Here is a 40,909-nt window from a genome sequence, read left to right on the forward strand (position 1 = left end):
ACGTCGGGAACAGGCGTGCCCACCAGTGGACTCATCCTGGCGCCTCTCAGCTAGCCTCTCCGCATGACGCAAGCGACCGCCGCCGACACCCGAGAGGCGATCATCTCGGCGGCATTCGCTTGCTTCCGCACACGCGGCCTGGCAAAGACCACCATCGTCGACATCGCCAGGACGGCTGACGTCTCCCGGAGCACGTTCTACGAATACTTCCGGGACAAGGAGACGATTGTCGAGGCATGCGCCGAAGCCGCCTCACAGCGTTTCTACCGGAACATGGCCACCGCCATCGACAGATACGGCGGCAGCACGCTCGAGGACCGGCTGGTGCGAGCTGCAGTGTTCGTCGCCCAGGCCCGTCGTGTCGTCGAGCCCGAGGTGTACTTCGATCCCGAAGAAGTGAACCTGATGCTCACCAAGAACGCGGCCACACTTCTGCGGGAATGCGCCGAGTTCCTCGCCCCCTATGTCGCCGCTGCACGCGTCACAGGTGAGGTTCGCAATGACCTCGATGTTCCCACTGCGACAGAGTGGTTCGCCCGAATGCTGTTCTCGCTCTTCACCACTCCGTCGCCCTACTTCGATTCACAGGACGACGACTCGGTCGCCGAGTTCGTCAAGCGATACGTCGTAGCCGGCTTCGGCGACCGCCGTTCGAAGCGTCGTTAATCGCTCGCGGGCAATGGCTTGGCCTCTTTGAGGAGCAACGGCGTGGCGCCGAGGGTCAGAGTGCCCTCGCCGGCCTTGGTGACCAAGACCTCACAACCGGTATCGTCGATGTAGCGCTTGCCTATCAGCGTCCCGGCGCTTAATGCGGGATCCAAGGTGAGCTCCCCGTCCTTCGTCGCGTCCAGCGCCACCATGACCGCACCGCCGCAACGCAAGCCCGCCCGACCCTCGGCGGCCTTCACCACGATCACCTGGGTGGCGCATACCTGACTCTGGAGACGTGAACCTGACTGGATCACCATGCTCGAACCTCTCCATCGCACCAGCCACATCAGTTGTGGCGCTCCATCTCGGATATGGCTATTCTCAATAATGAATTGAATGATTTTCATTCAGCGTATGGCATCTCAACCCCGACAGACAAGCGATGGAAACCTATGGCTGCGGCTTACCTTCCGACCGAAACCGATGGTGATCAGCCGGCCGCCGGAGACGCGAGCCGCGGTCGCGGAAGTAAACACCGGCTCATGGTGCTTACGTCCGAAACGCGAGATACGGTCGCCTCGGCCGGAGGCTTCATCTTCGACCGCGCGGCTGCGGGTTGGGACGTCGCTGTCCACCTGCCTGACCACGTCGACGACCGCGCGTTCCGCATCCTCGGTGTCAGGACTGTTGTGCTGCAACGCGATATCGACCGGACGAGTCAAGCCGACTGCATTGCCATCGCCGGATCGCTGTACGACACCGATCGGAAAACTCGCCGACTCTTCCAGATGGCCGCCAGGAAGGGCGGCACAGAAGTCGCCCTCTGGGGCGCCCATTGGCCGCGAGATTTAGAACCCGGCGTAGGCATAGTCGAACACAACCTCAGCCTTGCGGCACTCGCCTTCAAAGCGGCGGCGATGAAGGCGGTCGGCTTGGAAATGCCGTGCACACAGAAGGAAGCGTTCTACAGCGGCTCTCACCGCATCGACATCGCCGCTCCGCTGCTTGCCCCGGCCTGACAGCGATCGCGTCAGCCGCGCCGCCTGACGGGTACGTTGGACCAGCCGGCGACATTGGACATGGCCACCCGCCTCAGGCCGGCCCGGTCGACCTCGTAGTCCGGCAGGACGTCGAGCAGCGCGTCCAAAGCGATGCGACTCTCCATCCGCGCCAGCGCTGCCCCGAGGCAACTGTGTACGCCGTAGCCGAACGCCAAATTGAATCCCATTTTGCGCTCCCGGTCGATGTCCAGCCGGTCCGGATCGGGGAACATTCGCTCATCGCGCGTCGCCGACGCGGTGAGCAGCAGCACGGCGCTGTCTGCCGGAATCGTGACGCCGTGCACCGTGACATCCCGCGTCGTGGTACGTACCTGGTACTGGGACGGCGCTTCGTACCGCAGCAGCTCCTCGATGGCGGCGGGAATCTTGCTGCGATCCTGCCGCAGACTCTGCCATTGTTCGGGGAAGTCTGCGAACGCCACAATGGCGTTGCCGATCAGCTTTGTCACCGTCTCCGCGCCGGCTCCACCGAGGAGCGTCGCGAAGCCCGCGATGTCGACATCGGTCAACGTGTCGATTTGCCCGTCACGCTCGATCTCCGTCTCGATGAGCCGGCTGATCATGTCGTCCTCAGGCTTCTCACGTCGCTGCTGAATGAGTTTGTAGTAGTAGATCCCGGTGTTCATCGACGCCTCGAATCCTTCACGAGGAACAGCGATCTCACCGGGATGTCGCTCCAGGAGCAGGTCCAGCCAGAGTCGAATCTGGTGGCGATCCTGTTCCGGCACCCCCAACATCGTGGTGATGACCTCGTTCGGGAAGAGTGCCGAAAAGTCCGCCACAACATCGAACGACGATGGATCGATCGCGCCGATCCGGTCATGTACCTTTTCGCGCACCATATCTTCGAGCGCCGCGATCGCACGTGGCGTGAATACGCTGCTGACCAACTTGCGCATCTTCTGATGCTCGGGCGGGTCCATCGAAATGATCACCTTCGGGGGCGGGATGGCGTCGTCATGAGCCTTCACCACATCGAGGGTGGCACCTTTGGCCGACGAGTACGTCTCGTGGTCCTTGGTCGCCGGCGCGACATCGTCATAGCGTGACAGCGCCCAGAAATCCCACTTCGCGTTGTAGTAGACGGGCTTTTCGTCACGCAGCCGGCGAAAAGTTGGGTACGCGCCGGCGAAGAACTCCTCGGAGAACGGGTCGAACTCGAGAGGAGCACCTCCAATCTCCTGTTCGATACTCACAGGATGGCTCCCGCTTCCTTGTATCTCTCGATCGCTTCCCAACTGATGCCGGCATCCATCAGTACTTCCTCAGTATGCTGGCCGTGTTCTGGCGCCCCCGGCGGCACCACACGCCGCTCGTCGAACTGAACTGGATTGGTGGGCAGCGCATATGGCGTTCCGTTCATCGTCGTCGTTTGAGCCACATAACCATTGGCGGTGACAGCAGGATCAGCGCAGAGCTCGCCAGGTGTCTGAACTGCCGACCAAGCGCCCGTCAAGCCGGCCAGCGCCTGCCGCCACTCAGCCAGCGTCCGCTGCGCGAACACATCGTCGAGAATGGCGATCAGGGCCACACGATTCTCGTAACGGGAGGCCGGATCCGAGAACCGCGAATCGTCGATCAACTCCGGAACATCCAGAGCGTGCATAGCTTCCGGATAGAACCGGTCCAGTTGCAGCATCATCAACTGCACGAAGCGGCCGTCCTTCGTACGATACGTACCGACCAACGGGTTCGGTGCGTCGGCGTGTCCGTACTTGGGAATCGCGCCACCGCCGTGAATTTGACTCACCGCGACATCGGGGCTGAGATTCCATGCGGCCAGACCCAGGAGCGACACGTCGACCACCGAGCCCTCCCCCGTTCTCGCCTTTTTGTACAGCGCCGCGGCGATGCCGCCGGCAATCGTCATACCGCCGAGCAGGTCGCCGAAGGCCGGGCGGGACCGCACGAGTTCGTCATGCTCCTCGGTGAGCACCGTTGCGATTCCTCCGCGCGCCCAGTACGAAACCCCGTCGTAGCCCGCCTTGTCGGCGTCAGGCCCCTTGGGTCCGTGCCCCGACCCCCGGACATACACGACGCTCGGGTTGACCTCGCGGATGTCGTCTACGTCGATGCCCATCTTCTTTCGCCGGTGCGGCAGATAGCTCGTGAGGAAGACGTCGCAACTTTTCGCAAGCTCCCTGACGACCTCCTGGCCTCCCGAGGTGCTCAGGTCGACGCCAATCGATTTCTTGCCTCGATTGGGGATCTCAATCATGTAGTTGACCGAATTCCCACCCGCATCCACGATGCCCATGGTGACCAGACCGCGCTGCGGATCGCCGCCGTCTCGCGGCTCGACCTTGATGACCTCGGCACCCCATTCGGCGAGCACGGCGCCGGCCGAAGGAACGAATGTCCAAGCGGCAACTTCGAGCACGCGTACTCCGCTGAGCACTTTGTCTGTGGAAATGACGTCCTCCAATAGATTGATGATGATCGCGAACACTGCGCACTGTTCGCAAGCGCGCCATTCACGGTTTCGCTGACAGGCGCGCGGGCAGCGCCGGATCCCCTTCCTCCCAGAAGCGACGCCAGGACTCCATTCGGTGCGGCATGGCCGCGCGCAGTTGCACATCCGCGGGCCAACGGATGAAATCGGGACCGGGCCGTTCGGTCACGTCTACCGAGTACCACGGGTGTTCCCGGCGCCGCACGAAATACCAACTCCCCTCGCGGCGCTCATAGACGTCGTCGTATCGCATGGTGATGACATACCAACCCGTGCCGTCCTCGTGTTCGGCGCGGCAGTACACCGAGCCGGTGGCGTGGTCGGCATCGAGCAACTCGAACTGGTGTCCGCCGATGAGATGAATGCTTCGATAGAAACGCCGCAGAACGCCGTCGTACCAGCGCCTCAGAGCATCCCTGCCGCGGCCTTGCGATCCCGCCTCGACGTCATCGACGAAGAGGCCCACCAACGCATCAACGTCACGAGCGTCCAGCGCCATGGCGTACCGGCTGGGCAACTGACTCAGCTCGAGCGCCGCTTCGACGCGACCCAGCCGATCGGTCACAGTCCGACTCTCGGCAGCGTCCACGCGAACAGTGTAATGGGCACTGGCGCGATACGAGAACCTTGATTCTCATATTCGGTAGAGTCGGTACCTATGCCGATCCCGACAATTACACCGACCGTCCCCGCGCTGGTGAGGTCGAGCGCAGCGCGGTTCGGCGACAAGCCATTCTTGATTGCCGGTGGCCACGAGCTCAGTTACGTCGATCTCGATCGGCGCTCCGGGAATGTGGCCGCGACTCTGCTGTCCAGGGGTGTGGGTAAGGGTGACCATGTCGGGATACTGATGCCGAACAGCATCGAATGGGCGGTGGCTTGGTTCGCGATCACGCGCATGGGCGCGGTCGCGGTGCCGCTGAACACTTTCTACAAAGCTTCAGAATTGGCGTGGACTGCCCGGCATGCCGACCTTCGGGTGGTTCTGGCGTCGCCGAAGTTCCGTAATCAGGACTTTGTCGGCCTGCTCGAGGAGGCGATACCCGGCCTGGCCGATCAGAGCGACGCCGAGCGAACCTTCGTGAAGTCGGCGCCTTACCTACGAACTGTCGCGATATGGGGCGACTGCGATCGACCATGGTGCACGTCGATCACCGACGACCAACCGTCGGCGATCGACACGGACTTCCTCGTCGGTGTCGAATCCTGTGTGACGCCGGCCGACGATGCGCTGATCATCTACACCTCGGGCAGCACCGGCAATCCCAAGGCGCCCGTGCACAGCCAGGGCACCTTGATTCGGCACACCTACAATCTCACCGCGCATTACGGCATCACCGGTGACACGGTCATGTTCACAGCGATGCCGTTCTTCTGGGTGGGCGGCCTCATCACCGGCCTGCACGCAGTGATCCACCACGGGGCCACCCTGATCACCCAACCGGCATTCGATCCTGCCGAAGCGCTGGAGCTCATCGAGAAGCACCGCGCCACGATCACGCTCGGCTGGCCGCAGCAGGGAAAGACATTGGCCGAGCATCCCGACTTCGGCCGACGGGACGTGAGCTCAGTGCAGAGGACCAGCATGCCCGCGATGGTTGCTGCGGACCGTCGGCCCCCGGGACCGAACGCGCTGGGCATGACGGAACTCTGCGGTAACCACATCGGAGTCGACCCCTACCTCGCGCAGCCTGCCGAACGCTCGCAGACCGGCGGCTTCTCGATCGAGGGCCTCGAACACATACTGGTGGATCCGGACACCGGAGAAGAAGTTCCCGAGGGCACAGACGGTGAGATCTGGGTGCGCGGGTACTCGCTGATGCAACGCCTCTACAAGCGTGAACGCGAAGACGTCTTCACCCCCGACGGGTACTACCGCACCGGCGACTGCGGCGTACGCAGCGATGACGGCTGGATCATGTTCACAGGAAGGCTCGGCGATCTGATCAAGACGAGCGGGGGTACCAACGTCACACCGTCTGAAGTCGAACTGGCACTGACCAATTGCGCCGGAGTTCTCGAGGCGTACGTCGTCGGCGTCGACGACGGCGAGAACGGCACGGTGGTTGCGGCCGCGGTCGTTTCGCGCGGCGAGGCTACTGTCGACGGCGACGAGTTGCGCACACAGGTTCGAGCCCAGCTCTCGGCGTACAAGGTGCCCAAGTTCATCTGGATCGTCGCCAAACAGGATCTCCCTTTCACCGCGACGGGCAAGGTGAAGAAGTCGGATCTGGCGGCAGTGCTGACCGGATGGCTGGCGCGGCGTCAGACCGCGTCCGAGTGTCCGTAGGAAAGCTTGGCGGTCGTCAACGAAGTCGGCCGCTCGTTCGACGATGCCGGGGATTCTCGATTTGCGCAAATACCTATTTTCATTGAGTTAGATTGACGAAATAATTCGCTTGGCTTCCCCATTGGAGAGGTACGCCGTGGCTCTGGAGCAGTTCCGTCTCGAGAACCAGGTCGCCATCGTGACCGGCGCCGGCCGCGGCGTCGGCGAGGGCATCGCCAAGGTGCTCGCGGAGGCGGGCGCGACGGTCGTCGGGACCGCGCGGACGACATCCGAAGTCGATCAGACGATCGCCGATATCGAGGCAGCGGGCGGCAGAGGCCTGGCGCTCACCGCCGATGCACTCGTTCGAGAAGACAGCGAGCGCGTGATCCGCACCGCGGTCGACGAGTTCGGCCGGATCGACATCTTGATCAACAACGTCGGGTTCGCCACCTATGGACCCTTTCTGGGCCTCTCCGAGGACAACCTGCGGAGCACGTTCGACTACTGCGTCACGTCGGCCTTCACCATGAGCCAGCTCGCGGTGCCGCACATGTTGAACGTGGGACGTGGCTCCATCGTCAACATCTCCTCTGGCGCAGGTCGCTTCGGCATCCGCGGACTACTGCCCTACAGTGTGGCCAAGGGCGGTCTCGAGGCAATGACCCGAGCCATGGCGCAGGAACTCTCCCCCAAGATCCGTGTCAATGCGATAGCCCTGGGTGCGTTCATGACCACCGGCCTGCAGTCCAGCTTCGACTTGATTCCCGGTTCAGAGGAACAGCTGAAGGCCCGCACACCGCTGCACCGCGTCGGCGATGTCGCCGATCTCGGTCGCCTTGCCCTGTATCTGTCGACGCCGGACTGCTATGCGACCAGTTCGGTCTTCGTGGTCGATGGCGGTCTGCAGGGCCCGAATTCCGAACTTCCCCTCCCTGATCTGTGACAGACGAAGGAGCCCACTGTATGACTGACAAGCCGCTACGCATCGCTGTCATTTCCACGGGGTGGATCAGCAGTGTGTCGATCCGTGCGATCGTGCGCCGTCCCCATCTCGAGCTCGTCGGTGTGTGGGTGCACAGCGCCGAGAAGGTCGGGCGGGATGCGGGTGAGATCGTCGGCATAGGTCCGATCGGCGTCACGACGACCGGCGACCTCGACGATATCGTTGCGTTGAAGCCCGACTGCGTTCTCTACGGCGCCGCCAGCGCTGAGATGGACGCCGCCGCGGTGCGCGACTATGTGCGCCTGCTCAACGGCGGCCTCAACGTGGTGACCACAAACACTCCTGGAATGATGTTCCCGGACAGGTGGATTCCCGAGCTCGCCAGCCAGGTGCGCGCCGCTGCCGAGGCCGGCGGCGTCACCATCTACACCTCCGGTATCGAGCCCGGTTTCGCCGGCGACCAATTCGCCGTGCTGCTGACGACGTTGTCGAACACCATCAGAACCATCCGCGCGCAGGAGATCTTCGATTATTCGGCATACCCGAACCGGGATCTGATGGTCACTGCGATGGGCTTCGGCCAACCCCTTGACTTCACGCCACTGCTGGAACTCGAAGGCGCCCAACAGTTCGCCTGGGGTCCGCCCATCGGACTGGTCGCCAAGGCACTGGGCGCCGAACTCGACGGAGTCAGCGAGAAATACGAGCGAGTGCTCACCCCGCGTGACCTGAATGTGGCATGCGGCCTCATTCCGGCAGGGACGGTCGGTGCTGTTCGGGCCGAAACCACGGGGATGGTCGATGGCCATCCCGTCATCACCATCGAGCACATCAACCGCATGGCTCCCGATCTCGCACCCGAGTGGGCGACCGCACCCAACGGGACCTACCGTCTCATCATCGAGGGCCAGCCCCACATGCAATGCGATCTTCGATTGGGGACCGAGGACACCGCGGAGTCGGCCAACGCCAACGCCATGGAGGCGACCGCGATGCGGGTCGTCAACGCCATCCCGTACGTCGTGGATGCCGCCCCGGGGATCGCGACTTCCCTGGACCTGCCCATCACCGCGCCACGCGGTGCGCTCGATTTCAGCTGAGAAGAGCGCGCCCGCACCACTACACGGTGAACATCGGCCCGCGCGGCGCGCCGCGGACCTCGTTACCGCCGTCGACTGCGAAGCTCTGCCCGGTCATCCAACTCGATTCAGGACCCGCCAGATAGCGGATGGCCGGGGCGATGTCATCCGATACTCCTAGTCGTCCCAGGGGAACACGCTCAAGGAAGCTGCTCGTCAGTTCCTCGAGATGAATGTAACCCTGGGTCGTGGCCGCCTCGGTCAATCCGGGTCGCACGGCGTTGACACGAATGCCCTTCCCACCAAGCTCTGAGGCCGCCACCTTGATCAACATCTCCAGTGCCGCTTTGCCCGCCGAGTAATGTCCCAGCCCCTCCATCGGGATCTTCGCCGACGTCGACGAGACGAACACGATCGATCCACCATTCGTCATCAGGGGGGCGCCGTAGCGTAGGGCCAGAAAGTTGGATCGCAGATTGCCCATGACGTGGCCGGTGAACGTCGCCAGGTCCTGCTGTACCAGCGGTCCGGTCCCCCCGGTGGCCACTGTGCCGACGACGATATCGAGCCTGCCTGCGATGTCGAATGCCGCCTGAGCGGCGTTCTTCACTGTGTCCTCGTCCTCGGGATCGCCCTTGTGCACGTGGATTTCAGCGCCTGGTGCGCACTCCATGATGCGATCGCGCGTGGCGTCGAGCCTTTTCGACGACCGCCCCAGCAAGAACAGCTTCGCGCCGTCGGCGGCGAGCAGTCGGGCGCTTGCTTGCGCGATTCCTGCCGACGCTCCCAGGATGAATGCGGTCTTGTCGTCCAGGATGCCCATCGTTCCTCGTCTCTTCACAGGGACTTCGCGCCACTCGGGCCGACGCTACCAGCGGCCGGTAATGCCAGTTCTCGTTTCACGCAATAGTAGTTCTCACCAAGAACGAGTTGCTGTACCGTACCTGTGTGACCGACTTGACCGGCAGGGTCGCGCTCATCACTGGTGCCGCGCGCGGTCAGGGCCGCGCCCACGCCGACCGATTGAGCGCCGATGGCTGCGATGTGATCCTGGTCGACGTCGCCGGACCGTTACCCTCCTGCGTACCTTATGATTCAGCGACTCCCGAAGACCTGGACGAGACGGCTGAACGAGTGAGGGCCAATGGCCGGAAGGCCGTCACTGCCGCAGTCGATACCCGTGACCATGCGGGTCTGTGCGCCGCAGTGGATGACGCCGTGGGCCGACTCGGGCGACTGGATGCGATCGTCGCCAACGCGGGCATCTGTGTTCCTGCACCATGGGACCAGGTCACCCCGACTGACTTCCAAGAGGTCGTCGACATCAATCTGGTCGGCACCTGAAACACTGTGATGTCAGGCGCCAAGCACATCATCGCCGGCGGACGCGGCGGCTCGATTATTCTCATCGGCTCGGCCGCCGGAATCACGATGGAGCCGTTCATGATTGCCTACACAGCCAGCAAGCACGCCGTGGTCGGCCTTGCGCGCGCGTTCGCAGCGGAGCTCGGAAAGCACCGGATAAGGGTGAACAGCCTTCATCCCGGATCCGTCGCGACACCGATGGGGACCGGTAGGATGCTCGACGCCATGGCCGAGGCATCGGCCTCGAACCCGGTGCTGCGCAACGGCTTCAGCAAGCAATTCCTGCCTGACGCTGTCACCATGCCGGAGGATATCGCAAGCGCCGTCGCGTGGCTGGCGTCCGACGAATCGCGGTACGTCACAGCGACGGCGATGTCTGTGGATGTGGGCGCGACCCAGGGATAGCACGTACGCGGCGTCACGGTTGTGACGGCTCGTCGGCCACACGTTCCTCGTGGATGCGCACCAACTCACGGAAGCCGACACGCGGATACAGCGGAACCGGTTGGACACCCCATCGGTCCTCCGCCGTCTGCTGACCCGCTGCTTCCGGCGGACCACCGAAAGGCGGCCCGCTCAACGGGTACGGCTGTCGGCACTCCAAGGAGTCATCGGAATACCTGACCTTCATCAACTCACTGCAGATCTCGGTAAGTGACAGTGTCGGCCAGCCGTACCAGAGCGCCAGAGCAGGCACCGTCAACGCACCTTCGATCACCAGCCCGAACAGACAGACGAAGAGACCGCGCTTGAGCCAGGTGTGCAACCGTGCGAACGGCGCAGTCGTCCCCAAGGGCAGTTCTTTCGGTGACGCATAGACAGCGGCGTTCGAGTCACTCACGGCATCTGCTTTCTCACGTATCGGCGATTGGCGCCACGGTCAGTCGGTGAAGATTTCGCGGTTCACTGTGTGCAGGTAGGGAATAGCGAGGAACGGCGTGATGTAGAAGATGTTGTACAGCCACCAGCCGAACACCGGGAAGGCCGTCCCCGCATAGCGGACATCGGCATACATCGTCATGTTGAGGATGTATCCCAACCAGGCGATGACACCGAACCAGCAGGTGACCACCATCCACTGGTGTCCCCACCGCTTCATCTGCAGGAAACCGATCGCCGCGGCGATGCGCATCGGGAAGACGACCACGATGCACACGATGATCCACGCCTTCTCACCAGGCGCACCCGCGCCGCCGATCCACAATTCGTTGTAATGCCAGAAGTACCCTCCATCCATGAGGTTCCCCCACGCGGTGAATATCGTCCGCGTGACGAGAGCATGGTTGGCAAAGACGTCGAGCCCCCATCCGATGCTGTTGATGGCCGCGTCGAGGATGATGACGTAGCCGATGAGCGTGACCATCAACGGCCGGACGGACAATCCGGCACGCGCGGCCCGCCGGAACAGCACGACGCCCCTGCAGAAGATCGGCAGACCGACAGGACCCAGGACCAAGGTGCCCATCAGCACGGTGCCCACGATCAGCCAGCGATCCGCTTGGCGCTGAGCGCGTTTGCTTTCGTCGTGATGCTCATCGAGGCTGGTCGCTGAACTCCGAGGTCGCGGCATCGGCTCATTCACGACACTCACCAGCCCTTCGCGAAGTACATCTGCACCTGGACGAGAAACATCGCGATGAGTGCCGAGTATATGACGACCTGAAACACAATCAGCGCTCGACGACGGCGCCTGTCCTGTTCATTCATTTCGTCCTCGCAGGAGACGGTGCTATGTCGAAATCGAGGTCACGCCAGCGAAAAGCATTGTCCTGCATGGTCAGAATGTTCCTATGTTCGCGAGAAGCCAGTACCAGAATCCGACGATGCCGATCATCGCCCCCCACGCGAAGGCCAGGCGGACGAGCTCACTCCACATCAAGGCTCCTTGAAATCGGCTCTTCCGAACCCGGCCGACCCGGCTGGTGAGAACGAATATTCTCACTGCATAATGTCAAATGTATCCATTTTGTCAACACCGAGAATCGCGAGCCTCAGCTGCACTTACCGTCGCCGGCTTTCTTGCAGCTCGGCTACCAGGTGCTCGGCGGCCAACTTCTGAGTTTCAGCCTGCTGCAACGCCGCTCGCTCTCCGTCTCCCGCACGGATGAACGCAATCGTTTCGAGAACTCCGACTCTCGTCGCCTCCACCGCTGCTGGAGACACGGCGCTCATGTCCTCGACCTCGACGAGCGCCCGTACGCGACGCAGTATTCGGTTCATCCGAGCCGACACGGCAATTTCGCTGATGGCATCGACGTAGCGCCCGACCGCACGCCACGCCTCATCGCTGGACGCCGCGGACGTCAATTCTTCGCTGATCGCGAGCAGCGTGGCGTCGAGCTCGTTCGTCACGCGCTCCGCTGCGCGCCGTGCGACATAGGCGTAGATGAGCCCGAAGACTTCAGTGTTCTCAGTGACCGATTCCGGGTCGACAGGAAGGACACGGGCACCTCGGTGCAGTTCCGTCTCGACACGGCCCTCATTCTCAAGAATCGCGATCGCTTCACGAACAGGTATGCGGCTGACACCTAATCGCGTTGCCATCTCTTCCTGATTGATGCGCTCACCGGCGGACAGGCGACCCGAGATGATCTCGTTGCGCAGGTAGGCGGCTACCTCTTCCCCACTGCTGCGTCGTTGAAGACGTACCGCGAGGTGATCCCTACTCATTTTCCGAGGCCTCCGCTTCCCACTCCGCCAGCGCTGCCGCCAGTTCGACTGGGCGGGAGAAGAACGGTGAATGCCCACCCTCGATTTCGACGATATCGGCGCCGATGCGGTTTACGGCATTGCGCCGTGCCCACGCCGCACCCACTGCGCGATCGTCACGCAGTAGGAAGTATGTCGAAGGTGTCGACGGCCAGGCGGAAATCGGACACTGCTCCACGAACACTGCGAAGGACTGGTGGCGCATCTCCTGAAATGCCTGTCGGGCAATGTCTTCCGGACAATCATGATAGAAGCCCTCGCGTACCGCTTCCCATGTCAGGCCGAAGGGCCCGGTACCGACGCCTTCCGGTTGGGGGAACGTGATCGCATCCGGGTTCGTTCCAAGGTGTTCGGCGAAGGATTGGCCCGGTACCGGCAGCAAACCACCGACAAAGACCATCCGGCGCACCGGCCGCAGTGTGGCGAGCACGGGTAGGCACAGGCCAGAGATCGAATGGGCCACTGCCACAATATCTTGCGGGGAATCACCGATGACGTTGTCTATCTCCGCGGCGGCCGCCCGCGCCCACTGCAGCGCTCCCGCCGAGTCGTCGTCGACCGGCAGGTCCGGCACCGCGGTCCGGTGGCCGTGCCGCCTCAGCTCGACGTCGACGGCAGACCAGCACGAGGCATTGTGCATCCCTCCGTGCAGCAGCACGAAGACCGTCACAGGTTCGGCTCCAATGCACCGAATCGGCGCTGTCCCATTCGGATTCGAATCATGGCTCCCTCACCGGAAGAATGGTCCCGGTTTCCCCGCCTCTTCGAGGTGGCCGTACGGGTCGTACACCTTGACGTCCGGGTACGGATTCTGGTCATATGCGGGCCTGGACAGGCCGGCTTCGCGTAACCCGGCCAGCACCGCGAGTGGCACGGCGAACGACACCAGACCCACCGTCACCGAGATGAGCAGTTGACGGGTCAACGTCACCCTGGGACGCCCGCGCCTGCCGGGCAACCGCCGCGCGATGCGATTGATCAGCACGAGTTCGTCGCTGTCATCGCGGACGCACATGACGGCGACCATGGCGAAGATGAAGGAGTCGTACACAGCCATGATCAGCGGGAAGTGGATGTGGCCGAGTTGCACGACCGGTCCGACGGCCTCGGTGTAGAAGAAGATCCCCGCGCGCATCCAGGTGGTCTGAATGACGAAGTTGATGGGAATCGCGATGAGGAAGGCGCCCATGAAGACTGCGACCAGGCGATGGCGCGCCAGCCAGTCCACACGTCGCATGACTGGGTCGAGGAACCGGTCGTGCAGTTGCAGAAACCCCAGCCCGTTCAACAAGTAGTAGGCCGCATAGCCACCGAGGAACGACAATGCGGGTTCGAGGTTCGGTGAGATGTTGACATACGGCCAGGACAGCGGGAAGTGCAGCATTCGCGGGTCGAAGATCGCGAAGGTGGCCCAGTTGGCCAAGGGATCGAGGGCCCCGGTCACGAGGCCGGCGAAGGCGATGATCACCGCCCAGTGCACCTTGCGCTGCCGCCACGACAGCCAGATCAGCACACCGATAAGACCGATGGCCATCGGGATCGAACTGAGTCCGACGGCGAGCGGCCAGTTGTCAAAACCCAGGAACGGCGGGTAAGGCTTGGGACCGGGGTTCGAGTTGGTTCTGGTCGGGTCGCCGTGCAGGCCGGTTTGAAGCGTCGCGATCGTCACCACTGCGAACGCCAGGTAGGCCGATGCAAACAGCGACCACCCCACCCGAGCCGGCCACGGTGACTGCTCGGACTCGCCCGTCGACGATTCCGATTGCGAATCCACCGTATTGGTCATCGGACCCGCACGGGAAGGGTTGCCCAGCCGCGCACGCTCGTGGTGTGGGCATGCCTGGCGTTGTCGTAGTCGACCTCCCAGTCCGGCCACCGGGTCAGCACCTCCTCGAGTGCGACGCGGGCTTGCACGCGGGCCAGCGCCGCGCCCAGACAGAAGTGAATCCCGTGCCCGATGGTCCGCATCGGCATCCAGGCTCCGAGATCGGCGATGAAATCGAAGGAATCCGCGTCGGTCAGCGGATCCAGAGCGCGGCGGCAGAACTCGCGGGCCAGCGGCTCGATCGCCGCCATCCGGCGCGGCGTGAAGACACCCGACATCAGACGACGGTGCAGATCGTGAATCGGAGGATCCTCGAACAGAATCACGCCCGGCGGAACTTCGATGCCGTTGAGCAACACCTCGATGACGGTGCCCCGGCCCGAACGGTAGTCCTGCCAATTGACCAACTCGCGCGCCACGTCTGAATACCTACTCAGCGCGTAGAACCCGTATTTGTCGTTGTGGTACAGCGGCGCTGAATCGCGCAGAGTTTTCCACACCGGATATGGATCGTCGTCGATCTCGAAGTCGAACGGGTCGTAATATGGTTCCGCGCGCACTGTGCCAGTCACTGATGTCGTCCCTTCTCGGCGGCCGTCGAGGGCGCTTCGACTTCCCGCTCGGCCAAACCGCATTCCACCGATGAGAGAACATAAATTCTCATATGCGAGAATCGCTGTAGCATAAACCAGCCAGTCACAGTCCGGTTGGAAATCAGACGAGGAGGACGACCGATCAGCGCCGCCCCGTCTCGCACCTACGTCTTCGCCGTCGAATTCCGAATCCCGCAGTCCGACCGCGTCGGACCGGTCCTGGAACGCCATCAGGAGAGCCTCATCGACATGGGCGCGCACTACGCGTTCGTTTACGACTCGATTCCGGAGCCGGGGAAGGTTTTGGTGGTCATCGGAATCCGGACTGAGCAACCGTTGCTGAACTTGCTGCGCTCACGGTATTTCTTCGAGTGGTTCGACGCCGTTGGCGTCGAAGAGTTACCTGCGGTGTTCGCGGGCGAGACCGTCGAACGGTTCGATATCGGCGAGCCGCCGCGCGTAGGCAGTGACCTGGTGGTCGCCGCCGTGACGCCGGTCGAGGATGTCGAGGAGTTCATGGCATGGGTCCGCAAGTCACTCGACGATTTCAGCCGAGCGGGCATCCGGCGGACGTTGGTGTACCGGGCTTTCGACAACCCGCGCGAGGTGCTGTTCCTCCAGCAGCTCGAGGACGAAGCGTCGGCGCTGCTGTGGTCGCAGCGTTCTGACATCGCATCGACGTGGCTGGAGTCGGCGGGAGTCGGGGCCTATCCCCCGGTGTTCATCGGCCGGTTGGTGACCCCCATGCGCTTCGCAAAGCCAAGCGGCCGGGGCCTGTACTGATGTACGTCTGCCTCTGCCTCGGCGTAACGAACGAAACCGTCTCGGATGCCGTGGCCGCAGGCGCACGGACCTCCCACCAGGTCGCGCAGGCCTGCGGGGCGGGCTCGGAGTGCGGTCGATGTCGACGCACCATTCGATCGATCATCGACGCAACGCATTACATTGTCGGAGAAGCAGAACCAGGCAGGACAAGCAGAGTATGAGCGATCGCCACTCCAACATCGCGGGCACCCGGATGCTCATCGTCGGAGCGTCGTCGGGCATCGGACACGCCCTGGCGCGCGCCGCCCACTCGCGAGGCGCGAAAGTGGCTCTGGCAGCCAGGCGGATCGATCTGGTAGCCCGTCTCGCCGACGACCTCGAAGGATCGGCGTACGAGCTCGACGTCTCCGATCCGCGCGCCATCGAGAAGGTCGTACACGCGGTCGGAGCACAGTTCGGACAACTCGACGCGATCGTGTTCACCAGCGCTGCAGTTCCTTTCGCACTCATCGAGGAGACCGATTACACCACGTGGCTACACGCGTACACCGTGAACGCCATCGGCGCCTCGCACGTCTTGCGCACGGCGCTGCCGTACCTCTCCGAGAACTCGGTCACGGTCGTCGCGTCCAGCCACGATGTCGGCCGTCCGCGTGTCGGCGTGGCCGCCTACCACGCAAGCAAGGCCGCGCTGGACGAAATCCTGCGGTCCTGGCGCGCCGAGCATCCCGGGCTTGCGTTGATCCGGGTCAGCGTCGGACCCACCGAGGGAACCGAGATCCTGCGCGGGGCCGATCGTGATCTCTTGGCCGACCTGTACCGCGCATGGGCACGCCAGGGCCAGATCCCTGCCGAGATGTCCGCAGTCGACGACGTCGCGAACGCCATGTTGTCGCTGATCGCCGTGGCGCGCGCCAATCCCTCGGTGATCACTGAGATCGTGCACCTGGCACCGCGGACATCCAAGCCACCGCAATAGTCCGTGACGGCCAACGAAGGAAGGCGATAGAGATGGATCTCGGTCTAGCCGGTGCCAAAGCCGTAGTTACCGGGGGCAGCAAGGGCATGGGCCTGGCCATAGCCGAAACCCTCGGCGCAGAAGGCGCCTCTGTTGCCGTCATGGCCCGTGGCGTCGAGGCACTGGAGTCCGCGGCACGGCGTATTCGGGCAGCGGGCGCCGCCGAAGTGCTCCCGATTAGCGTCGACGTGGCGAGTGCCGATTCGATCGCCTCTGGCTACGCCGCCGTGGCCGAGGCATGGGGCAGCTTGAATATCCTCGTGCACACCGTCGGACCGGACGCGGGGTCCTTCGAGGAACTCGACGACGCAGATTGGCAGGCCGCCTTCGATCTCGGCACGATGTCGGCGGTGCGCTCGGTGCGTGCAGCCTTGCCGATGCTTCGGGCTGCCCACTGGGGCCGGATCGTCACGTTGTCGGCGCACTCCATCCAGCGGCAGAGCCCACGCCTGGTCGCCTACACCGCCACGAAGGCAGCGCTGTCGAGCTTCACCAAGAATCTCTCCAAGAGCCTTGGGCCAGAAGGCATCCTGGTCAACTGTGTGTGCCCGGGGACCATCGTCACCGCGAGCTTCACCGAGACCCTCAAGGATGTGTTGGCGGCCGACGGATTCGATTCGGCGGATCCGCACGACGTGATGGCGTGGGTGGACCGCACCTACGGGCACCCCTGCGACATCGGCCGCGCAGGCCTTCCTGAGGAGATCGCCTCAGTCACCGTGTATCTGGCATCGAGGCGCAATGGTTACGTCACCGGAGCGACGGTCAACGTCGACGGTGGTTCGGATTTCATCTGAGCTGCGGCTCAGCGCTTCTTCGCCATCTGGTCTGCGGCGGTGTCGGCCCACTGCGCATTGTGGCGGCCCATCGTCATCGCACCGTTCCAGCCGCCGTCGGTCCACAGCACCGTGCCGCCGACGTAACTCAGTCGGGGGCTACCCAGGCAGACCAGCGGCCAGGCTTGCTCCTCGGCACGCGAGTAGCGCCCGACCGGCCCGATGGCGTCGTCCACCGTCTCCTTGCCCATCAGATCCTGGAATGCGGGCATCATGGCCGTCTCGGTGGGCCCGGGGTTGATGCAATTGATGCGGATGCCCTGACGTCCGAGTTCTGGGTACCACCACCCCACCCAGGCATCGATGATGTATTTCGAGTAGGCATAGCCGCTCCACGACCACTTTTTCTCGTTGGCTTTGAGCCAGTCGACCGCCGCATCGAATCCGTCCGTCTCCAGCAGTGTCGTGATGACTTTGATGTGGTCCTGCCAGCCGATCGCCGCCGATGACGAAATCACGCTGATCGCCGATCCTTCGCCCATCTTGGGCACCAATTGCTCGGCGAGATGGCGTGCGCCGACGAAGTTCACGAGGATGGTGTCCCATTCGCTGAACGGCGGACCCGGCAGGCCTGCACAGCTGAAGAGTCCGTCGACAGGTCCGTGGATCTCGGCCGCCACCTCGTCGATGCTCGCGCGATCGCGCAGATCGATCTGCAGAGCACGCGCTACCGGCACCGTCGTCGGCTTGATGTCCAGTGCGGTCACCTCTGCGCCGAGGTCGACCAGAATTCGTGCTGCTGCTTCGCCCATACCCGACGCCGCACCGGTGACGACGACTTTCTTGCCTTGGTAACCGAGGACGTCCTCCATGGCACTTCCCTTCGACGCATCAACCCGAGGCAGATGAGAACCAGATTAACCTGATTTGAGAGCACACGTTATCACTGGCAATAGACTGACCGGCATTGCGATTCCAGGAGATGCCATGACAGCCAGTACCGGTCCTTTGCGAGTGATTCAATGGGCCACCGGAGCCGTGGGTACCGAGATGGCGACCGCCGTCCTCGATCACCGGCCAGACCTCGAATACGTCGCGGCGCGGGTGTACTCGCCGAGTAAGGACGGGGTCGATCTCGGAACACTGGTGGGCCGCTCCCCTATCGGGGTGGCCGCCACGACCGACGTCGATCGGATTCTGGCGACAGACGCGGATCTCGTGCTGTATGCGCCGTCGTTCACCGACCTCGATGATGTCTGCGCGCTGTTGGAGAGCGGCAAGAACGTGGCAACGGTGTCATTCCTGTTCCACCCGCGCCGCATACCGGCCGACGACCGCCGACGGCTCGCCGAGGCATGCGGGAAAGGTAGGAGCACCATCCACGCGAGTGGTCTGAATCCAGGCAATCTGTCGGGCGTGCTGCCTCTCGCCTTATCCGGTATGAGCCGCAAGATCGACAAGCTGACCCTGCAGGAACGCGCGGACTGGTCATTGTGGGAAAGCACCGACATCACCTTCGACGGAATGTGGTTCGGTAGGCCGGTTGACCAGATAACACCCACCGCGAACGACTTCCTGTCGTTCAACACCCGACTGTTCACTGAACAGACGTGGTTCATCGCGGACACCTTGAACGCCGCGATCGACGATGTCACCGTCAGTGTGGAAGCCGTTCCGGCCGGCAAAGACTTTAAGATCTTCGACCACCGGGTCGCGCAAGGGACCACCGCGGGCCAGCGGTGGAATTTCGCCGGACTGCGCAAGGGCGAGCCTCTGATCGAGTTCGAGACACTGTGGACAGTCGGTGGTGAGTACCCGGGCCATTGGCCGAAACCCGACGACGGCTGGACGCTGACCATCGAGGGCGATCCGTCGATGCGCACCCACTTCTTCTGCCTCGCGAGCTTTACCCGCGCAGCATCGGTCGAGGAACACGTCCGGGCCGGATTGATCGCGGTGGCAATGCAAGTCGTCAATGCGGTCCCCGCGGTGTGCGCCGCGCCGCCGGGATTCGCGACAATGGCGGACTTGCCGCTGATTCGCAGCTACACCGGGTTCGGAGACGCATTGCCGTAGCGCCCGGCTCCGGTCGTCACGTATTGAAGTCGGGCAACGGCGCCTCCGGAGCAACATCCTCGGGCGGCAGTTCGGTGGTCGAATCAGCCTTCGCCTCTTTCTGCACTTCCGCTGCATGCCGCAAGTTGTCACCGGTGTTCTCGGCGTGGTCGGGTGTTGTCACAGCATTCTCCTTCGCACCTCTCGACAACCCCGTCTACCCGCGTGAGACGCGATGTACTCAGGGCAAAGCGATTGCCACAGAACGGATTGCGCCGAAGACGTGCCGGCTTCGTTTCGAATGCCGCGATATGCCGAAGGATTCGACCACTTCCGCGTACCGTCGATTGAATGTTCCACACAGCAGAACAACCGCCCCGTATGACGCTCTGTTCTGTTACCGGCCAGCTGCTGGGACGGGCCGCGGTCGCCTACCTCGGGGCTGTCAGTCGAGCATGTACATCGATACCGATGATCGGCAGCCATCTGCAGCCCGTTGCCGATGCTGCAGCCATGGGAGCGTGGATGGCACGTCAAATCCCCGGGTTCCTCCAGCAGCACACCAGCGGAGACGACGGCGATCAGCGTTCTGGTCCGGCTCCGTACTCCCACGAGGACACCGTTGAGGCGTGCGAGGCATCGCTGGCCGGCATGATTCCTCGTATCGAGAACTGGCCACCGGCCACTCGGACGCCTCCGGTGGTCGCCATGGCACGACAACGCGAGCGCTTCCTCCTGCATTCTTCGGTTTCCTATGGCCCCCATCCTGCGCAGGTGCTCGATGTCTGGCGTTCTGCAACCGCACCGCTCAAGCCGGCCCCCGTCTTGGTCTTCATCCCCGGCGGCGCCTGGCTGTACGGCAAAGCCCGACACCAGGGGCATGCGCTGCTCTCGCTCATGGCGGCCCGCGGATGGGTGTGCTATGCCATCGATTACCGCACCTCACCCCGACACCAATGGCCCCGTCACATCATGGACGTCAAGGCCGCCGTGGCGTGGGTGCGGGCAAACGCACCCACCCATGGTGGCGATCCCGGTTTTGTCGCTGTCGCCGGCGCCTCTGCCGGCGGGCATCTTGCAGCGTTGGCAGCGTTGATCCATGAAGACGACGACTTCGGAGTCGAATCGGGCTGCGCGGACGCCGGAATCGATGCCGTGGTGTCGTTCTACGGCAGATACGACTGGGAAGACCGGTCGACCGTCGAACGCGACCAGTTCATGGGGTTTCTGGAACATCTCGTCGTGAAGAAGACGCAAGCTTCTCACCCGGGAGTGTTCCGGTCAGCATCCCCCATGGCGCGGATCAATTCGACCGCCCCGCCGTTCTTTGTCGTCCACGGATCGTCGGACAGCATCATCCCGGTGGCGCAGGCCCGCGACTTTGTGGATCGACTGCGCACTCAATCACATTCGCCCGTCGGATATCTGGAGCTTCCCGGCGCTCAGCATGCCTTCGATCTGTTCGACGGGGCCCGAACCGGGCCGGCGCGCCTTGCCGCCGCGGCCTTCCTGGACGCGATGTACCTCAGGCACAGCGCGCCGATCGCAGTGTGACGGCGACCGCGGCTACCGGGCTCACGGAAGGTATGCCATCTCATCAAAGATCGATCCGGGTACCAGCAGACCATCGGCGTCGGTGATCTCGTCAAGGTGCGTCGCCACGTCCTCGGCGCTCACCGCGCCGCTCTCGCTGTTCCATCCACGGGTGACACCGATCTGCAAAGAAGCCACCCGTCCACGAAATGCGCTGAGCACCAGTTTTGTTCGGGTGCACTCTTCGCTGGCCAGGTAGACGACGACCGGAGCCACCTGCTCCACGCCCAGCGTCTCGAGAAACTCTCGCCCGGTTTCTGCGGCCTCTGCCATCAGGGCCGTCGCCATCCTCGTTGCGGCCATGGGCATGATGGCATTCGCGGTGATGCCGAACTCCGCGCCTTCGAGCGCAAGAACATTCATCAGCCCCAGCATCCCCGTCTTGGCCGTCGCATACCCCGCCAAGCCCGGCTGCCCGAATACGCCAGCGGCCGACGACACGAACACGACGCGTCCGTAGCCCGCCTGCTTCATCACCGCAAAAGCCGGCCGGACGACGTGAAAAGCTGCGAGCACATGATGCGGCCACAGAGCGTCGAATCGATCCGTCGGCCAGTCGGCGAACGCGTCGGCATGGATGATCCCTGCGTTGGCAATCACCGCATCGAGGCGGCCGTATTCGCACACGGCAACATCGATCGCCTCCAAGCCGCCGTCTTCGGTGCTCGCGTCAGTGACGCAGGCAGTCGCGCGTCCCCCTTCGGCCACGATGGCCGCCGCGGCCTCGTGGGCGGGAGCCGGATCGTGACCCCTCCCGTCGACTCCGGACCCGTTGTCGTGCACCACGACCGCCGCACCTCGGCGCGCCAATTCGCGGCAATAGGCCAAGCCCAGCCCCCGGCCGCCACCGGTGACCAGCGCAACCCGTCCGGAGAAGGAGATGTGGTTCATGCGCGGCGGAACAATCCCTTGCCGGACGGCAGCGGGAGGTCGAGTGTGGTGACGATGCCCGGTGCCGCATCGACCACCGCCGGTATGTTGTTGACCACTCGCGATGCTGTAGCCACCATGCCCGCGTGCGCATGATCGCCGTTGCGGCTACTGAGGTTGAAGTCCATCGAATACGACGGTTCCCCCGTGATCTCGATGCGGTAGGTGTACAAGCCCGTGGCAGGGCGCGGCCAATCGGGACACAGATCGTCGCGCATGCGAGTGACATGTTCTGCCACGACGACAGGCCGGCCGTCGACGAGACCGGCCACTTCGAATCTCAGGGCGGCAGCGGTGCCTTCGGCAATGTGTCCCCACGCGGTATCGAAGGCGTCGGGTGCCGGCACCCGGACCGAGTTCTCGGTGATCTCGTCGAGTTCAACACCGAGCCATCTTGCCCCCAGTTTGACCACCGAGCCCCACGCCATCGTCAGCGCACCGGGAGCGACGATCATCGGGGTGTCGTCGAGTGGCCGACCGAATCCCATCAGGTCGCGCATGATGAGTGCGCTGTCATACGTCGAGTAATCGCAGATCTCGATGCAGCGAATCTGTTCGACCTGCTGACACGTGCCGGCCAGAGCGAACGGCACGATGTCGTTGGCGAAGCCGGGGTCTATTCCGTTGACGTACAGGCTTGCTCCGCCCGCAAGCGCCGCCTCCTCGACAGACCTGAAGAGCTCCTTGGGCACGACACCCCACGGGTTCTGCAGGAATGTACCGCCCGTACCAACGACATTCACGCCGGTCTGCAGGATTCTGCGGTAATCGTCCAACGCTTCCAGCATTCGTGTGTCCGCGATCGCCGCATACACTGCGCAGTCCGGCTTGTCTGCGAGCAGCTGGTCGAGGTCGGTAGTGGCGACGATCCCAGTCGCCCGATCGATGCCCGCCAGTTCACCGACATCCCTGCCCGCCTTGGCATCTGAGGACACCCAGACCCCGACGAGGTTATACGTCGGATTGTCGAGCACCGCACGAAGTGCGTGTCTGCCGACGCCGCCGGTACCTACCACGATGACGTTCAGCGTCATGGGTGTTCCGCCCAGTGCGCCACGAACGGAGCGATGGTGGACAGGTCGTAGGGGCCCGGTTCGGCGGCTAGGACCGTAGGTATCGCGTTGATCGCATGCATCGCCGTCGCCAGGCAGCCCTGCTCGGCGTGATCCTCGCCCTGAGAACCGATCACAAGGTGAAAACGAAGGTTGGGCTCACCGGAAAACGTCACCTGGTAACCGATGTCGGTCGGCCAGTCCGGCGCCAGGTCGTCGGCCATCCGCGTGAGATGTTCGACAGACAGTGTGACGTCGCCACAGTCGGCCACCACTCCGAAACGCATCGCACCCACAGTGCCCGCGGCGATCTCGCCGGCGGCCACCGTCAAGGCCCTCGGCGTGGTGGCGACCTCCCGGTAGCCCCGGAAGCTTCGTATCTTCAGGCCGAGCGCCTGGGCGAGAACAGTCGCGCTGCCGAGCCACGCGCCGGCCGCGTACTCGGTGTTCGTCAGCAGAGGCGTGGAGTCCTCGGGTGGGAAGCCGAATCCCATGGCGTTGAAAATCAGATCGTGACTGGAGTATGTCGAGTAGTTCAGAACTTCACAAACATCGATCCGCTCGGTGCGCCCGGTGAGTCGTGACAGGATCGGGCCAAGAGCCTCTCCGATGAAGCCGGGATAGAGGCCGAGACCGAGAAACGTCGAACCCCCCACCTCGCAGGCCTTTTCGATGCCGTCGGCCAGTGAGCTGTCCAGCGACCGTGGATGAATGAAGCGGCTCCCGGTGGTGATGACGTCCTTACCGGAGGCGAGAAGATCGCAGACGTCGGCGAAGCATCCGGGGGTGTCGGTCTCGACCTTCCCCATGAAGAGCACGACATCGGCGTCCAGAGCCAGCACAGCCTCGCGGTCGTCGGTGACGACCACACCTGTATCCGGGAGCCCGCAGAGCGTTCCGGCGTCGACGCCCGACTTTGCGGGGTCGTATACCCGCACGCCCACCAGATCGAGATCCGGACGACTAATCACATGGCGCAGAGACATTGAGCCGGTGACGCCCGTCGCCCACTGGATGACACGTGTCATGCGTTCAGTCCCAGATCACGTCGAGACGCGGCGGCGACCGGAACATCGTGCCGGTGATGTAGGGCGGGGGCGCGTCGGGATCCAGTCGCAGTCCCGGCAGCTCGTCGACCAACGCATTGAAGATTTTCAAGCTTTCCAGCCGTGCCAGGTGCATACCCAGACATACATGGGCACCGTGCGCGAAACCGATGTGCGGCTTCCGATTTCGGAAGATGTCGAAACATTCGGGCTCGTCCCATCGTGACTCGTCGTGGTTGGCGCTACCCAGACTGAGCATCATCGTCGCGCCTTTGGGGATCTCCACTCCAATGAGTTCGGTGTCGCAGGTGACCTCTCTCATGAAGTTCAGCAGCGGCGTCTCCCATCGGATCCCCTCCTCGATCGCCTGGGGCAGCAGACTGCGGTCTTCGCGAACTGCATCGAGTTGGTCGGGATGCGTCAGGAACGCCAGAGCCAGGCTGGCCGTTGATCGCGAGGTCGTCTCGGCACCCGCGGGCAGCAGGTTCCGCATGAACCCGTAGATCTGCTCGTCGGACATTTTCACGCCGTTGACCTCGGCACCGGCCAGGATTGACACCATGTCGTCGGTGGGCTTTTTGCGCTTTTCGGCGAGGATCCCGACGAAGTACTCGCGCATGTCGGCCGACGCCTTCATCGCGGTGTCCATGTCGGCTCGGAAGCCCAGGATGTCGATGGCCAGTCGGTGGAACTGCAGCACGTCGGAGTCGGGAAGTCCGAGCAGGGCCGCTATCACCCTCACCGGGATCGGCAGGAATACGGCGTCGACGAGATCCGCACGCTTGGCACCTTTGAACTTCGCGATGGTCTTGTCCACCAGGGGGCCAACCAAGTCGCTGTCCCAGCGCTTCATGGAAGACCGCGCGAAGGCGAATTCGTGCAGCTTGCGATACACCGCATGCTCAGGTTCTTGCATCTCCAGAATGGTCGGCCCTTGCAAAGGGCGCACGATGTCTTCGTAGCAACGCGTGCTGAAGGTGACGTTGTCGGTGAATACCGCCTTGACCGCGTCAAAAGAGTAGGCGGTGAACGTCGGCGGACCGCCACCTGAATTTCCGATCATGCCCATTTCAGGCCAGCCAGGGTGCACCGGCGCTTGCGCTCGAAGTTCCTTGAGCAACGGGTATGGCGTTGCGTTGCCGTCGGCACCCATGCCCTCGTTGAATCTGTCCTGAGCATCGCGAATGCTCTGCTCGAGTTCTTCGACGGTCGGTTGCCCCACCATGAAGGCTCCTCACTGTGACAACGGCAGCATCAACATACACCCTGGTGGTTGCAAACCTACATGATGTATGTTGATCGCCTGCACGCATTCGCACCCCGAAAGCACAACCAGGAGTGATTGATTGGCTATTCGCGCAGTCCAGTGGGCTACTGGGGCCGTCGGCCGAGCCGCCTTGAGGGAGCTGATCGAGAATCCACGTTTCCAGCTGGCCGGCGTACTCGTTTACGACCCCGACAAGGCGGGCCTGGACGCCGGGCAACTGTGCGGACTGCCCGCGACCACCGGCATCCTTGCCACCACGGACAAGGACGAAATCGTCGCACTCGGCGCCGACGTCGTCATCCATGCCGCGAGCAAAGCACACGCCGTCGAAACCAACGCCGAGGACATCTGCAGGCTCCTCTCCGCAGGGACCAACGTCATCAGCACGACGTCCTACAACCATCTGCCGACCTACGGCGCTGTCACGCAGACCGCGTTCGTCGACGCATGCCGGGCGGGGAACTCGCGCTTTCATGCCGCCGGAGAGAACCCAGGCTTCATGTTCGAACGACTCGTCGCCACGGTGACCGGGCTCAGCAAGAACATCGATCGCATCGATCTGTACGAGGCCACCGACGTGTCCGGCGTCGACAGCCGACCGATGCTTGTCGACCTGATGGGAATGGGCCGCACTCCGTCCGACGTCACGGCCGACTCGCCGATCATCAAGAAACTCGACATGGCCTACCGTCAGGCGCTGAACGCGACCGCCGATGTGCTGGGGATCGAACTCTCCCAGATCGACGTATCGGTGGACGCCACCACCCTGCCGCATGACATAACCGTGCGCGCAGGAGTCATCGAGGCAGGAACCGTTGTCGGTCAACGCTTCTCATGGCTCGGTCATTGGTCGGGCCGTGTGTTGCTGGCCATTCACGAAGAATGGATCCTCACCCGCGACCTGCCTCAGTGGGGTTTGAGCCCTTTGGCCGCTGGACAGAAGGCGCCGCTGATCCGCGCCGTCATCTCGGGCAATCCCAGTTTCGAGCTTGCGCTCGACGTCGGTGGTGACAACGCAACTCCCGGGGGGCAGCCCACAATGCCAGGACACCTGATGATCGCGATGAGCGCCGTACGCGCGATCCCCTACGTCCTGGAGCGACCCGCCGGGATCGTCACGGCTCCGGTGTTCGGTGCCATCCAGCTAGATGGAGGCCACGGCGCGTGAGATGTTGTCGCTCGGCGCCGCGTGGAAGACATGTGCGGAACCGTCGGGCAACACGCGTCGGGCCACCAGGTAATCGCTGCCCAACCAGCCCTGACGGATGTACCTGCCGAACCGAAGGAAGGTGCCCGGTGCCCCACTGGCCGCCGGTATCAGCTTGACCTGCTCGAAGCCTAGCTTCACCCCTTCGCCGGTGAGAGGCCGCGCGGCGGCCAGCCCCCGAACGATCACCGTCGCTGCATCGTGGGCCAGCCCCGGCATGGAATGGCCGGGCCGCCTGCCGTAGCGCGCGGCAAATCGGTCCAAGAAGCGCTGGCCGACCGAGTTCCGTTCGTCGTAGCTGTCGAGCCCGACCCAGCCTGCAAGGTGCCGCTTCCACTCAGCATTGATGTGCGCCATCTCGAAAGCGGTCGTCGTGTACCGCGGTGGATCCCATCCGGCAGCCAGCAAGGCGTCGGTGAATCCCCACAATCCGTGCCCGAAGCCCACGTGCACCAGCGCATCCGGCTCCGCAGCGCGCAACAGCTCGACCGCCTGCGCCTTGTCTGCTTCTACCTGGGGAATCGCCACGGTGGTCGCGACCGTCAAACCAGCCGCGACATAAGCCTTCTCGGCGAATGACAGGTACTCCTTGCCGATCAGCGAGGCTTCGTAGGCAATCGCAATCCGCGATCGACCGTCACCGAGCATGACCGCGGCAAGCATCACCGGCTCCTCGGCCATGGAACCGTTGTTGAGCGCAAAGCACCACTCGCCGAGGGCCCCCTCGGACCCCGAAAGCGTGATGATCGGTGTGCGTGCGGTCGCGTCGACGTGCGCCCGCAGTGGTACCACGTTGTCGGAGATCCATGGACCGAAGATGGCCAGGCATCCCTCGGCGACGAGCTCGTCGAAGGCATCCTCCACCGCCCTGTAGGTGCCATTGGGAAGCCCGACGACGTTGCGCTGGACGATCTCGACAGGTCGATCGAGCAGCCCCACGGCGAGCGCCTCATCGATAACGAGATTCATCGCCGCGAGTGTGTCGTTGTCGGTGTCGCCACGCGTTGGATAGTCGTTCAGCAAGCCGACTTTGAGCGGAGCGACGGAACCATATGCGATGACTTCTTCGTCGGCCATCTTCGCAACATACAACATGAATGTTGCTAACATGGTCGGCATGGCAAAGCGGGGCGGTACCGACGATGAACGCCGGGCCCGCGGCGACCTCACCCGCCGGAACCTCATTGACGCAGGTCGTGAGCTCTTCGTCGCCAGGGGGTATTTCAACACCAGCATCGGAGATCTCGTCAAGACTTCGAGCGTGGGCACCCGCGGAGCCTTCTATCACCACTTCAAAGACAAGTCCGAGCTCTTCCGCGCGGTGTTCGAGGAAGTCGAAAGAGATCTCACGCTGCGGTCACTGGCCTCTCCGCCGCAAGGCGCGGATCCGTGGGAGCAACTGACTCGCGGGCTGCATGGATTCCTGGAGGCGGCGCTGGAACCCGAGGTACAGCGCGTCATGCTGCTCGACGGGCCGGTGGTGCTGGGCTGGCAGGCGCTGCGCGCAATCCAGGAAGGCAACAGTATTGCGCTCATCGAGGAGAAGGTCCGTGAGGCGATCTCCGAAGGCATCATCGACGATCAACCCGTCTACGAACTGACCCACATGCTCGTGGCCGCGCTAGAAGAGGCCTCCCTGCTCGTGGCGCACGCGTCGGACCCGGCTGACGCTCGTACTCGTGCGTCAGAAGTCCTGGACCGTCTCCTCGTCACGTTTGCTACTCCTCGTCGAAAAGTATTGCGGCAGTAGCGCTTACTTCTCCCTCAGGGCTTTCCGCCAGCCAACCGAAAATGTATGTTTCCATCTTTCGTATATAGTCCCTCTAGTTTCTTGATAGCGTCCCTCTCGATTAGTTTCAGGAGACCAATGCACAACGACACACAGCCCATGACTGAGCCGCCGTTGCGGGTCGCCGTCGTCGGAGGTTCGGCGGGCCTGGGCCGTTGCATCGGAGTCGGGCTGGCCGAAAAGGGCGCCCAGGTCGCGTTCCTCGCACGACGCTACGACCGTCTGGTCAACGCCGCCAAGGAAGCAGGCAACGGTGCGGCGGCCGTCGCATGTGACGTCACCGATACCGCGTCGTGCCAGGCTGCGATGGCCGAAGTCGTGAACACCTTCGGCGGACTCGACGCTCTCGTCTACACCACCGGTATGGGCATCCTTTCGCCACTGGCCGACGTCAGTGGCGAACAGTGGGCACAGATGTTCGCCACCAACGTCTCCGGCGCATCGCTCGCCACCTCCGCTGCGGCACCACATCTGGCCGCGTCGGGTGGCTCCGCGGTGTACCTGTCGTCGCTCAGCGCCTCCTACACCAACCCTTGGCCCCTGCTGGGCGCCTACGCGGTGACCAAAGCCGCACTCGACAAGCTGGTCGAGGCGTGGCGGATAGAACATCCCAATATCGGCTTCACCCGCCTGGCCGTGGGCGACAGCTTCGGCGGGAAGGGTGATTCCCAGACCGAGTTCAACAAGGGCTGGGATCCCGATGCGCTCGAGAAGGCCATCCGGCTGTGGATGGAGAACGGTCAGATGCAAGGTGGGCTGGTCGACGCCGAGCACCTCACCGACGTCGTGCACTCCGTACTGCAGTGTGGCAAGAGCAGTTTCATCCCATACCTGACTCTGGCGCCCCGCCCTTCAGAGGCAGTCAAAGTTCTCCGAAACTGGTAATGGACAAGGACACATAAGCGTGGCACACGAATCCCGCATGCTCATCGACGGCAAGCTCGTCGAATCCGAGACAGGCCGGCAGTTCGACAACATCAACCCCGCCACCGAAGAGGTGATGGGTGGCACCGCCGATGGGTCGCGTGCCGACATGGAACGCGCGATCGCCGCGGCGCGGCGCGCATTCGACGAGACCGATTGGTCGCGCAACGGGGCGGCCAGGGCGTCAGGTCTGCGGCAACTGCAGGCCGCACTGGAGGCAGAAAAAGAGGACCTGCGGGCGGAGTTGATCGCCGAGGTCGGGTGCCCGCTGCTGAGCACATTCGGTCCGCAACTCGACGTACCGCTCAAAGAAGCATTGAGCTGGCCGGCGGACATGATCGATCAATTCCCCTGGAAGCGTTCACTTCCCGACAAAGACGCGTTCGGCATGGGTACGCCGGCCACCCGCGAGGTGTGGAAAGAGCCGATCGGGGTCGTCGGCGTCATCGCTCCGTGGAACTTCCCCTTCGAGATCATTCTGAACAAGATCGGCCCGATCCTCGCCATGGGCAACACGTGTGTGCTCAAGCCTGCGCCCGATACCCCGTGGAATGCCACCCGGATCGGCCGGATCATCGCCGAACAGACTGACATCCCGCCTGGCGTTATCAATATCGTGACCTCCTCGGATCATCTTGTCGGCGAGGTGCTGTCGACCTCTCCCCTGGTCGACATGGTGGCCTTCACCGGGTCCACCGCAACGGGACGACAGGTGATGAAGTCCGCCGCCGAGACCGTCAAGCCGACCTTCCTCGAGCTCGGCGGCAAGTCCGTGTATCTCGTACTCGACGACGAAGGCGACATCAAGAGCTCGGTCGGTGGAAGCGCGTTCATCTCGATGCACGCGGGCCAGGGGTGCGCCATGCCCACTCGCCTACTTGTTCCGAACTCCCGGTACGAGGAGGCGGTCGAAATCGTGAAAGTGGCGATGGAGAGGAACAAGTACGGCGATCCCACCGATCCGTCGATCCTGCAGGGGCCACAGGTCTCCAAACGACAGCAGGACCGCGTCATGGGATACATCGAGAAGGGCAAACAGGAAGGGGCCCGGCTCGTCACCGGCGGCAGTATCCCCAAACACCTGCCCAAGGGGTACTTCGTCGAGCCCACGGTGTTCGCCGACGTCGACAACCGGATGACCATCGCGCAGGAGGAAATCTTCGGACCCGTGCTGTCTGTCATCGGCTTCGACAACGATGACGATGCCGTGCGCATCGCCAACGACTCGATCTACGGGTTGTCCGGGGTCGTCTTCGCCAGCGACCTGGAGCGCGCGAAGAGCGTCGCCGCCCGCATCCGCACCGGCACACTCGGCATCAACGGCGGCCTGTGGTACGGCGCCGACGCCCCCTTCGGCGGCTATAAACAATCCGGCATCGGTCGCCAGTGCGGTATCGAGGGCCTCGAGATCTTCACCGAAACCAAGACAGTGGGGTGGCCGGCATCATGAAGTCCCGGGCAGCAGTGCTACGCGGTGTCGGAATCGACTGGGAAGTCACCGATGTCGACCTTGATCCACCTCATGCCGGCGAGGTCCTCGTCAAAATGGCCTACGCGGGCATCTGTCACTCCGATGAGCACTTCTACACCGGCGACAGCGTGCCGAGCAAAGACATGGAGGAACTCATGCGCGCCTCGGGCGTCACGGTGCCCGAGTGGTTCCCGATGCTCGGCGGGCACGAAGGATCCGGCGTCGTCGAAGAGGTCGGGCCGGAGGTCAAGACGCTCAAACCTGGTGACCATGTTGCCATTTCGTTCTTCCCCGCGTGCGGAAGCTGCCGGTGGTGCGCTACCGGGCACACCTATCTGTGCGATGTCGGCGCCGATATCTACGACAAGGCGATGACGACCGACGGCACCCGGCGGCGCCACCTCGGAGACGAGGATCTGATGGCCATGATGCAGGTGGGGACGTTCTCGGAGTATGTCGTCGCGTCGGAACGGTCCCTGGTCAAGATCAATGATTGGATTCCGTTGGAAGCGGCATCCCTCGTGTCGTGCGGTGTCACGACGGGGTTCGGATCCGGATCGGTGGCTGCCGGGACCGAACCCGGCGACACCGTCGTCGTGATCGGGGTGGGCGGCATCGGGATGAACGCCGTACAGGGGGCGAAAATCGCCGGCGCCAAACACATCGTCGCGGTCGATCCCAACGAATTCAAACGTCAGATCGCGCCGACGTTCGGCGCCACCCACACCGCCGCCGACGCCGCAAGCGCCGTGGATCTCGTCAAGGGGATCACCTGGGGTGTCATGGCGGATCGGGTGGTTCTCACTCCAGGCGTCGTTCCCCCGGATCTGGTCCTGGTCGCGATGATGATGCTCAGGAAGGGCGGCACTTGTGTGCTGACCGGCATGGCGAAAGTCAGCGACATGATGGTTCCGCTGATCCTGCCCGACATGGTCAGTTCCTGTAAGACGCTCAAGGGCGTCCTTTACGGCGAGATGAACCCCAGAGACGCCATGCCCAAGCTGTTGTCCATGTACGAGGCCGGCACGCTCAAGCTCGACGAGCTCGTCACACAGAAGTACAAACTCGACGACATCAATGAGGCGATGCGGGATTTGCGGGCGGGCAACAACATTCGCGGAGTCATCGCTTTCGAATAGCGATTGCCAACTGACGACGGGAGAGCCTCGTGATCCGGCTCAGCGGGTGGGACGCGTCGATGCTCTACTCCGAGACTCCGACCGTCCACATGCACACCCTCAAGGTCGCGATCATCGACATGGAAGGTATCGGTCAGCATTACGGCATCGAGGAGTTCCGGCAGGTCGTCGCCGGAAGGCTCTACAAGCTCGACCCGTTTCGGTTTCAGCTCATCGATATCCCGCTGCGGTTCCATCATCCGATGTGGCGCGAAAACGCACAGATCGACCTCGAATACCACGTGCGGTCCGTCCAGGTGGCCGCACCCGGGGGACGCCGACAGGTCGACGAGGCCGTCGGCGAGATCGCAGGCACACCCCTGGACCGCACCCGCCCGCTGTGGGAGTTGCACCTGCTTGAGGGTCTGGCCGGCAATCGAGTCGCCGTCGTCGGCAAGGTCCACCATGCACTCGCCGACGGTGTCGCGGCCGCGAACCTACTGGCAAAGGGCATGGACCTCAGTCTGGGCGATGACGACGACCCGGATCTGTATCGAGACGAACCGGTTCCGCCGCCCACCGCACTCGTCGCATCAGCCCTACGGGACCATCTACGGCAGATCGCCAGGATTCCGTCGGCGGTGCGATACACCGCCGACGGGATCAGGAGGGTGCGTGCGAGCAGCAGAGCCCTCTCCCCCGAGCTCGCGTGGCCTTTCACCCCGCCACCATCGTTCATCAACCACAAACTGGATGCGAGAAGACGTTTCGCTACCGCGACGTTGTCGTTGAGCGATGTCAAGCACACCGCATCAACGCTGGGTGTGAAGGTCAACGACCTCGTTCTGGGGCTGGCCGCAGGTGGTCTGCGCGCGCTGCGTCTGCGCTACGACGACGACGCCGAGCATCCGCTGCTCGCCTCCGTGCCAGTGAGCTTCGACATGTCACCAGACCGCTTGTACGGCAATCGTTTCAGCGGCATGCTCGTACCATTGCCCAGTCACATCGCCGACCCCATCGAGCGCTTGAAGGCTGCGCGTGCGGCAGCGCGAACAGCGAAAGAGAATCACCGGTTGCTCGGACCGGAGCTGATCTGCCGATGGTCGGAGTACCTGCCGCCCGCGCCCGCCGAAGCGCTGTTCAGATACTTAGGAAATCGGGACAGTCGCAACAAGATCTTCACGCTCCCGATCTCGAACGTCATCGGTCCGCGCAAGCGAGGACGTGTCAACGGACGAGTCGTCTCCGAACTCTATTCGGTGGGACCGCTCACTGTCGGCAGCGGACTCAACATCACCGTCTGGAGCTACGTGGACCAAATCAGCATCTCGGTGCTCGCCGATGGGCTCACCGTAGGGGATCCACACGACCTCACCGAAGCCATGGTCGAAGACTTCATTGCGATTCGGCGCGCTGCTGGACTGTCCCCGCACCTCACCATGCCTGAAGGAGTCATGGCCCCCTGACCTCATCCCAGGACAGGGAACCGCCGCGCCCGGGCGAGATCGTCGAGTGCAACCTGCATGGCAGCGCGCACGTGCTCGTCGACCTCGGCGATGTCGGGGTCTGGCCCGAAAGTCGCCTCGATATCGATGGGAGGCAGGACTTTCGTGACGATCTTGGTGGGCAGTGGCACGTTGATCGGGAACGCCGTCAAACCGAAGGGGGCTCCGACGGAGATAGGCACGATCTTGACCCGCATGAGCTTGTCGACCCGCAGGACCCGCGCCAGACCCGCACCCCTGGTCAGGTAGATCTGATTTTCCTGGCCTCCGATGGAAACCATCGGCACGATCGGGACCTTGGATGCCAGTGCTGCTTTGACGTAACCGGTGCGACCGCCGAAATCGATGGTGTTACGTGCGGAAGTCGGCCGGTAGGCATCGTAGTCACCGCCCGGGAACACGACGACGATCCCGCCGGAACCCAGCGCGGCCGAAGCACTCTCATGGCTGGCAGAGATGAATCCCGCACGTGACAGGAGCTGGCCGATCGCGCCTGTCACGAGCATGTCGTGACTGAGGGTGAAGATCGGCCGGGTGTAACCGAACTTTTCGTAGAAGGCGGTGGCAAGCACCGGGACATCGAGCGCGAAGAGGCCACCAGAATGGTTCGACACCACCAACGCACCACCATCCGGAAAGCTCTCCAGCCCGCTGGCTTCGGCGCGGTGATAGGCCTTCACGAACGGCCTCACCAGTTGCATGGCCCGCTCGGTGAATTCCGGATCCCATCGAGTCACCTCGGCGTGTGCTTCGCTCATGATCGCCCTTACGAATTCGCGGTCGTTCGCTCAGTCTGTAGTATGAGAACCACTATTTGCAACTTTGTATTTTAATCATTCTCATGGAAGCATCGGCCGCACTGCGGCGCGGGGTGTATCAAGCGAGACCTGCGTACGATCAGCCGCGTTCCGACAGCAGAAGACGGTCGGATTCTACTGCAGCACATCATATCTGATCGATTTTCGGCTAGTCACGACAGCACGCTAGGTCGCACCCAGACGACGATTGTCTCTGCACAATCGGGGTTTGATCGCGCAGAGCATGGGCTAGCGTGCATAGGTCGGCACGCTGCAACCGATTCACTCCACTCGCGAGAGGTGCACGCCATGACCCGTTCCTCTGAAGGAACGCACGCGCCTCGGCGCGTCGCCCACGTCGGCACCGGCATGACCGGAAGCGTGGCGCTGCGAGCCATCATCGACGACCCGGCGCTCGATCTCGTCGGGCTCAAGGTGACCTCGGAATCGAAGGTCGGCACCGATGCAGGCCAGTTGTGCGGTCGACCCGCCACAGGCATCGCCGCCACCGAGGATGTGGCCGCGGTCCTGGCCGCCCAGCCAGACTGCGTCGCCTACTGCGCCACCGCGGTCAGACGCGAAGACGAGGTGATTGCCGACATCGTCGGCTACCTGAGGGCCGGCATCAACGTCGTGACGATCTCCGCCATTCCGATGGTGTATCCGAGTGCGGCGCCCACCAAATGGCGAGAGCCGATCGAGAAAGCCGCCATCAGCGGCGGTTCGACGTTCTACGCAACTGGTTGCGAACCCGGCTTCGTGAGTCTCAATCTGCCCACCGCACTGCTGGCCGGCGCTGGGGCCGTCCACGCCTACCGGATGGACGAGTACGCCCTCGACCTGGACCTGTCGTACCCGATCTGGGAGGTCCTTCACGAATCGATGGGCTTCGGCAAGCCTGACGGCCATGTGCCGGTCCGCATCGCGGTCGGCAAAGTGAGCGATGACTGGGAACCAGTGGTGCGCTACATAGCGGACGTGCTGCGGGTGACCATCGACAACGTCGCGCTGGAGTGGGAAACGGTATTGGCCCCCCACGACCTGGACACCGCCCTCGGTGTGATCGCCAAGAACACGATCTGCGGACACCGCTGGCAATTGGCGGCAATACATGACGAACGGCCTGTCGCATCGGTGCAGTACTTCGCAACAGTGACCTCCACGCCGTGGCCCGAGAATTGGCCACGCCCAGCACAACCCGGCCAAGGCGGCATGGTCTTCCGCATCGAAGGAAATCCCAACATGACGCTCGACCTGCGGCTCGACCCTTCCCCCGACGACGCCACGAACCCCGGTGTCACCGCCACCGCGATGGCTGCGGTCAACGCAATCCCGGCCGTCATCGACGCCCCACCCGGGCTGCTGCCTGAACCGCTGGCCGGCCCCTCGATTGTCACTCGGCAGACGCGCCGTCGAGACGCACTCTTCGACAATCGGTGATTCGCCGGCAGGACCCGTCTGACCGAACCGCCAGCGGTGACCCGGCAGTCACCACAGGCACGCTCGGCGCGAGCGTCGCCGACACCAACCATGGGCCGTTCTAGCCTCGTTGTTGGCTTTGGCCCCATTCCGGCCCAACCGGCAACCAGCAACGATATTTGAAACGACCTGCGACGGCAGAGAACTAGCCACTGACCTGGAGTGATTTGTGGTGGTCCCGGCTGGGTTCGAACCAGCGACCTTCCGCGTGTGAGATGGCTTGAGGCATAACAGGTTTCCGTTCTTGCTGGTCAGGGCAGTGCAGAATAGCCGAATTGGACCCCTCAGAGCACCTGTTCTGAAAGTTTGGCCCCATTTTGGCCCCATCAAATGGGGATCAAATTTGGGGTGACGTCCCGCCCTGCTGGAAGAAATTCAGCGATCTCCTTCTAATACTCCCCCAAATGGGCAAGAACGGCGTTCGGTCCACCTTATGGGGCCGGATGGGGCCAGTCGCAAGCGTGAGGTCGACAGCTGATGTCCAGTGCTGTCGATAGCATCACTTAATGCGCTAAGTGATGCTGTCTTGAAGCTGTGGCACCACCGCGCTGACGTACGAGACGTTGATCTGGGGTGTACCCGTTGAAGCAGGTTACGGACTCGCGGACCTGCGCGCGGCACAGCGTCAGGCCGGGGAGAAGCAGCGATTCCGGCGTCCATCGCCGAATTAGCCGTCACACTCCCGGCCGCGGTACTGGCAGACGCCGAGGAAGCAAGCAATGAAATCACTCGGTTCGACGCTGAGCTCGGAGATGAGATTGCGGCTTTTTCCGTGGTCTTGCTGCGATCCGAATCGTCAGCGAGCTCCAACATCGAGAATCTGACCGCATCAGCACGCGCCATCGCCGAAACCGAAGCCCTGGGTGACACCGGCCGGCGCAACGCCGCACTGATCGTCTCTAACACCGAGGCTATTAAAGCGGCCGTTGCTTTGGCCGACCAGCTCGACGAGAACGCGATCCTTGTCATGCACGCCGCGCTGATGCGTGACAGCGACCGGTCCCGCGCCGGGCAATGGCGTAGTGAACAGGTCTGGATCGGTGGCGGAACGTTCGGCCCCCGAGGCGCTGACTACATCGCTCCTCACCACTCGCGCATCCCTCGCACGATTGCGGACCTACTTGATTTCACCCGCCGCTCCGATGTGCCCGCGCTCCCCCCAGGTCGCGATAGCGCACGCCCAGTTCGAAACCATCCACCCCTTTACGGACGGAAACGGCCGTACCGGACGAGCTCTCACCCAAGCGATGCCGCGCCACAAGCAGCTCACCCGCCAGATCACCGTCCCCGTCTCTGCCGGCCTACTCACCAACACCGACGCGTACTTCGACGCACTCGGCGCTTACCGCCAGGGCGACGTCCCTCCGATCGTCGCGCGCCTGTCGGAAGCATCGCTGCTAGCCGTTGTCAACGGCCGACAACTCGTTGCCGAGCTCAGATCTATTCGCGAGTCGTGGAATTCGAAGGTCGCTGCCCGGCGTGACTCAGCGGTGCATCGCGTCGCCGACTTGCTCATTAAGCACCCGGTCTTGAATGCGAGATTCCTCTAGCGCCAGCTGGACATCAGTACGGGGAACGCTCGCCGATACATCGACCCATTGGTAGAGGCAGGGATCATCGTCGAGTTCACCGACCGGTCACGCAACAGAGCCCGGCGCGCAGCCGAAGTGCTGAGGGCTCTCGACGCATTCGCGGCGGGGGCCGACCGCCGCAACCCTTCGAACTAGCGGCATGAGTTACATTTCGATCCGCTCGAGCCAGCGCCCCGGCAGAGGCGTGCTTGCACGCCACGAGCGATGCTGCCGATTGCGCCAATTCCCGAGTTCCCGCTTCGGTGCTTCCCAGCCCCATCTCTACGACGCAAATACCCCGCAGACATTCGGCAAGCGCATAGAGCGCCCACTTTCTTGACTGCTCAGCAGCTCACCGGTTATCGAGAACCGCGTGAGCCTCACCTATCGTGGTGCACACCCGTACGTCGCGATCGACGGCGGTGAGGGTGATGGGCCGGCGTGTCGCTGGGCCGGCAGCCACCACGATGAGCGCCGTCGATTCACCCGCCTTCCGCTGCGCCTTGACCAGCGCCTCCAAGCCCGCCGATGCCAGAAAGCTCACCTCCGTCAAATCGATGATTAGCCCGGAGAGGGTCGTGTCCAGCACGGAGTCGACGTACTGAGTGAAGGTCGGCGCGGTCAGCATGTCCACGGCGCCCGATACACGCAAGACCACCGTTTCGCTACCGACTTCTGAGCTGAATGTGAGTCCTCCGCCATGCGGTGAACCCGCAGACTGCACCATCAGTGACCACATCCTCGCTGACTCGTCGGTAAAACACCGACATGCACCAGCGAGCGACTCTGCTGCACCCGTTACCGACGAGTAACTATCTCACGCTGGCGACGATGAGGAGCTCAACGCCTGTCAACTGACGCGGCGCGGGCCGCGAATCCATCAAGCCTGTGACATCAGTGGTCTCCAGGACACCTAACCTTGACTCGAATGGCTGTGGTGACCCGTCAGGAATAATGAACAAGAAGTTCAGTAGGATCGAAGAGGTGCCGGGCTCCGCTCAGACACCAGCGCGGAACTCCCCGACCAGCTCAGAATCAATCGATGCTGGGGACTCAACATCGGTCAGCAGTCGGGGAGCTCCGCTCGCAAGTTCTTACCCATCAACGCAACACTTGACCCATCGAACTTGCGACTCAGATCGCCAGGGCCCCGGCGGCACGTTCGCACTGCTGCGTCGCTCGCGGCAGTGGGCGAGGGTACTTGCATGCCTTGCCCCCAAAGAAGGCCTCGGCTGTTCAGCGGTGTAGGCGTGCGAAAATCTGCCCGACGCGGATCGTCGACGAGATGTGGCAGATAGGAGGACGGCTGTTGAACACCCCGGCCGGCGTGACCGACAACCACGACATTGTGACTGCAGTGCGCGAATCCATGGCGAAGGTGGTGCGAGAATTTGCAAACCCCCGCACCGTAGAAGCCACCCTGGAATCGATCACCGCCGCCGCAACGACCTTGATCGCCGACATCGACAGCGTTGACGTGCTCCTCATCGACGAAGGCGGCGGCTACCGCTCGGTGGCGCCCACCTCTGCGCTGGCCAGCGACATGAGTCGCCTCCAACACCGCCTCGGCTACGGCCCCTGCATCGACGCCGCGGTCGGCGAAACGTTGGTGCTCAGCCACGATCTCAGCAACGACCAGCGTTGGCCCGAATACACCAGGGCTGCGGTCGCCGCGGGCGCCCGCAGCGTCATGTCGCTGCAGCTTTACACCCATCAGGGACGGCCCAGCTGCCGAGCTGCGCTGAACCTCTTCAGCCGCTCCCCCAACGCATTTCAACCAGAGAGCCAAGCGGCAGCAGTAACGCTGGCCACCCATGGGGCATTAGCGCTCATCGCCCACGACCGCGAGGCGCAGTTCCACTCAGCACTCGCCAGCCGCGACACCATCGGGCAGGCCAAAGGAATGCTGATGGAACGATTCACTATCGACGCCGTCCGAGCATTCGAACTTCTGGTCAAACTGTCTCAAGACACGAATACCAAAATTGTCAACATCGCCGCTCAGATTGTCGCGGCAGGCCCTGAACGCTAGACGGGAACAGAAACATCTCCATCACCGGTGAACCTTTCCATTACTCCTGCGGCAGACCGAACCGGCGGCGATCGAAGTCGTGGGTACTTCTCTCAGCGTTGAGTCGGGTTCGGGTTAAGTCCGGAAAAGGCACTCCCCAAGATTTCGGAAGTGCCTTGGAGTCGGGCCAGGCTGGGAGGATTTAAACCTGCGACCACTTGACCCCCTGTCGGACAGTGCTCGAATTCAGCTGTCTCGCAACGGCTCTCGATACCCATCGACCAGCGAAAACCGTCTCACGCCGTCTCGCACCGCTTCCGTGAGTTCGTACCCAGTTGTGACGGACGTGGTGAGAACGCACCGTCCTCAGGGCATTTCGGTCTGACGTTCGACTGGATTTGCTGAGTACTGGATTGGCAGCGAATCGCCGGACACGCAAGCAGGAAAGATGAACCGCCTGCCCCCACACAGCCAGGACCGGGCAAGTCCCGTGAACAGGCAGTTTAGCTGTCGGAATGCAGTGTAGCTGGCGTGGTTGGACACGCGACTGTCGTCGGCGTTGTCGTCAGATTTGTGGTCACTCGCCCACCTGCCGAGACGCGTCCGCAACAATCCGCGGGAGATTAACTCGGGTTTGTACCTCTTATACTTCGCCGACGCAGTAGCAGACGCGACACCGGATGCGTCGCAGCGTGCGGAGACACTCGGCATTTCAGGCTCAATGCGTGCCGTTGATGGGTTGATCGAAGGGGCGGTGGATCACGGCAGTCTTTCGTAGTCGAGCAACTCGCTGGCGCTTCACACCTCGCGCGCGTATTGATTCAGCGAACGGAGGCGTCCGCCGTCACGCCTCTGAGCTCCGCTACAGCGGACCTATTTGGTCTTCGTTGACGGAACCCCGCGGAGTGGCCTCAGCAGGATCGACCATCTCAGACGCCGCACAAATTAACAATAAGACAGAATCTGCTTCTGTGTATCGCTGCGGCGGTCGACCTACGTAGAACGAACGATGAGAACACGCCGATCCCGGCTAGCGACTCCGCTGGAGCAATACAACTTCCAATCCAGAGCCGACGCGGTTTCCACGTGCACACAGCGGACGGTCTGCAAGCGCATTGTCAATGGAACATATGTTGCTATATTGTTCAGTGCGTAGGTGACCCGGATCACGAAAGTGGGTCCGCCTATCCGAACTGAAACGCGTGCCGTTTCCCGACGCCTTCACGCTCCATCGGAAAGGTCCATACTTTGCTGACAAGCTACGTCAGGCACTACGAGGTCGCGTGAAGTGATCACCGACGCGCGGCCCGGTGCGCCTGAGTTGTCCGCAGCTGATCGGTGGACGACGGGTATCGCGTTGCCGAATGGTTTGTCGGGGGCGATGCAGGCTGTCGGCGGGTTCTTCTCGATGTCGCTGGATGCGGTGCGTTATGTGTTCGTGCGGCCGTTTCAGTGGCGTGAGTTTTTGGAGCAGTGCTGGTTTGTGGCCAAGGTGGCGATGGCGCCGACGTTGTTGGTGGCCATCCCGTTCACGGTTCTGGTCTCGTTCACGTTGAACATCCTGCTGCGCGAGTTGGGTGCGGCG

At 63.0% G+C, this 40,909-nt stretch carries 39 protein-coding genes and 3 pseudogenes; 22 read left to right on the top strand and 20 right to left on the bottom strand.

Going from position 1 to position 40,909, the window contains the following annotated elements:
• Positions 1 to 63: 63 nt before the first annotated feature.
• Entirely contained in the window at positions 64 to 666 is a 603-nt protein-coding gene (locus tag P9A17_RS32745; RefSeq protein ID WP_278042980.1) for a TetR/AcrR family transcriptional regulator, read from the top strand.
• Here the strand turns inward: P9A17_RS32745 and P9A17_RS32750 are convergent.
• Entirely contained in the window at positions 663 to 965 is a 303-nt protein-coding gene (locus tag P9A17_RS32750) for a hypothetical protein (RefSeq protein ID WP_278043014.1), read from the bottom strand. The genes P9A17_RS32745 and P9A17_RS32750 overlap by 4 nt on opposite strands.
• 57 nt (positions 966 to 1,022) lie before the next feature.
• Between P9A17_RS32750 and P9A17_RS32755 the strand changes: the two genes are divergently transcribed.
• Positions 1,023 to 1,670 carry a hypothetical protein gene (locus P9A17_RS32755; protein WP_278042981.1) on the top strand — a complete coding sequence of 216 codons (648 nt, stop codon included), beginning with the start codon at positions 1,023 to 1,025 and terminating at the stop codon, positions 1,668 to 1,670.
• Between the two features lie 11 nt (positions 1,671 to 1,681).
• Here the strand turns inward: P9A17_RS32755 and P9A17_RS32760 are convergent, their stop codons facing one another.
• Genes P9A17_RS32760 through P9A17_RS32770 form a run of 3 tightly spaced genes read right to left on the bottom strand, consistent with a single transcriptional unit; the run spans position 1,682 to position 4,717 of the window.
• Positions 1,682 to 2,908: a cytochrome P450 gene (locus P9A17_RS32760; protein WP_278042982.1), complete on the bottom strand. Its 1,227-nt coding sequence runs from the start codon at positions 2,906 to 2,908 to the stop codon at positions 1,682 to 1,684.
• Positions 2,905 to 4,137, bottom strand: a complete 1,233-nt coding sequence (locus P9A17_RS32765) for a CoA transferase (protein WP_278043015.1) — start codon at positions 4,135 to 4,137, stop codon at positions 2,905 to 2,907. Before P9A17_RS32765 ends, P9A17_RS32760 begins: the two co-directional genes overlap by 4 nt.
• 49 nt (positions 4,138 to 4,186) lie before the next feature.
• Positions 4,187 to 4,717 carry a nuclear transport factor 2 family protein gene (locus P9A17_RS32770; RefSeq protein ID WP_347403874.1) on the bottom strand — a complete coding sequence of 177 codons (531 nt, stop codon included), beginning with the start codon at positions 4,715 to 4,717 and terminating at the stop codon, positions 4,187 to 4,189.
• Between the two features lie 105 nt (positions 4,718 to 4,822).
• Here P9A17_RS32770 and P9A17_RS32775 point away from each other — a divergent pair, with 105 nt between their 5' ends.
• The 3 genes from P9A17_RS32775 (at position 4,823) to P9A17_RS32785 (ending at position 8,479) form a co-directional block, all read left to right on the top strand.
• Positions 4,823 to 6,454 carry a class I adenylate-forming enzyme family protein gene (locus P9A17_RS32775; protein ID WP_278042984.1) on the top strand — a complete coding sequence of 544 codons (1,632 nt, stop codon included), beginning with the start codon at positions 4,823 to 4,825 and terminating at the stop codon, positions 6,452 to 6,454.
• Positions 6,455 to 6,590: 136 nt separating this feature from the next.
• A complete protein-coding gene (locus P9A17_RS32780; protein WP_278042985.1) occupies positions 6,591 to 7,379 on the top strand; it encodes an SDR family oxidoreductase in 789 nt (262 codons plus the stop codon).
• A gap of 65 nt (positions 7,380 to 7,444) precedes the next feature.
• Complete coding sequence (locus P9A17_RS32785) at positions 7,445 to 8,479, top strand: dihydrodipicolinate reductase (protein WP_278043016.1); 1,035 nt, start codon at positions 7,445 to 7,447, stop codon at positions 8,477 to 8,479.
• 19 nt (positions 8,480 to 8,498) lie between these two features.
• On the opposite strand, the gene P9A17_RS32790 is transcribed toward P9A17_RS32785, so the two are convergent.
• Entirely contained in the window at positions 8,499 to 9,281 is a 783-nt protein-coding gene (locus tag P9A17_RS32790) for an SDR family oxidoreductase (RefSeq protein WP_278042986.1), read from the bottom strand.
• A gap of 125 nt (positions 9,282 to 9,406) precedes the next feature.
• On the opposite strand from P9A17_RS32790, the pseudogene P9A17_RS32795 reads away from it, so the two are divergent.
• Positions 9,407 to 10,228: pseudogene (locus tag P9A17_RS32795) on the top strand (mycofactocin-coupled SDR family oxidoreductase).
• A gap of 13 nt (positions 10,229 to 10,241) precedes the next feature.
• Here P9A17_RS32795 and P9A17_RS32800 read toward each other — a convergent pair.
• The 6 genes from P9A17_RS32800 to P9A17_RS32825 all read right to left on the bottom strand — a co-directional run bounded on the left by P9A17_RS32800 (position 10,242) and on the right by P9A17_RS32825 (position 14,917).
• Positions 10,242 to 10,664, bottom strand: coding sequence for a hypothetical protein (locus P9A17_RS32800; RefSeq protein ID WP_278042987.1), 423 nt, complete (start codon positions 10,662 to 10,664; stop codon positions 10,242 to 10,244).
• A 39-nt stretch (positions 10,665 to 10,703) separates the two neighbouring features.
• Complete coding sequence (locus tag P9A17_RS32805) at positions 10,704 to 11,393, bottom strand: hypothetical protein (protein ID WP_278043017.1); 690 nt, start codon at positions 11,391 to 11,393, stop codon at positions 10,704 to 10,706.
• 431 nt (positions 11,394 to 11,824) lie between these two features.
• A complete protein-coding gene (locus P9A17_RS32810) occupies positions 11,825 to 12,493 on the bottom strand; it encodes a GntR family transcriptional regulator (RefSeq protein WP_278042988.1) in 669 nt (222 codons plus the stop codon).
• Complete coding sequence (locus P9A17_RS32815; RefSeq protein ID WP_278042989.1) at positions 12,486 to 13,202, bottom strand: alpha/beta hydrolase; 717 nt, start codon at positions 13,200 to 13,202, stop codon at positions 12,486 to 12,488. Before P9A17_RS32815 ends, P9A17_RS32810 begins: the two co-directional genes overlap by 8 nt.
• A gap of 60 nt (positions 13,203 to 13,262) precedes the next feature.
• Positions 13,263 to 14,318 (bottom strand): spirocyclase AveC family protein, encoded by a 1,056-nt coding sequence (locus P9A17_RS32820; RefSeq protein WP_278042990.1) that lies wholly within the window; start codon positions 14,316 to 14,318, stop codon positions 13,263 to 13,265.
• Positions 14,315 to 14,917, bottom strand: a complete 603-nt coding sequence (locus tag P9A17_RS32825; protein WP_278042992.1) for a hypothetical protein — start codon at positions 14,915 to 14,917, stop codon at positions 14,315 to 14,317. The genes P9A17_RS32820 and P9A17_RS32825 overlap by 4 nt, the downstream gene beginning before the upstream one ends.
• Positions 14,918 to 15,064: 147 nt before the next feature.
• On the opposite strand from P9A17_RS32825, the gene P9A17_RS32830 reads away from it, so the two are divergent.
• Genes P9A17_RS32830 through P9A17_RS32845 form a run of 4 tightly spaced genes read left to right on the top strand, consistent with a single transcriptional unit; the run spans position 15,065 to position 17,530 of the window.
• The gene (locus P9A17_RS32830; protein ID WP_278042993.1) at positions 15,065 to 15,733 is read left to right on the top strand and encodes a fatty-acid--CoA ligase; all 669 of its coding nucleotides are present in this window, start codon (positions 15,065 to 15,067) and stop codon (positions 15,731 to 15,733) included.
• A complete protein-coding gene (locus tag P9A17_RS32835) occupies positions 15,733 to 15,936 on the top strand; it encodes a (2Fe-2S)-binding protein (protein WP_278042994.1) in 204 nt (67 codons plus the stop codon). Before P9A17_RS32830 ends, P9A17_RS32835 begins: the two co-directional genes overlap by 1 nt.
• Entirely contained in the window at positions 15,933 to 16,694 is a 762-nt protein-coding gene (locus P9A17_RS32840; protein WP_278042995.1) for an SDR family oxidoreductase, read from the top strand. Before P9A17_RS32835 ends, P9A17_RS32840 begins: the two co-directional genes overlap by 4 nt.
• Positions 16,695 to 16,726: 32 nt before the next feature.
• Positions 16,727 to 17,530 carry an SDR family oxidoreductase gene (locus tag P9A17_RS32845; RefSeq protein WP_278042996.1) on the top strand — a complete coding sequence of 268 codons (804 nt, stop codon included), beginning with the start codon at positions 16,727 to 16,729 and terminating at the stop codon, positions 17,528 to 17,530.
• An 8-nt stretch (positions 17,531 to 17,538) separates the two neighbouring features.
• On the opposite strand, the gene P9A17_RS32850 is transcribed toward P9A17_RS32845, so the two are convergent.
• Positions 17,539 to 18,381 (bottom strand): SDR family oxidoreductase, encoded by an 843-nt coding sequence (locus tag P9A17_RS32850; RefSeq protein WP_278042997.1) that lies wholly within the window; start codon positions 18,379 to 18,381, stop codon positions 17,539 to 17,541.
• A gap of 115 nt (positions 18,382 to 18,496) precedes the next feature.
• Between P9A17_RS32850 and P9A17_RS32855 the strand changes: the two genes are divergently transcribed.
• Complete coding sequence (locus P9A17_RS32855) at positions 18,497 to 19,585, top strand: dihydrodipicolinate reductase (RefSeq protein WP_278042998.1); 1,089 nt, start codon at positions 18,497 to 18,499, stop codon at positions 19,583 to 19,585.
• Positions 19,586 to 19,601: 16 nt separating this feature from the next.
• On the opposite strand, the gene P9A17_RS32860 is transcribed toward P9A17_RS32855, so the two are convergent.
• The gene (locus tag P9A17_RS32860) at positions 19,602 to 19,748 is read right to left on the bottom strand and encodes a hypothetical protein (protein ID WP_278042999.1); all 147 of its coding nucleotides are present in this window, start codon (positions 19,746 to 19,748) and stop codon (positions 19,602 to 19,604) included.
• A gap of 341 nt (positions 19,749 to 20,089) precedes the next feature.
• On the opposite strand from P9A17_RS32860, the gene P9A17_RS32865 reads away from it, so the two are divergent.
• Positions 20,090 to 21,118, top strand: a complete 1,029-nt coding sequence (locus P9A17_RS32865; protein WP_278043000.1) for an alpha/beta hydrolase — start codon at positions 20,090 to 20,092, stop codon at positions 21,116 to 21,118.
• Between the two features lie 21 nt (positions 21,119 to 21,139).
• On the opposite strand, the gene P9A17_RS32870 is transcribed toward P9A17_RS32865, so the two are convergent.
• From P9A17_RS32870 to P9A17_RS32885, 4 genes are read right to left on the bottom strand one after another with little or no spacing between them, the layout of a single operon-like run.
• Positions 21,140 to 22,048: an SDR family NAD(P)-dependent oxidoreductase gene (locus tag P9A17_RS32870; protein WP_278043001.1), complete on the bottom strand. Its 909-nt coding sequence runs from the start codon at positions 22,046 to 22,048 to the stop codon at positions 21,140 to 21,142.
• A complete protein-coding gene (locus P9A17_RS32875; protein ID WP_278043002.1) occupies positions 22,045 to 23,121 on the bottom strand; it encodes a diacylglycerol kinase in 1,077 nt (358 codons plus the stop codon). Before P9A17_RS32875 ends, P9A17_RS32870 begins: the two co-directional genes overlap by 4 nt.
• Positions 23,118 to 24,167 (bottom strand): dihydrodipicolinate reductase, encoded by a 1,050-nt coding sequence (locus tag P9A17_RS32880; protein WP_278043003.1) that lies wholly within the window; start codon positions 24,165 to 24,167, stop codon positions 23,118 to 23,120. The genes P9A17_RS32875 and P9A17_RS32880 overlap by 4 nt, the downstream gene beginning before the upstream one ends.
• Positions 24,168 to 24,171: 4 nt before the next feature.
• The gene (locus P9A17_RS32885) at positions 24,172 to 25,407 is read right to left on the bottom strand and encodes a cytochrome P450 (protein ID WP_278043018.1); all 1,236 of its coding nucleotides are present in this window, start codon (positions 25,405 to 25,407) and stop codon (positions 24,172 to 24,174) included.
• 124 nt (positions 25,408 to 25,531) lie between these two features.
• On the opposite strand from P9A17_RS32885, the gene P9A17_RS32890 reads away from it, so the two are divergent.
• A complete protein-coding gene (locus P9A17_RS32890) occupies positions 25,532 to 26,620 on the top strand; it encodes a dihydrodipicolinate synthase (RefSeq protein ID WP_278043004.1) in 1,089 nt (362 codons plus the stop codon).
• On the opposite strand, the gene P9A17_RS32895 is transcribed toward P9A17_RS32890, so the two are convergent.
• Positions 26,597 to 27,736, bottom strand: coding sequence for an ABC transporter substrate-binding protein (locus tag P9A17_RS32895; protein WP_278043005.1), 1,140 nt, complete (start codon positions 27,734 to 27,736; stop codon positions 26,597 to 26,599). The genes P9A17_RS32890 and P9A17_RS32895 overlap by 24 nt on opposite strands.
• A 40-nt stretch (positions 27,737 to 27,776) precedes the next feature.
• On the opposite strand from P9A17_RS32895, the gene P9A17_RS32900 reads away from it, so the two are divergent.
• The 5 genes from P9A17_RS32900 to P9A17_RS32920 all read left to right on the top strand — a co-directional run bounded on the left by P9A17_RS32900 (position 27,777) and on the right by P9A17_RS32920 (position 33,427).
• A complete protein-coding gene (locus P9A17_RS32900) occupies positions 27,777 to 28,409 on the top strand; it encodes a TetR/AcrR family transcriptional regulator (protein WP_278043006.1) in 633 nt (210 codons plus the stop codon).
• 138 nt (positions 28,410 to 28,547) lie between these two features.
• Positions 28,548 to 29,333, top strand: a complete 786-nt coding sequence (locus tag P9A17_RS32905) for an SDR family oxidoreductase (protein ID WP_278043007.1) — start codon at positions 28,548 to 28,550, stop codon at positions 29,331 to 29,333.
• Between the two features lie 37 nt (positions 29,334 to 29,370).
• A complete protein-coding gene (locus P9A17_RS32910) occupies positions 29,371 to 30,822 on the top strand; it encodes an aldehyde dehydrogenase family protein (protein WP_278043019.1) in 1,452 nt (483 codons plus the stop codon).
• The gene (locus P9A17_RS32915; RefSeq protein ID WP_278043008.1) at positions 30,819 to 31,982 is read left to right on the top strand and encodes an NDMA-dependent alcohol dehydrogenase; all 1,164 of its coding nucleotides are present in this window, start codon (positions 30,819 to 30,821) and stop codon (positions 31,980 to 31,982) included. Before P9A17_RS32910 ends, P9A17_RS32915 begins: the two co-directional genes overlap by 4 nt.
• Before the next feature lie 29 nt (positions 31,983 to 32,011).
• Entirely contained in the window at positions 32,012 to 33,427 is a 1,416-nt protein-coding gene (locus P9A17_RS32920) for a wax ester/triacylglycerol synthase family O-acyltransferase (protein ID WP_278043009.1), read from the top strand.
• Positions 33,428 to 33,429: 2 nt separating this feature from the next.
• Here the strand turns inward: P9A17_RS32920 and P9A17_RS32925 are convergent, their stop codons facing one another.
• Positions 33,430 to 34,224 (bottom strand): 1-acyl-sn-glycerol-3-phosphate acyltransferase, encoded by a 795-nt coding sequence (locus P9A17_RS32925; RefSeq protein ID WP_278043010.1) that lies wholly within the window; start codon positions 34,222 to 34,224, stop codon positions 33,430 to 33,432.
• 348 nt (positions 34,225 to 34,572) lie between these two features.
• On the opposite strand from P9A17_RS32925, the gene P9A17_RS32930 reads away from it, so the two are divergent.
• Positions 34,573 to 35,703, top strand: coding sequence for a dihydrodipicolinate reductase (locus P9A17_RS32930; RefSeq protein WP_278043011.1), 1,131 nt, complete (start codon positions 34,573 to 34,575; stop codon positions 35,701 to 35,703).
• A gap of 587 nt (positions 35,704 to 36,290) precedes the next feature.
• Positions 36,291 to 37,469, top strand: a pseudogene (locus P9A17_RS32935) (Fic family protein).
• Positions 37,470 to 37,665: 196 nt separating this feature from the next.
• Here P9A17_RS32935 and P9A17_RS32940 read toward each other — a convergent pair.
• On the bottom strand, positions 37,666 to 38,052 hold the full coding sequence (locus P9A17_RS32940; RefSeq protein ID WP_347403873.1) for an STAS domain-containing protein: 387 nt from the start codon (positions 38,050 to 38,052) through the stop codon (positions 37,666 to 37,668).
• Positions 38,053 to 38,622: 570 nt separating this feature from the next.
• Between P9A17_RS32940 and P9A17_RS32945 the strand changes: the two genes are divergently transcribed.
• Both P9A17_RS32945 and P9A17_RS32950 read left to right on the top strand, forming a co-directional pair.
• On the top strand, positions 38,623 to 39,345 hold the full coding sequence (locus P9A17_RS32945) for a GAF and ANTAR domain-containing protein (protein WP_278043013.1): 723 nt from the start codon (positions 38,623 to 38,625) through the stop codon (positions 39,343 to 39,345).
• A gap of 1,360 nt (positions 39,346 to 40,705) precedes the next feature.
• Positions 40,706 to 40,909: pseudogene (locus P9A17_RS32950) on the top strand (ABC transporter permease); the annotation flags it as partial.

Source organism: Mycobacterium sp. 236(2023), assembly GCF_029623955.1.
Classification (GTDB): domain Bacteria; phylum Actinomycetota; class Actinomycetes; order Mycobacteriales; family Mycobacteriaceae; genus Mycobacterium.

What these genes read in the sequence shown, in the direction of transcription:
- P9A17_RS32745 (WP_278042980.1), top strand. Translation starts at nt 64, where the DNA reads ATGACGCAAGCGACCGCCGCCGACACCCGAGAGGCGATCATCTCGGCG.
- P9A17_RS32755 (WP_278042981.1), top strand. Translation starts at nt 1,023, where the DNA reads ATGGCTATTCTCAATAATGAATTGAATGATTTTCATTCAGCGTATGGC.
- P9A17_RS32775 (WP_278042984.1), top strand. Translation starts at nt 4,823, where the DNA reads ATGCCGATCCCGACAATTACACCGACCGTCCCCGCGCTGGTGAGGTCG.
- P9A17_RS32790 (WP_278042986.1), bottom strand. Translation starts at nt 9,281, where the DNA reads ATGGGCATCCTGGACGACAAGACCGCATTCATCCTGGGAGCGTCGGCA.
- P9A17_RS32805 (WP_278043017.1), bottom strand. Translation starts at nt 11,393, where the DNA reads ATGCCGCGACCTCGGAGTTCAGCGACCAGCCTCGATGAGCATCACGAC.
- P9A17_RS32810 (WP_278042988.1), bottom strand. Translation starts at nt 12,493, where the DNA reads ATGAGTAGGGATCACCTCGCGGTACGTCTTCAACGACGCAGCAGTGGG.
- P9A17_RS32820 (WP_278042990.1), bottom strand. Translation starts at nt 14,318, where the DNA reads ATGACCAATACGGTGGATTCGCAATCGGAATCGTCGACGGGCGAGTCC.
- P9A17_RS32835 (WP_278042994.1), top strand. Translation starts at nt 15,733, where the DNA reads ATGTACGTCTGCCTCTGCCTCGGCGTAACGAACGAAACCGTCTCGGAT.
- P9A17_RS32840 (WP_278042995.1), top strand. Translation starts at nt 15,933, where the DNA reads ATGAGCGATCGCCACTCCAACATCGCGGGCACCCGGATGCTCATCGTC.
- P9A17_RS32845 (WP_278042996.1), top strand. Translation starts at nt 16,727, where the DNA reads ATGGATCTCGGTCTAGCCGGTGCCAAAGCCGTAGTTACCGGGGGCAGC.
- P9A17_RS32850 (WP_278042997.1), bottom strand. Translation starts at nt 18,381, where the DNA reads ATGGAGGACGTCCTCGGTTACCAAGGCAAGAAAGTCGTCGTCACCGGT.
- P9A17_RS32855 (WP_278042998.1), top strand. Translation starts at nt 18,497, where the DNA reads ATGACAGCCAGTACCGGTCCTTTGCGAGTGATTCAATGGGCCACCGGA.
- P9A17_RS32865 (WP_278043000.1), top strand. Translation starts at nt 20,090, where the DNA reads ATGGCACGTCAAATCCCCGGGTTCCTCCAGCAGCACACCAGCGGAGAC.
- P9A17_RS32870 (WP_278043001.1), bottom strand. Translation starts at nt 22,048, where the DNA reads ATGAACCACATCTCCTTCTCCGGACGGGTTGCGCTGGTCACCGGTGGC.
- P9A17_RS32875 (WP_278043002.1), bottom strand. Translation starts at nt 23,121, where the DNA reads ATGACGCTGAACGTCATCGTGGTAGGTACCGGCGGCGTCGGCAGACAC.
- P9A17_RS32880 (WP_278043003.1), bottom strand. Translation starts at nt 24,167, where the DNA reads ATGACACGTGTCATCCAGTGGGCGACGGGCGTCACCGGCTCAATGTCT.
- P9A17_RS32895 (WP_278043005.1), bottom strand. Translation starts at nt 27,736, where the DNA reads ATGGCCGACGAAGAAGTCATCGCATATGGTTCCGTCGCTCCGCTCAAA.
- P9A17_RS32900 (WP_278043006.1), top strand. Translation starts at nt 27,777, where the DNA reads ATGGCAAAGCGGGGCGGTACCGACGATGAACGCCGGGCCCGCGGCGAC.
- P9A17_RS32905 (WP_278043007.1), top strand. Translation starts at nt 28,548, where the DNA reads ATGACTGAGCCGCCGTTGCGGGTCGCCGTCGTCGGAGGTTCGGCGGGC.
- P9A17_RS32910 (WP_278043019.1), top strand. Translation starts at nt 29,371, where the DNA reads ATGCTCATCGACGGCAAGCTCGTCGAATCCGAGACAGGCCGGCAGTTC.
- P9A17_RS32915 (WP_278043008.1), top strand. Translation starts at nt 30,819, where the DNA reads ATGAAGTCCCGGGCAGCAGTGCTACGCGGTGTCGGAATCGACTGGGAA.
- P9A17_RS32925 (WP_278043010.1), bottom strand. Translation starts at nt 34,224, where the DNA reads ATGAGCGAAGCACACGCCGAGGTGACTCGATGGGATCCGGAATTCACC.
- P9A17_RS32930 (WP_278043011.1), top strand. Translation starts at nt 34,573, where the DNA reads ATGACCCGTTCCTCTGAAGGAACGCACGCGCCTCGGCGCGTCGCCCAC.
- P9A17_RS32940 (WP_347403873.1), bottom strand. Translation starts at nt 38,052, where the DNA reads ATGTGGTCACTGATGGTGCAGTCTGCGGGTTCACCGCATGGCGGAGGA.